This window comes from Pseudomonas sp. NFX1, assembly GCF_051123555.1.
GTDB lineage: Bacteria > Pseudomonadota > Gammaproteobacteria > Pseudomonadales > Pseudomonadaceae > Aquipseudomonas > Aquipseudomonas capeferrum.
Window position 1 is genome coordinate 2,111,439 of sequence record NZ_CP169366.1, and the last position, 57,671, is coordinate 2,169,109.

General features: G+C 64.4%; 45 protein-coding genes and 1 pseudogene (2 of these 46 cut by a window edge). 16 read left to right on the forward strand and 30 right to left on the reverse strand.

The window, feature by feature from the left end:
* The 7 genes from DJ563_RS09205 to DJ563_RS09235 form a co-directional block, all read left to right on the forward strand.
* A protein-coding gene (locus DJ563_RS09205; RefSeq protein ID WP_274097752.1) for an SDR family NAD(P)-dependent oxidoreductase crosses the window boundary here: on the forward strand, positions 1-571 show its 3' portion. Its footprint begins 203 nt before the window's first position; only the last 571 of its 774 coding nucleotides appear in the window; the start codon falls outside the window, past its left edge; it ends in the stop codon at positions 569-571.
* A 12-nt stretch (positions 572-583) separates the two neighbouring features.
* Complete coding sequence (locus DJ563_RS09210; RefSeq protein WP_258713777.1) at positions 584-2,167, forward strand: sigma 54-interacting transcriptional regulator; 1,584 nt, start codon at positions 584-586, stop codon at positions 2,165-2,167.
* A 118-nt stretch (positions 2,168-2,285) separates the two neighbouring features.
* Positions 2,286-3,791 carry a PLP-dependent aminotransferase family protein gene (locus tag DJ563_RS09215; protein WP_274097750.1) on the forward strand — a complete coding sequence of 502 codons (1,506 nt, stop codon included), beginning with the start codon at positions 2,286-2,288 and terminating at the stop codon, positions 3,789-3,791.
* Positions 3,792-3,904: 113 nt separating this feature from the next.
* A complete protein-coding gene (locus DJ563_RS09220) occupies positions 3,905-4,966 on the forward strand; it encodes a sugar phosphate isomerase/epimerase family protein (protein ID WP_434519337.1) in 1,062 nt (353 codons plus the stop codon).
* A 33-nt stretch (positions 4,967-4,999) separates the two neighbouring features.
* Positions 5,000-6,265 carry an MFS transporter gene (locus DJ563_RS09225; protein WP_434519338.1) on the forward strand — a complete coding sequence of 422 codons (1,266 nt, stop codon included), beginning with the start codon at positions 5,000-5,002 and terminating at the stop codon, positions 6,263-6,265.
* Positions 6,266-6,370: 105 nt separating this feature from the next.
* Positions 6,371-8,224: an ABC transporter ATP-binding protein gene (locus DJ563_RS09230; protein ID WP_186660926.1), complete on the forward strand. Its 1,854-nt coding sequence runs from the start codon at positions 6,371-6,373 to the stop codon at positions 8,222-8,224.
* Between the two features lie 128 nt (positions 8,225-8,352).
* The gene (locus tag DJ563_RS09235; protein ID WP_274097748.1) at positions 8,353-8,817 is read left to right on the forward strand and encodes a MarR family winged helix-turn-helix transcriptional regulator; all 465 of its coding nucleotides are present in this window, start codon (positions 8,353-8,355) and stop codon (positions 8,815-8,817) included.
* 78 nt (positions 8,818-8,895) lie between these two features.
* Here the strand turns inward: DJ563_RS09235 and DJ563_RS09240 are convergent, their stop codons facing one another.
* From DJ563_RS09240 to DJ563_RS09275, 8 genes are all read right to left on the reverse strand, one after another.
* Positions 8,896-10,638: an acyl-CoA dehydrogenase gene (locus DJ563_RS09240; protein ID WP_434519339.1), complete on the reverse strand. Its 1,743-nt coding sequence runs from the start codon at positions 10,636-10,638 to the stop codon at positions 8,896-8,898.
* Between the two features lie 13 nt (positions 10,639-10,651).
* Complete coding sequence (locus tag DJ563_RS09245; RefSeq protein ID WP_274097746.1) at positions 10,652-11,899, reverse strand: thiolase family protein; 1,248 nt, start codon at positions 11,897-11,899, stop codon at positions 10,652-10,654.
* A complete protein-coding gene (locus DJ563_RS09250) occupies positions 11,896-13,755 on the reverse strand; it encodes a feruloyl-CoA synthase (protein WP_434519340.1) in 1,860 nt (619 codons plus the stop codon). The genes DJ563_RS09245 and DJ563_RS09250 overlap by 4 nt, the downstream gene beginning before the upstream one ends.
* 79 nt (positions 13,756-13,834) lie before the next feature.
* On the reverse strand, positions 13,835-15,283 hold the full coding sequence (locus DJ563_RS09255; protein WP_033698576.1) for an aldehyde dehydrogenase: 1,449 nt from the start codon (positions 15,281-15,283) through the stop codon (positions 13,835-13,837).
* A 47-nt stretch (positions 15,284-15,330) separates the two neighbouring features.
* On the reverse strand, positions 15,331-16,161 hold the full coding sequence (locus DJ563_RS09260) for a p-hydroxycinnamoyl CoA hydratase/lyase (protein WP_033698578.1): 831 nt from the start codon (positions 16,159-16,161) through the stop codon (positions 15,331-15,333).
* A gap of 89 nt (positions 16,162-16,250) precedes the next feature.
* The gene (locus DJ563_RS09265; protein ID WP_434519341.1) at positions 16,251-16,790 is read right to left on the reverse strand and encodes a DUF3237 domain-containing protein; all 540 of its coding nucleotides are present in this window, start codon (positions 16,788-16,790) and stop codon (positions 16,251-16,253) included.
* Positions 16,787-18,019: a 3-(3-hydroxy-phenyl)propionate transporter MhpT gene (mhpT, locus tag DJ563_RS09270; protein WP_274097744.1), complete on the reverse strand. Its 1,233-nt coding sequence runs from the start codon at positions 18,017-18,019 to the stop codon at positions 16,787-16,789. The genes DJ563_RS09265 and mhpT overlap by 4 nt, the downstream gene beginning before the upstream one ends.
* Positions 18,020-18,051: 32 nt before the next feature.
* Positions 18,052-19,443, reverse strand: a complete 1,392-nt coding sequence (locus tag DJ563_RS09275; RefSeq protein WP_434519342.1) for an alginate export family protein — start codon at positions 19,441-19,443, stop codon at positions 18,052-18,054.
* Between the two features lie 283 nt (positions 19,444-19,726).
* Between DJ563_RS09275 and DJ563_RS09280 the strand changes: the two genes are divergently transcribed.
* Together DJ563_RS09280 and DJ563_RS09285 are read left to right on the forward strand one after the other, a co-directional pair.
* The gene (locus DJ563_RS09280; protein WP_274100402.1) at positions 19,727-21,391 is read left to right on the forward strand and encodes an arylsulfatase; all 1,665 of its coding nucleotides are present in this window, start codon (positions 19,727-19,729) and stop codon (positions 21,389-21,391) included.
* 20 nt (positions 21,392-21,411) lie between these two features.
* A complete protein-coding gene (locus DJ563_RS09285) occupies positions 21,412-22,425 on the forward strand; it encodes a formylglycine-generating enzyme family protein (RefSeq protein ID WP_434519343.1) in 1,014 nt (337 codons plus the stop codon).
* A gap of 4 nt (positions 22,426-22,429) precedes the next feature.
* Here DJ563_RS09285 and DJ563_RS09290 read toward each other — a convergent pair.
* A pseudogene (locus tag DJ563_RS09290) lies at positions 22,430-23,914 on the reverse strand (PLP-dependent aminotransferase family protein); the annotation flags it as partial.
* Positions 23,915-24,004: 90 nt separating this feature from the next.
* On the opposite strand from DJ563_RS09290, the gene DJ563_RS09295 reads away from it, so the two are divergent.
* The gene (locus DJ563_RS09295; RefSeq protein WP_434519344.1) at positions 24,005-25,705 is read left to right on the forward strand and encodes a M24 family metallopeptidase; all 1,701 of its coding nucleotides are present in this window, start codon (positions 24,005-24,007) and stop codon (positions 25,703-25,705) included.
* Positions 25,706-26,150: 445 nt separating this feature from the next.
* On the opposite strand, the gene DJ563_RS09300 is transcribed toward DJ563_RS09295, so the two are convergent.
* Entirely contained in the window at positions 26,151-26,921 is a 771-nt protein-coding gene (locus DJ563_RS09300; RefSeq protein WP_274097853.1) for a helix-turn-helix domain-containing protein, read from the reverse strand.
* A 175-nt stretch (positions 26,922-27,096) separates the two neighbouring features.
* Between DJ563_RS09300 and DJ563_RS09305 the strand changes: the two genes are divergently transcribed.
* From DJ563_RS09305 to DJ563_RS09320, 4 genes are all read left to right on the forward strand, one after another.
* On the forward strand, positions 27,097-28,047 hold the full coding sequence (locus DJ563_RS09305) for a PDR/VanB family oxidoreductase (RefSeq protein WP_274097852.1): 951 nt from the start codon (positions 27,097-27,099) through the stop codon (positions 28,045-28,047).
* A gap of 31 nt (positions 28,048-28,078) precedes the next feature.
* Positions 28,079-29,188: an aromatic ring-hydroxylating dioxygenase subunit alpha gene (locus tag DJ563_RS09310; protein ID WP_258713788.1), complete on the forward strand. Its 1,110-nt coding sequence runs from the start codon at positions 28,079-28,081 to the stop codon at positions 29,186-29,188.
* Between the two features lie 46 nt (positions 29,189-29,234).
* Positions 29,235-30,485, forward strand: coding sequence for an OprD family porin (locus tag DJ563_RS09315; protein ID WP_434519345.1), 1,251 nt, complete (start codon positions 29,235-29,237; stop codon positions 30,483-30,485).
* 106 nt (positions 30,486-30,591) lie between these two features.
* Complete coding sequence (locus DJ563_RS09320; RefSeq protein WP_434519710.1) at positions 30,592-31,818, forward strand: MFS transporter; 1,227 nt, start codon at positions 30,592-30,594, stop codon at positions 31,816-31,818.
* 56 nt (positions 31,819-31,874) lie between these two features.
* Here DJ563_RS09320 and DJ563_RS09325 read toward each other — a convergent pair whose 3' ends face one another.
* Together DJ563_RS09325 and DJ563_RS09330 are read right to left on the reverse strand one after the other, a co-directional pair.
* Positions 31,875-32,372: a RidA family protein gene (locus tag DJ563_RS09325; protein WP_033698594.1), complete on the reverse strand. Its 498-nt coding sequence runs from the start codon at positions 32,370-32,372 to the stop codon at positions 31,875-31,877.
* A gap of 81 nt (positions 32,373-32,453) precedes the next feature.
* A complete protein-coding gene (locus tag DJ563_RS09330) occupies positions 32,454-33,869 on the reverse strand; it encodes an NAD(P)/FAD-dependent oxidoreductase (protein WP_434519346.1) in 1,416 nt (471 codons plus the stop codon).
* A gap of 422 nt (positions 33,870-34,291) precedes the next feature.
* Here DJ563_RS09330 and DJ563_RS09335 point away from each other — a divergent pair, with 422 nt between their 5' ends.
* Positions 34,292-34,540: a CsbD family protein gene (locus DJ563_RS09335; protein ID WP_186660980.1), complete on the forward strand. Its 249-nt coding sequence runs from the start codon at positions 34,292-34,294 to the stop codon at positions 34,538-34,540.
* A 199-nt stretch (positions 34,541-34,739) separates the two neighbouring features.
* Positions 34,740-35,150, forward strand: a complete 411-nt coding sequence (locus DJ563_RS09340; RefSeq protein WP_434519347.1) for a c-type cytochrome — start codon at positions 34,740-34,742, stop codon at positions 35,148-35,150.
* Here the strand turns inward: DJ563_RS09340 and DJ563_RS09345 are convergent.
* The 18 genes from DJ563_RS09345 to DJ563_RS09430 all read right to left on the reverse strand — a co-directional run.
* The gene (locus DJ563_RS09345; protein WP_274097848.1) at positions 35,136-35,534 is read right to left on the reverse strand and encodes a MerR family transcriptional regulator; all 399 of its coding nucleotides are present in this window, start codon (positions 35,532-35,534) and stop codon (positions 35,136-35,138) included. The two genes, DJ563_RS09340 and DJ563_RS09345, sit on opposite strands and share 15 nt — an antisense overlap.
* Positions 35,535-35,606: 72 nt before the next feature.
* A complete protein-coding gene (locus DJ563_RS09350; RefSeq protein ID WP_274097847.1) occupies positions 35,607-36,185 on the reverse strand; it encodes an NAD(P)H-dependent oxidoreductase in 579 nt (192 codons plus the stop codon).
* 72 nt (positions 36,186-36,257) lie between these two features.
* On the reverse strand, positions 36,258-37,682 hold the full coding sequence (locus tag DJ563_RS09355; RefSeq protein ID WP_434519348.1) for an aldehyde dehydrogenase family protein: 1,425 nt from the start codon (positions 37,680-37,682) through the stop codon (positions 36,258-36,260).
* A 10-nt stretch (positions 37,683-37,692) separates the two neighbouring features.
* A complete protein-coding gene (locus DJ563_RS09360) occupies positions 37,693-38,733 on the reverse strand; it encodes a homoserine dehydrogenase (protein WP_274097845.1) in 1,041 nt (346 codons plus the stop codon).
* Positions 38,734-38,968: 235 nt separating this feature from the next.
* On the reverse strand, positions 38,969-39,406 hold the full coding sequence (locus tag DJ563_RS09365) for an Lrp/AsnC family transcriptional regulator (protein WP_033700137.1): 438 nt from the start codon (positions 39,404-39,406) through the stop codon (positions 38,969-38,971).
* Entirely contained in the window at positions 39,403-40,791 is a 1,389-nt protein-coding gene (gene thrC, locus DJ563_RS09370) for a threonine synthase (RefSeq protein ID WP_274097844.1), read from the reverse strand. Before thrC ends, DJ563_RS09365 begins: the two co-directional genes overlap by 4 nt.
* 18 nt (positions 40,792-40,809) lie before the next feature.
* Complete coding sequence (locus DJ563_RS09375) at positions 40,810-41,697, reverse strand: LysR substrate-binding domain-containing protein (RefSeq protein ID WP_047583405.1); 888 nt, start codon at positions 41,695-41,697, stop codon at positions 40,810-40,812.
* 49 nt (positions 41,698-41,746) lie between these two features.
* On the reverse strand, positions 41,747-43,186 hold the full coding sequence (locus DJ563_RS09380) for an amino acid permease (protein WP_274097843.1): 1,440 nt from the start codon (positions 43,184-43,186) through the stop codon (positions 41,747-41,749).
* A 123-nt stretch (positions 43,187-43,309) separates the two neighbouring features.
* A complete protein-coding gene (locus DJ563_RS09385) occupies positions 43,310-44,569 on the reverse strand; it encodes a cystathionine gamma-synthase family protein (protein WP_274097842.1) in 1,260 nt (419 codons plus the stop codon).
* Between the two features lie 151 nt (positions 44,570-44,720).
* Complete coding sequence (lipA, locus tag DJ563_RS09390; RefSeq protein WP_434519349.1) at positions 44,721-45,701, reverse strand: lipoyl synthase; 981 nt, start codon at positions 45,699-45,701, stop codon at positions 44,721-44,723.
* Between the two features lie 61 nt (positions 45,702-45,762).
* Complete coding sequence (gcvT, locus tag DJ563_RS09395; protein WP_434519350.1) at positions 45,763-46,887, reverse strand: glycine cleavage system aminomethyltransferase GcvT; 1,125 nt, start codon at positions 46,885-46,887, stop codon at positions 45,763-45,765.
* 21 nt (positions 46,888-46,908) lie between these two features.
* On the reverse strand, positions 46,909-48,165 hold the full coding sequence (glyA, locus tag DJ563_RS09400; protein ID WP_274097839.1) for a serine hydroxymethyltransferase: 1,257 nt from the start codon (positions 48,163-48,165) through the stop codon (positions 46,909-46,911).
* Between the two features lie 60 nt (positions 48,166-48,225).
* The gene (gene gcvP, locus DJ563_RS09405; RefSeq protein WP_434519351.1) at positions 48,226-51,096 is read right to left on the reverse strand and encodes an aminomethyl-transferring glycine dehydrogenase; all 2,871 of its coding nucleotides are present in this window, start codon (positions 51,094-51,096) and stop codon (positions 48,226-48,228) included.
* 14 nt (positions 51,097-51,110) lie between these two features.
* Positions 51,111-51,488, reverse strand: a complete 378-nt coding sequence (gene gcvH / locus DJ563_RS09410; RefSeq protein WP_274097837.1) for a glycine cleavage system protein GcvH — start codon at positions 51,486-51,488, stop codon at positions 51,111-51,113.
* 260 nt (positions 51,489-51,748) lie between these two features.
* Positions 51,749-53,281, reverse strand: a complete 1,533-nt coding sequence (locus DJ563_RS09415) for a sigma 54-interacting transcriptional regulator (protein WP_434519352.1) — start codon at positions 53,279-53,281, stop codon at positions 51,749-51,751.
* 81 nt (positions 53,282-53,362) lie between these two features.
* The gene (cycA, locus tag DJ563_RS09420) at positions 53,363-54,787 is read right to left on the reverse strand and encodes a D-serine/D-alanine/glycine transporter (protein ID WP_434519353.1); all 1,425 of its coding nucleotides are present in this window, start codon (positions 54,785-54,787) and stop codon (positions 53,363-53,365) included.
* 455 nt (positions 54,788-55,242) lie between these two features.
* Positions 55,243-56,931 (reverse strand): choline dehydrogenase, encoded by a 1,689-nt coding sequence (betA, locus tag DJ563_RS09425; protein ID WP_186663063.1) that lies wholly within the window; start codon positions 56,929-56,931, stop codon positions 55,243-55,245.
* Positions 56,932-56,935: 4 nt separating this feature from the next.
* Positions 56,936-57,671: the 3' portion of a cytosine permease gene (locus DJ563_RS09430; protein ID WP_047583413.1), read on the reverse strand. The gene runs 734 nt beyond the window's last position; only the last 736 of its 1,470 coding nucleotides appear in the window; its start codon lies beyond the right edge, outside the window — the gene reads right to left on this strand; its stop codon occupies positions 56,936-56,938.

The window sequence follows — 57,671 nt, forward strand, 5'->3', positions numbered from 1 at the left end:
CACCCGGCGCGACAGTGTCGAACAGGCGTTCGACCAGGCCGAGGCCCGTTTTGGCGTGGTCGATGTGGTCATCAACAACGCCGGCATCGGCGACCCTGGGCGCTTCCTCGAACTGAGCGGGGAGGACTGGCAACACATGCTCTCGACCAACCTCGACGGCGTGTTTCATGTGGCGCAATGCGCCAGCCAGCGCCTGGTGAAGGCCGGCCGCGCCGGGAGCATCATCAACATCGCCTCGATCCTGGGCCTGCGTGTTGGCACCGGCCTGAGCCACTACTGCACGGCCAAGGCCGGTGTGGTGCAGTTGACCAAGGCCATGGCGCTGGAGCTGGCCCGCCACCGGATCCGGGTCAATGCCATCGCCCCGGGTTACTTCAAGACCGAAATGAACGAGGCCTACTTCGACAGTGAGGCCGGCCAGGGCTACATCAAGGATCACGTGCCGATGCGGCGTCTGGGCCAATTGAGCGAGCTGGACGGGCCTGTGCTGTTACTGGCCAGTGACGCCGGTGGCTTCATGACCGGCAGTGTCCTGGCCGTGGATGGCGGGCACCTGGTCAACCCGTTATAGCAAGGAGCCTGCATGCCCGTTGCCGCCTACCTGCCACGCGTGGTCGCGCTGGTCACCCACTTGCGCCAACCACCGGCCCCCAGCCGCATGGCGCGCCTGATCGAACAGGTCAGCGCCGACTACCGCCAGCAGGCCCATATCGAGGTGATCGAAACCACCCTGGCCGAACTGCTGCCGCTGGCGCGCGACCTGGACCGCCACCAGCGGGCAGACATCATTTTGTGTTCCGGTGCCGTCGCCGAGTACTTGCGCCAGCACCTGACGACCAAGGTGCTGGCCCTGCACCCAGGCCAATGCGACCTGGCCCGCGCCCTCACCCTGGCCCGCAGCCGTGCCAAGCGGGTCGGCGTGCTCAACTTTGGCCAGCACCCCGGCCCAGCGACCCTGCCGCCACTGTTCGACCTGCGGGTTCAGCAACATACCTATACCAGCCTGGAACAAGCCCGGGCGCAGGTCGAGCGCCTGGTGCAGGACGGCGTCGAAGTCATCATCGGTTCGCCTACGGTCTGCCAGCTGGCTGATGCGGCCGGCGCCGAAGGCGTGCTCGCCCTGGACAGCGACAGCCTGCGCCAGGCCTTCGACCGCCTGCGCGCGCGGTCCCGGCGCGCGCGCAAGCCGCCCACCCCACAGCCGTTCACCACCCGCTATCGTTTCGATCAGTTGCTCGGCGATGCCCCGGCGTTTCGCGCGACCGTGCAACTGGCGCAGCGCTACGCCACCAGCAACGCCACGGTGCTGATCACCGGTGAAAGCGGCACCGGCAAGGAATGGCTGGCACAGAGCCTGCACCACGCCAGCGCACGCCAGCCGGGGCCGTTCGTGGCCATCAACTGCGCGGCCTTGCCTGAGTCGTTGCTCGAAAGCGAGCTGTTTGGCCATGAAGATGGCGCGTTCACCGGGTCGCGCAAGGGCGGCAAGCCTGGCCTGATCGAGCTGGCCCACGGTGGCACGCTGTTCCTCGACGAAGTCGGCGACATGCCCGTGGCCCTGCAAACCCGCCTGCTGCGCGTGCTGCAGGAGCGTGAGGTGCTGCGCCTGGGCGCCTGCGAGCCGACACCGGTGGATATCCGCGTGATTGCCGCCACCCATTGCGACTTGTCTGCGCGCATCGCCAGCGGGCAGTTTCGCGCCGACCTGTTCTACCGGCTGAACATCCTGCGCCTGGTGGTGCCGCCCCTGCGTGAGCGCGCTCAAGACATCCTGCCGCTGTTCGAAGCGCTGCTCGCCCGGCACGGCACGACACGGCTTGGCGCACCGCAGTTGCAGCCGCTGCTGCCCTTGCTGCTGCGCCACAGCTGGCCGGGCAACATCCGTGAGCTGGACAACATTGCCGAGCGCGCCGCCCTGTGTGCCCCCGCCCTGGAGGGCGCCGATGGCATCGCCCTGGCCAACCTGTTCCCGGAGTTTTTCCAACATCCGCAGGCCCCCACCCAGCCACTGGCCCTCAACGACAACCTGCGCAGCCTGGGCAAGGCCGCCGAGGCGGCGCATGCCCGGCGTACGCTGGCCAGCTACGACGGCAACATGGAACAAGCCGCACGTAGCCTGGGCGTCAGCCGCAGCACCCTGTGGCGGCGGCTGCGGGCGCAGCCCTGAGCGGCGGGCGCAGCCATGCTCAGCTTACGGATGACTTATCGGGTAACGCCCGATACCCTTGGCTTCTGCAGGCCTGAGGGTTTCAGGCCCACTCACTTCCCCCGCAGACGAACATGCCATGAAAACTGCCGCAGGTTTGCTGCTGTCGGCCATCGAGCTGGACCGCGCCAGCACCCTTCCCCTGTACCGCCAACTGTACCTGCAGATTCGCAAGCAGATACTCAACGGCAGGATCCAGGGAGGCGTGCGGCTGCCCTCGACCCGCACGTTGAGCCACGAGTTGGGGCTGTCGCGAATCACCATTCTCAACGCGTTCGATCAGTTGATTGCCGAAGGTTTTCTGGCCTCGCGTACCGGCGCCGGCACCTATGTCGGCAGCGAGTGGGAGAGCCGGGGCGGCCAGGCCGAGCAACAGCAGCCGCCACCGCGCCTGTCCGACTTGAGCCAGTCGATGCTGTCGCTGCGCAGCGACCATTTTCGCGGCATTTCGTACGCCGATTGGGACCCCGCCACACCGACGTCTTTCCTGCCCAGCCACAGCACCTATGAAGCGTTCCCCCAGGCGGTCTGGCGACGCCTGATGAACCAGCACCTGCTCAAACCTACCAAGGCGATGCTGGGGTACGGCGAGTTGCAAGGCTTGCACGCCCTGCGCAGCGCGATCGCCGAGTACGTGTTCGATGCCCGTGGCATTGACTGCGAGGCCGGTCAGGTGGTGATCGTGTCCGGCGCGCAGCAAGCGTTCAACCTGCTGGGCATGCTGTTGCTCAACCCTCAGGACAGCGTGTGGATGGAAGACCCGGGGCACATCGCCGCGCGCATTGCGTTGCAGGCGCAAGGGGCACGGGTGACGGCGTTGCGTGTCGACCCTGACGGGATCGATGTCGAACAAGGGCTGAGCGAGTGCCCTGAGGCGCGGCTAGTGTTTTGCACACCCTCGCGCCAGCACCCGCTGGGCGTCACCTTGAGCTATGCGCGGCGCCAGGCACTGATCGACTGGGCCGCGCAGCAACAGAGCTGGATCATCGAGGACGATTGCGACAGCGAGTTGCGCTACAGCGGCCGCCTGCTGCCCGCGCTGTACGCCCTGGACCAGATGGCCCGGGTGATCTATGTCGGCACCTTCAGCAAGGTGCTGTTTCCATCACTCAGGCTGGGCTACGTGATTCTGCCGCCGGCGCTGGTCGAGCCCTTCTGCACCCTGCGTGCAGTCATGGACCGCAGCCCGCCGACGCTGCTGCAAGCAACCACCGCAGACTTCATGGCCCAAGGTCACTTCATTGGCCACATCCGCCGCATACGCGGCCTGTACAAGGCGCGCCAGCAGGCGTTGATCGAACAACTCGAACTGCAGGTTGGCGGCTTCTTCACCCTCACCCCGGCCGATGCCGGCATGCACCTGATCGCCTGGTTGCCCACCCACCTCAGCGACGCAGACATCGCCCGGCAACTGGCCGAGCATGGCATCCACACCTACCCCTTGAGCGACTACAGCATCGCCCATGCGCAACCGCCGGCGCTGCTGATCGGCTTTGCCGGCACGCCTGAAAACCAGGCCGCGACGCGGGTCGAGGCGCTGGCCCGGGCCCTGCGCGCACTGGGGTATCTGCCCGGCAACGCTTGAGGCCGGGCAAGTGGTCCTATCGATTGATGGATAATGGATCTATCGAACGTTCCTGACTGGCGCGATAAAGACTGGGCCGGCAAAACCCGGCGCCTGAACCAGGAACGACGCTAATGAACAATAAGATCCAGGAACGTTTCAACGCCTTGCTCAGCCACAACGTGGTCGAACACGCGGCAGCCCCCGTGCTGACGCCCGCCTTGGCCCAACGGTTGCTCGAACGCCTTGCACAGGTGCGCCTGTTTGCTCACGCCTATCCGCTGTTGACCAACCTCACCCACGGCCACGTCACCCCCGCCGACCTGCTGGACTTCGCCTATCGCCACGAACTGCAAGGCCTGAGCCTGCACGTGCTCGACGGCGAGCAGAACAGCCTGAGCCAGATGTCCCCCCGCCAGCTCCAGGCGTTTGCCGACAAGGCCCAGGCACTGGGGCTGGACGTGCACGTGGAAATCAGCAGCACGCTGAAACAGGATGTCGACCAGGTGATCGCCATCGCCAAGGCCCTGGGGGTACGCAACATCCGCGTCTACTCGCGTTATGAGGGCACGCTGTCGCGGGTCATGGACATCATCGAGAGCGACCTGCACTACCTGGCGCAACAGGCCGACGCCCACGACCTGTACTTTGACTTCGAGCAGCACGAAGAGCTCAAGAGCGACGAGATCGCCCAACTGCTCAAGCGCCTCGACCACCCACGCCTGCATGCCCTGTTCGACTTCGGCAACATGATCAATGCCTGCGAACAGCCGCTGCAAGCCCTGCGCAACCTGGCGCCGCACATCCGCCAAAGCCACCTCAAGGGGGTGCGCATCGTCGCCGAACAGAACGGCTTCGGCCATTACGGCGTGCTGCAGGGCAGCGCCGAGGACGACCTGCCCAGTGCACGCATGCTGTACGAATTGCTGATGCTGGGCGACACAGCCCCGCAGGTGATCGCCTTCATCCTCGAACAGGAAAACCACTACGTGGCCCCGGCCTTCCGCCAGCAGCAGGAAGCGGCCGACCCCTTCATCGCTTATCGGGAAATGAGCGAAACACCGCTGCCTGCCGGTTTCACCCTGGCGCGCATGCTGGCCGACGAACACCGTTGGGCCAACAACCAGGTGGCCTATGTGCGCGGCCTGCTGGGCGAATTTCGCACCCTGGCCGAGCTGACCTTGGCCAACGCTTGACCCTGGCGACCCGATTACCTGCGGAGAACAACAATGACATCCCAGAACAAAGCCAAATGGCTCCGATTCCTGATCCTCATCCTGGGCGGCGGCACCGTCTACAAGCTGGCGAACCTGAAGGACGCCTTCTACGTCCCCATGCAGGAATTCATGGGCCTGAGCCACACTGAAATCGGCCTGCTGCTCAGTGCCAATGCGGTCATCGCCACAGCCCTGTTCGTGGTTGGCGGCCTGCTCGCCGACCGCTTCGAGACGCGCAAGCTGATCCCCCTCGGGCTGATCGGCACCGGTTGCCTGGGCGTGTACCTGGCGACCTTCCCCCCGTTCAGCAGTTTGTTGATCGTGTTCAGCCTGCTGGCCGTGTGCGCCGATTGCCTGTTCTGGCCCTCGCTGCTCAAGGCTATCCGCAACCTGGGTAACGACCAGGAGCAAGGGCGCCTGTTCGGCCTGCTCGAAGGCGGGCGTGGCGTGGTGGATACGCTGGTCGCCTTTGCCGCACTGGGGGTGTTCGTTGCCATGGGCTCGGGCGAAAACGGCCTGAAGTCGGCGATCCTGTTCTACTCGGTGATCGACTTGCTGGCCGGCACCCTGACCTGGTTCCTGCTCAAAGGCGGCAACACGCCGTCGGTGGCCAAACCGAAAAACGGCCTGGCGAACCTGATGGAAGCGATCAAGGTACCGGGGATCTGGCTGGTCAGCCTGAACGTGTTCATGGTCTACATCGTCTACTGCGGCCTGACCTACTTCATCCCCTACCTCAAGGAAATGTACGGCTTGCCCGTGGCGTTGGTGGGTGCCTACGGCATCATCAACCAGTACTTCCTGAAGATCCTGGGCGGGCCTGCCGGCGGTTTCATTGCCGACAAACAGTTCAAAAGCACCAGCCGCTACTTGAAATGGGCATTTCTGGCGCTGTTGCCAGTGATGGCGGTGATCCTGCTGATCCCCAAAAGCCCGGGCTTCATCTATGCCGGCATGGCCGCCACCCTGTCCTTTGCGCTGATCGTGTTCTCCATGCGCGGCGTGTTCTGGGCGCCCATGGGTGAAGTCGGCATACCCCAGCACATCACCGGGTCTGCCTTCGGCATCGGTTGCCTGATCGGCTACGCACCCGGCATGTTTGCCTACGTCATCTACGGCGCGATCCTCGACCACTTCCCTGGCCAGCAGGGGTATACCGTCGTCTTCACCTTGATGAGCCTGCTGGCCCTTGCAGGGTTCATGGTGTCCAGCCTGCTCTATCGGGCAGTGCGCAAGCAATCCGTGGCCTCTGATGGGATGCGTGCGGCCCAGGCCTGACCCGCGCAGCGCATGGGCCAGTGGCAAGCCTGAGGGTTCGGTTTCCATGTCGGTCTGGCATCTGACGCCAGCGCGCGGTACAACTGAACCTTTTGGGAGCCCACCATGCTTGGTGTTTTTGAACGACGGCTAGACCCCTTCCCGCCCGACGAGGCGCCACCCCCACCGGTCGGCCTGCTGCGCTTCCTCTGGGCGTGTACGCGCGGTGCCCGTGGCTATGTGCTTGCGCTGGCCTTGCTCAGCGCGGCGGTGTCGATCTACGAAGCCTGGTTGTTTTCCTTCCTTGGCCAGGTCGTCGACCTGCTCTCGACCTGGCAGGCCGGCGGCGCTGCAGCCGGGCAGGAACGCCGCGTGCTGTGGGGTATCGGCATCGTGCTTATGACCAGTATCGGGCTGGTGGCACTGCGCACGATGGTGCAGCACCAGGTGTTGGCGATCAATTTGCCGCTGCGCCTGCGCTGGGACTTCCATCGCCTGATGCTGCGGCAAAGCCTGTCGTTCTTTTCCGACGAGTTCTCTGGCCGGGTCACCACCAAGGTGATGCAGACGGCGCTGGCGGTGCGCGAAGTGCTGTTCACCCTCATCGAGATCGCGCCCGGTATCGGTGTGTACTTCATCGCCATCATTGCCCTGGCGGGCGGCTTCGCCTTGAAGCTGATGCTGCCGTTTATTGCCTGGGTCGCGCTGTTCGGGCTGGCGATGGTGTACTTTGTGCCACGCCTGGGCAAAGTCGGCCAGGAACAGGCCCATGCGCGCTCATCGATGACCGGGCGAATTTCCGACGCCTACACCAATATCACCACCGTGAAGCTGTTTTCGCACTCCAAGCGCGAAGCGCACTTCGCGCGTGCGGCGATGGAGGACTTCAAGCAAACCGGCTTTCGCCAGATGCGCCTGGTGAGCCAGTTCGAGATCGTCAATCAGGCCCTGGTGGTCGGTTTGATCCTGGGCGCAGGCGGTTATGCCCTGTGGCTCTGGCACCAGGGCGAGGTAGGCACCGGCGCCGTGGCGGCGATTACCGCCATGGCCTTGCGTGTCAATGGCATGTCGCACTGGATCATGTGGCAGATGACCGCGCTGTTCGAGAACATCGGCACCGTGCAGGACGGCATGGCCACCTTGACCCGCGGCCCCAAGGTGCAGGATGCGCCGAACGCGAGCGTGCTGGAAACCCGCGGCGGCGCAGTGGCCTTCGACAAGGTCAGCTTCAACTACAACGGTGAACGGCAGGTGCTCGACGGCCTGAGCCTGAACATCCGCGCGGGCGAAAAAGTCGGCCTGGTGGGGCGCTCCGGCGCCGGCAAGTCGACGCTGATCAACCTGCTGCTGCGGTTCTATGACGTGGACAGCGGCGAGATTCGCATCGACGGGCAGAACATCGCCCAGGTCACCCAGGACAGCCTGCGCAGCGCCATCGGCATGGTCACGCAAGACACTTCCCTGCTGCACCGCTCGATCCGCGACAACATCGCCTACGGCCGCCCCGACGCAACCGACGCGCAAATCCGCACGGCTGCGGCCAATGCCCAGGCCGACGGCTTCATCGAACAATTGAGCGACCGGCAAGGCCATAGCGGCTACGACACGCTGGTGGGTGAACGCGGTATCAAGCTCTCCGGTGGCCAACGCCAGCGCATTGCCATTGCTCGGGTGATGCTCAAGAACGCGCCGATCCTGTTGCTCGACGAAGCCACCAGCGCGCTGGATTCGGAAGTCGAAGTCGCCATCCAGGAAAGCCTCAACGAGATGATGCAAGGCAAGACCGTCATCGCCATCGCCCATCGGCTGTCCACGATCGCGGCCATGGACCGGCTTATCGTCATGGATGAAGGGCGCATCATCGAGCAAGGCACCCACGCCGAACTGCTGGCCCGCAACGGCACCTACGCCAGGCTCTGGCAGCACCAGAGCGGCGGGTTCCTGGGTGAGGACCAGGGGGTGGCGGAGGCCATGGAGTAAGCCTGAGCGGTGGCAGCCGGTTGCGAAGGCTGCCCCTCACCACAAAGGCAGCGCTGTTTGCAGAGGTTCGGCATCGGTTATACTTGTTAATCATTTTTGTCCCTACCACCCCTGACACACGAGACCGCATGAAGACTTCCCCTGCAGTCCAATCGGGCGCCGACGGCAGCGAGGCCAGTGCGCCGGCAGACCTCAATGACCTGGTTGGCTACGCCTTGCGTCGCGTGCAGATGAAGGTGTTCCAGCACCTTGTCGATTGCCTGACACCGTACGAACTGCGGCCTGCACAGTTTTCCGCGTTGGCGATCATCGCGCAGAACCCCGGCCCCACGCAGGCCGAGCTGGCCAAGGCGCTGAACATCGAGCCGCCCCAGGTCGTGCCCCTGCTCAACAAACTGGAAGAAGCCGGGCTGGCCCTGCGGGTGCGCAGCAAGGCAGACAAGCGCTCGTATGGCCTGTACCTGAGCAAGGCGGGTGAGAAGCTGCTGAAAACGCTGTACGGCGTCGCCGAAGAAAGCGACCGCGCCGCCACTGCCAACCTGAATGATGACGAGCGCCAGCAGTTGCTCGCCCTGCTGCGCAAGGCTTATTAGGCTGCCGGAAGGGTTGCCCAGCCCTTTGAACTGCGCTGTCGCGCAGAGAACCTGTGGGAGCGGGCTTGAAGGGTGGTGTCAGCCCACGAACGGCAATGGCAGCTGCGCCGCGTGCAGCCGCTGCAGCCGATAGGCAAAACGCAACCACAGATGGTCAAAGAAATACGCCGCCGTCTGGCGTTTGCGCCGGTAGAACGGTTGATCCGCGTGCACCAGTGCCAGGCGCGCCGACCGGGCCCAGGCATGGCCCAGCAACAACATTGCCAATGCCTGGAGAAAATCACCCGCAGCGCGGTAGGCGTACTCCTGGTCATCGTGCTCGACAAGCCCACCCACCCACGCCTGCAAGCCGTCACTGGCAACGCGCAGCTGCTGCGCCCAGCGCATGCCTTCAGCATCGCTGGCCAGGCCTGCTTCTTCCAGCACGTGGGCCAACAGTGCTTGCAGGGCCTCGCCAGCATCGCCCAAGACCTTGCGCAGCAACAGGTCGTTGGCCTGGATCTCGTTGGTGCCCTCGTAGATCATCGCCACGCGGCTGTCGCGCACGGTTTGCTCGATGCCCGACTCGGTGACATAACCGTAACCGCCGAACACCTGCAGCGCGTCACTGGCCAGTTGAAACCCTTGCTCGGTGAAAAAGGCCTTAACCACCGGGGTGAGCAAGGCGATGCGCGCCTCCAGCGCTTGCCGGGCCATGCCTTGCGCCTGTTCGGCAAGGTCAATCAGGTGCGCGCTCCAATAACCGATGGCCCGCATGCCTTCGGTCATCGCCCGAGACTGCCAGAGCACCTGGCGCACCGCCGGGTGAAAAGCCACAGGGTCCGCCGCAGCGGCCAATGCACCTTCGGGGCGTAGCACCGCGCGCATCTGCACGCGCGCCTGCGCATACGCCAAGGCGTGCTGGCCAGCGCTTTCGGCATGGGCCAAGCCCTGCAGGCCCACGTAGGTACGGGCACTGTTCATCATCACGAACAACGCAGCCAAGCCACCCTGCGGCTCGCCGACAAGCCAGCCTTCGGCCTGATCGAAGCTCAGGCTGCAGGTGGCGCTGGCGTGAATACCCATCTTGTGTTCGATGCCGGTGCAATGAACGCCATTGAGCCGGCCTTGCTCAGTCAGCTTGGGTACCAGAAACAGCGAAATCCCACGGCTGCCTGCGGGCGCATCGGGCAACCGCGCCAGCACCAGGTGCAGGATATTGTCGGTCAGGTCGTGCTCGCCGCCGGAAATGAATACTTTGTTGCCGGTCAGCCGATAAGCCCCGGCCTCATCTACCCGCGCCTGTGTGCGCAGCAGCCCCACATCGCTACCGGCCTGGGGTTCGGTCAGACACATGGTGGGCAGGCACTCACCGCTGACGATCTTGCCAAGCCAGGCCTGGCGAAGCTCGGCAGAGCCAAACTGACGCAGGCATTCGTAGGCGCCATGGGCAATGCCGCTGTACATGGCCCAGCCATGGTTGCAGGCGTAGATCACTTCGTGCAGCGCAGCGCCGAGCAGCAGCGGCAGCCCTTGCCCGCCGTGCGCTTGCGCGCAGGCCAAGCCTGGCCAGCCGCCGTCCACATAGCGCTGGTAGGCCTGGCGAAACCCGGTTGGCGTGCTCACATGGCCGTCCTGGAACCGGCAGCCTTCGCGATCACCGGGCTTGTTCAGCGGCACTAGTTGCTGTTCTGCAAAGCGCGCGCCCTCCTCCAGCAACTGTTGCGCCAAGGCACTGTCGACGCCAGCGAAGCGCTCGCATTCGGCCCACGCCGCCGGTGCCTGCAGCCATTGATCGATCACAAAACGGATGTCTTGCAGCGGAGCGCGATAGGTGTGCACGTGAAACTCCTTGTCAAACCATGGCCAGCGGGTTTTCCAGCAGCAAGGCCATGCCCTGGCCGCCACCGACGCAGGCCGAGACCACACCAAAACGCTGGCCACTGGCGCGCAGTTGCCGGGCCACACTGATGACCAGGCGCAGGCCGGTAGCGGCCAGCGGATGGCCCAAGGCAATAGCGCCGCCGCAGGCATTCAACCGCTCGGGGGCAATGCCCAGCGCTTGCTGCACCGCTACGATCTGCGCCCCCTGGGCTTCATTGATTTCAAAGCAGGCAATGTCGTCCAGCGCCAGCCCGGCCCGCGCCAGCAGCAAGCGGATGGCCGGTACCGGGCCCAGCCCCATCACCTCGGGCGCCACGCCCACCACGCTGCTGGCCCGCAACCAGGCCAAAGGCGTACGCCCGGCCAGCGCGTCGGCCGAACACATCAGCACCGCCGCCGCCCCATCCACCACCGCACAGCTGTTGCCCGCAGTCTGTACCCCCTGCGGGTAAAGCGCGGGCAGTTGCTGCAAACGTTCGAAAGCGGTCGCGCGTGGATGGCTGTCTTCAGTGACGGCTTCAACGCCACGCGGCAGGCGAATACCGCGCGCCAGCAAGCCGGGCGCTTCGAACACTTCGCTGCAGACGCTGACGCATTCGTCGCTGAACCACCCGCGCGCCCGCGCCTCCATGGCCCGCGCAAAGCTCATGGCAGCCCAGGCGTCTACGGCCTCGCGGGGGATGCGGTATTGCCGGGCGATATTCTCGGCGGTCTGGATCATGCTGATGCCCACCGCAGGGTCGAACAATGCCTCCCACAGAAAGTCCTTGAAGCCGACCTCGCCGCCCAGCTTGAACCCGCCACGGTGGGTGTAGGCGACAATCGGGTTACGCGACATCGACTCGGCGGCCACGCACAGCACGGTGCCCGCCTCCCCCGCCTGAATCTGCTCACCGGCCTGGCGCAGCAGCTCGAAACCGGTGGCGCAGATCCGTTGCACCATCAGCGCCGGCACTGCCTGGTCGACACCGCAATAAAGCCCGATATGCCTGGGCAGCATGTAGGCATCGAAGTCTGCCTGGGCCATGGAGCCGGCCAGTACGCTGTCGACTTCGCCGGCATCGAGCCTGGCACGCTGCAACACCGCGCGGCCGGCCTTGATGCCCAGGTCGGTCGGCGAGACCAGGCCGAATGCGCCATTGATATCGACCCACGGCGTACGGATGCCCTCTAGCAACGCGGTCGCCGCAAACGTGCGGAACTGCCCCCGGGCCGTCATGGTGCGTCTACACGCAACGGCCCAGGCCCTGCATACAAGCTGTCGATCAGACCGTGCCGCAATTGCAGGACCACGCGCTGGTTGAGCGAGCCCTTGTCGGTGATCTCACCACGGTCGATGGACGGTGCTTCGGCGGCCAGGCCGGCGAAGCGGATGTAGCTGGCGTTGCCTGTCGCGCCCCGGTTGAGCGTGGCCAGCAGGCTGGCCAGCCAGTCACGCACGGCGGGCGATGCCAGCACCTGGGCGTCACTGGCCTGGGTGCCAAGCCCGGACAGCTGCCGGCATTCCGGCAAGCGCGGGAAGATCAGCAAACCCAGGCATTCGCGGTCCGGGCCCAACACCACCACATCCAGCACATAGGGCGCACCCTGCAAGATCACCTGGGTGCGCATCGGCCCAACGCTGACGAACACCCCGGAGGACAACTTGAAGTCCTCGGCAATGCGCCCGTCGAACATCAAACCCAGCTGCGGGTTGCCGGGGTCGCACAGGCGCACCGCATCACCGCTGCGGTAGAACCCCTCTTCGTCGAACGCCTCCTGGGTCTGCTGCGATGAGCGCCAGTACCCCGGCATCACATGGGGCCCGCGAAACCTCGCCTCAAGCTTGCCGTCCACCGGCACCAGCTTGACCTCGCACCCCGGGGCCGGCAGGCCGATGTAGCCGGCCACCGACAGCGGCCCGGTGGTGAAGGTGCACGACGGCGAAGTCTCGGTCATGCCCAGGCCCGCCATCATGCGGATGCGTTCGCCGCAGTGGGCCACGGCCACGGCGTCAAGGCGGTCCCAGATGGCCTGGGACAACCCGGCACCGGCGAAAAAGAACAGCTTCATGCGCTGGAAGAACCGCTCGCACAGGGCGCTGTCCTGCTCCAGTGCCTTGACCAGTTCCTCCCAGCCTTTGGGCACGGTCAGGTACGCCGTGGGGGAAATGTCCTTGAGGTTGTGCAGCGTCTGGGCAAAGCCCTGCGGCGTCGGCTTGCCATCGTCGATGTACAGCGTGCCGCCGTTGTACAACACGATACCGACGTTGTGGCTGCCGCCAAAGGTGTGGTTCCACGGCAGCCAGTCGACCAGCACCGGCGGCACTTCGGCGAACTCCGGGAAGGTCTGCAACAGCATCTGCTGGTTGGCACACAGCATCCCCTGGGTGGTGACCACCGCCTTGGGCAGCTTGGTGGAGCCGGAGGTGAACAGGAACTTGGCCAGGCTGTCCGGGCGCAAGGCGGCAAAAGCCTGGTCGGCACAGGGTTGGGCGACGGTGGCCAGTACCTCGGCGAATGGCGTGCTCGCCCACCCCGCCAGCTCGCCCTGGCCCAGCACCAGGGTAATCGAGGGCTCGAACACCGCATCGATGGCCCTGCCGTAGGCGGCATCAGCCGCGAATACCAGGCCCGGTTGCAGTGTCTGGACGATATGGCGCAGCTTGCCAAAATCCTGGGACAACAGTGAGTACGCTGGCGATACCGGGCAATAGGGAATGCCGGCATACAGCGCGGCCGTGGCCAGTTGCACGTGCTCAAGGTCGTTGCCCGAGAGGATCAGCAGCGGGCGTTCGGCGCTCAGGCCTTGGCCCAGCAACCACGTGGCGATACGTCGAACACGCTGCAACATGGCGGCGTAAGTGATGTGCTGCCACTGCCCGTCGGCAGCGCGGCGCGCGACAAACGTCTGCTCGCTGCGCTGCTGCGCCCAATGCAGCAAGCGCTCCATCAGCCGTGCCGGGTAGGCGTCGAGCGTTTCCACGGGGTCCAGGTACAGCACGTCGCCCTGTTGGCGCACCTGTACCTGGGGCTGCCCGATCTTGACGGCGCGCAACGGCGCACGCTGGGCAACGGAGAGGGTTTCGCAGTCCATGAAGGCTACCTCTGCGTGAGTGCGCCAAGGGCCGAGGGGCCGCCAGGCGCATTCGCTATTGTTGTTGTGAGGTTGTGGGTCAAATCGGGTAGTGCCGCGCGCCATGCTGCACGGTAACCCAGCGCAACTGGGTGAAGGCATCGATGGCCGCCGTGCTGCCGAAGCTGCCGTAACCGCTGGCCTTGACCCCGCCAAACGGCATCTGCGCTTCGTCATGCACCGTCGGGCCGTTGATATGGCAGATGCCCGACTCCAGGCGCTGGGCAAGGGCCAGGGCACGTTGGGTATCACGGCTGAAGATCGCCGCGCTGAGGCCGAACTCGGAGTCGTTGGCCAGGGCCAGCAGCGCTTCGTCGCCGCTGGCGCGCAGCACCACTGCCACCGGCCCGAACGACTCTTCGCGGTACAGCTTCATGCCCGCATTGACGTGGTCAAGCAGTACCGGCTGCATGACGCTGCCCGTACGTTCGCCGCCTGCCACCAGGGTCGCACCCTTGCCGACGGCGTCATCGACCAGCGCCTGTATGCGCTCACCGGCCCCGGCATCGATCAAAGAGCCCAGCGGCGCGTCGGGTTGCGAGGGGTCTGCCGCACGCAAGCGGCGCACCTTCTCACCCAGCTTGGCCACGAACTCATCGGCCACCGCCTGGTCGACGATCAGCCGCTCGGTCGACATGCAAATCTGGCCCTGGTTGAAGTAGGCACCAAAGGCCGCCGCATCGACCGCAGCCTCCAGGTCGGCATCGGCCAGGACCAGGAACGGTGCCTTGCCACCCAGTTCGAGCACTGCAGGCTTGAGGTGACGCGCCGCCAGTTGCCCAACGATGCGCCCGACATGGGTAGACCCGGTGAAATTCACCCGCCGCACCGCCGGATGGGCGATTAGACGCTCAACCACTGCCGGTGCATCGTGCGGGGCATTGCAGATGACGTTGACCACACCGTCGCCCAAACCGGCCGCCTGCAATACCTGACCGATCAGGCCATGCACCGCCGGGCTGGCTTCGGAGGCCTTGAGCACCACGGTATTACCGCACGCCAAGGGCATGGCAATGGCGCGTGTGGCCAGAATCACCGGGGCATTCCAGGGTGCGATGCCCAGCACCACCCCACAGGGTTGGCGCAGGGCCATGGCAAAGCTGCCGGGCACGTCGGAGGGGATGACACTGCCCTGGATCTGCGTGGTCATCGACGCCGCTTCACGCAGAATATTGGCCGCCAGCATCACATTGAAACCGTACCAGTTGGCCTTGGCCCCGGTTTCCCCGGCCATGGCCAGGAACTCGTCGCGCCGGGCATCCAGCGCATCGGCTGCCTTGAGCAAGCGCGCACGGCGCTCGCCCGGCCCCAGCGCGGCCCAGGCGGGGAACGCCGCCTGCGCCGCTTCGACCGCCGCGTCGGCGTCGGCCAGGGTGGCGGCGGCCACCACCGACACCACCTCGCCGCTGACCGGATGGCGACGTTCGAACGTGCCGCCGTCGCTGGCCGCACGGGCCTTACCGCCAATTAACAAGGGCACCTCGAACATCGGGCATTCCTCTTTTCTGGTTGTTCGGGAATGAAAACCGCGGCCGCTCAGCGCTTGTAGGCTTGCAGGCCTGGCTTGATGCTTTTGTCGTCGAGGAACTGCTTCAGGCCTTGCGCGCGGCCGTGCTCCGGGTCACGCAACTGGGCCTGGTCCAGCTTGGCGTACAGGTAGTCCTCGTTCTGCTCCCAGGTCAACTCGCGGCAGCGCTTGAAGCCGTTTTTGGCAGCACGCAGCACAACCGGGTTCTTGTCGAGAAGGTCCTGGGCGAGCAGCACCACTTCATCGCGCAACTGCGCCAACGGCACGCTCTTGTTCACCAGCCCCATCTGCGCGGCTTTCTGCCCGTCGAAGGTCTTGCCGGTCATGATGTAGTACAGCGATTCACGGTGGCCCACGGTGTCGGCCATGGCCTTGCTGACCAGGTTGCCCGGTGGAATACCCCAGTTGATTTCAGACAGGCCGAAGGTGGCCTCGTCGGCGCAGATGGCCAGGTCGCAAGCGACCAGCGGGCTGAAGCCACCGCCGAAGCACCAGCCGTTGACCATGGCGATGGTGGGTTTGCTGTAGAAGCGCAGCAGCTTCCACTGCCATTCCGAGGCATCGCGGCGGATGCGCTCCTGAAGGATCTCGGGGCCTGCGTCCACCTCGCGGAAGTACTCCTTGAGGTCCATGCCGGCAGTCCAGGCGCTGCCCTCACCGGTCAACACCAGCACGCGTGCGTCGGCGTCCTGCTCGACGGTTTCCAGTACATCGCGCATTTCACGGTTGAGCGTTGGGCTCATGGCGTTGCGCTTTTCAGGACGGTTGAAGCTGACCCAGGCGATGCCTTGCTCGACGGTGACTTTCACGGTCTGCCAGCGGTTGTCGTATTGGCCCATCACACACCTCTTGTACTGATTGTTCGTTGTGGTTGGCCGAACATTAGCCCGGCCAAATAGTTAAGTCAATTAACCATTAATAAAATTATCTATTTAACTTCGAATGCGTCGTAGACCACGGCATTGCCCAGGCGCATGGCGCTGCCCACGCCCACCGTGCGGTTCAGCCAGGCGTATTGCGGGGCCGAGGTTTCAAAGCGCAGCGTGATGCGGAACTGGTACAGGCTGGGGTCGACGTCCTCGCCGGCGGCGACTTTCTTCATCACCTCGGGCGGGCCGAAGCGGTAGCCCTCGGTGCGCAGGTAGATCAACGCACCGTCATCGGCCTGCAGCAGGTAACGGGTGTCGATGATGGCCACCCCCTCAGGGGTGACCACTTGCCAGTCCGCGCCGTTGTTGAGGATGGTGCCCTTGAGCCGAGCGCCCTCGAAATGCCCACCCGTGATGGGGATGATGCGCCGTTTGCCCTGCCCGCTGGTGCTGCCCAGCTCCCAGATGGGTGCCACCAGGTCGACACTGAAGCGCGCCAGTGGCTCAAGCTTGAGCGGCGGCGGTTCATAGCTGGCCGCCTGGGCCAGTGCGGCGCAACCGCTCAACAGCATGACGGCAAGTGCTTTACCCAGGCTCATGGCGCAACACCTCCCGAGGCTGCAGCTTCGGCCTGCACTGCACCGCGCCCCAGCAGTGCCATCGCCGCCACGGCAGCCACCACCAGCCCCGGTGAGGCCGCCAGCAACAAACCGCCTACGCCTGCGCCGGCAGCGAGGATCTGCCCGGCCGCCAACGGCCCGGCCATCGACCCCAACCGGCCCACGGCCACCGACGCGCCCACCCCCGTGGCGCGCACGTGTGTCGGGTACAGCGTGGGGGCCAGCGCATACAGCACCAACTGGCCGCCGATGGCGCAATAACCTGCGGTAAAGCCCGCCAGCAAGAGCAAGCCGAAGCTGGCGGAGAGGCCCAGGCCCGCCAACGAGGCGAGCATGCCGGCATAGGCGATGCACACCGCACGCCCTGCGTGGCCACGGTCCATCATGCGCCCGGTGAGGAATGACCCCGCCGCGCCGCCCAGGTTGAACAGGATCTGCACCGCGCCGGCCTGCGGCCGCGTATAGCCCTGGCCAATCAACAGCGAAGGCAGCCAGTTGAGCAGCATGTACAGCACGGTCAAGGTAAAGAAGCACGCCAGCCACAGCAGCAGCGTGCGGCTCGCCCGGCCTGGGCCGAACAGTTGCGCTGCCAGCCCGTTCTGCGTGCCCGTGGTCGCGGCCTGGGCACGAAACGCCTGGGATTCAGGCAGCCAGGCCATCAGCACGAAGGCAATCGCGATCGGTGCGAAACCGCCGACATAGAACACCAGGCGCCAGCCCTCACCCAAGCCTGCCATGCCAATCACCGACGCGATGGCGCCGCCCAGGGGGACGCCGCAGTAAGTCAGGCTGACGGCCGTGCTGCGCAAGCGTTCGTGGGCCGCTTCACTGGCCATGGCGATGAGGATCGGCAATGCCGCCCCCAGCCCCAGCCCGGTCATCAGCCGGGCAACCAGCAGCGAGGCATAGTCCCAGGCATGTGCGGTGCCCAGGGAGAACAGCCCGAACAGCAACACGGCCATGATCAGGATGCGTTTGCGGCCCAGGCGGTCGGCCAGCCAGCCGCCAACGAAGGCGCCAGGCAACAGGCCGAGCAAGCCGGCACTGAACACCCACCCCAGCATCGCCGGGGTCAAGGCGAACTCCTTGGCCATGTGCGGCGCCGCAATACCGGTGGCTTGCAGATCGAGCCCTTCGAGCAGGGCGACGAGAAAGCACAAACCGATAGTCAGTACCGGTCGGTGCGAATGTGCGATTGAACCACTCATGTGCAGCCCTCTTGTTGTTATGCGTAAGGTAATCAGAGCCTGAAGGTGGCGCGCATGGACACGAACGAGGCGTCGTCGCCCCCGGCATCGCGAATGGCAGCGCCTATGTCGTAGTACTTCAGGTCCAGGTCGAGCGTCAGGTTAGGCGTTGGCAACCATCGGGTGTTGACCCGGTAGATGGTGCCCACGTGTCGGCCAGTGCCGCGGGTGTTGGCAAGTACGCTCATGCCAGGCATGTATACCCCGTCGCTGGTGTTCTGTTTCCACACTTCGAACACGCCGGGCTCGAAACGCAGGTTGCGCCAAGGTGAAAAACCGAAGGTCGGGCCAATGACGATAACGTTGCTCAAGGTGGTCAGGCTGGCTTCGCCGTACACGCCATTGCGCGGGTACAACGGGTCGAAGGTACCGACCTTGCCATCGCCCACCTCGCTGTCACCACTGGCGGCGTCCAGGCGCATGGCCAAGCGTGGGTTCCACGGGTGGCTGAAGGTGTACCCGGTGTCGCTGGACACCGCCCAGGCCCGAATATCGGCGTTGCCCAGGTGCCCGCGCTGGCCCGCCAGGTCCCAGCTCCAGTCGATGGCTTGGTAGCGGCCGAACACGCGAGTGCCGAAGGTGTAGCGTTTCTCGTCACCGGTTTCCCCCGCCAGGGTGCGGTCGTCGGTTTCCAGGCCGAAGGCGAACAGGTCGATGTTCCACGCCAGGGTCAGCGGCAGCGTGCCATACAGGCCATAGAACTTGACTGCATTGTTGCTGCCGTCATCCCAGCTGTCCTCGCCGGTTTCCACGGGCCGCACGGCAAAGGCATCGAGCTTGCGCCCGTCCTTGAGGTTGAGGCTGGCGCGCAGCCCATCGAAAGTCTGGCGGATGTTGGGCGAATCGCGGTAGGTCACGAACACCTGGTTGCCATAGGCCATTTCCTGGCGGCCGACGCGTGTGGTGTAGCGCCCACCGGTAAAGTCATGGTTCAGGTCGATAAAGGCCTGGCGCACTTCATTGCGGCTTTCGTCATTGGGCGAGTACAGGTCTTTGCCGAAGGCGCGGGTGTTCTCGACCTGCACGAAGGCGCGCAGCGCATCGTTGAACAGGTGCAGGTCGGCGTGCGCCTGCAGGCGCTGCATCAGGTAGGAATCGTCCTTGATGCCGCGCAAGCCGAAGAACGGTTTGTCCATTGCATCGGCGCGGTAGCGCGCCTCTGCGCCCAATTGCAGCCAAGCGCTGTCGGACAAGCGATGGTAGCGCAGGCCATCGAACGGATCGGTGGCTTTGCCCGGTGCATCCAGAAAGCGGTAGTCCTCGACCCAGCGCGGCGCGCCGGGACGCCCCGGCCGACTGTCCTCCAAGGGGCTGGCAGCCTGTGAAAGCGGAGCGATTGATAACAGCGCCAGGGACAGACATGCCCCCGTCAACGGCTTGGTCATCAGAATATCCTTTCTTGTTGTTGTGAAAATGGATAACTCTGTTAACGATTATTTTGATTAACGATGATGCCGTCAATAGGCGCCAGCGCATATCACCGCTGGGGCTGCGCGATCAGTGTTCGCTGATCGAACACTTTTGAAACCCCCGATTCAGGGCCGTTGCCATGCAAAGCCCGTAAAGAAGCGTTTCAGCCACGGGCGCCTGCGGTTTGCATTCCTTGACAAGATCATTAAATAAAAAAATCATGTGGTGCATTCCACCCACAATAATAAAGAGAACCCCATGACACCCTCGAAGCCCTTGCTTGCTTTCGGCCTGCTTCTGCTCGGCGCGAGCCAAGCGTTCGCCGCGCCAACCGTTAAACAACCCAACATTTTGCTGGTGGTCGCGGATGACCTGGGGTTTTCCGACCTGTCTGCGTTGGGCAGTGAAATCGCTACCCCTCACCTGGACAAGCTGCTGGCGGATGGGCGCCTGATGCTGGACTTTCACGCCGCACCCAGCTGCTCCCCCACCCGCGCCATGCTGATGTCCGGCAACGACCCGCACCTCTCCGGGGTTGGCATGATGGCCGAGTCGCGCGGGCGCCTGCCGGCGGGCAGCGAAGTGCAACCGGGGTATGAAGGTGTGCTGGGGGCCAACGTGGCCACGCTCGCCGAGTTGTTGCGCGATGCCGGCTACCGCACCTACATCGCCGGCAAATGGCACCTGGGCATGACCCCGGCGCAGCAGCCGCAGAACCGCGGTTTCGACCAGGCTTATGTACTGCTCGAAGGGGGCGCGGCGCACTTCAAGCAAACCAACATGGGCCTGCTGCCCAACTACAGCTGGACCTTCCGCCACAACGGCGAGCCGGTGGAGCTGCCTAACGATTTCTACTCGACCCGCTGGTTCACCGACCGCCTGATCGACGCCATCGACCAGGGCAAGGCCAGCCACAAGCCGTTCTTCGCCTTTGCCGCCTACACTGCACCGCACTGGCCGCTGCAGGCGCCCGACGCGTACCTGGCGCAATACCGCGGCCGCTATGACCAAGGCTATGAGCAGATTGCCCGCGAACGGCTTGAGCGCCAGCGCAAGGCGGGGTTGGTGCCCGCCGACTTCCCGCTGGAGCCGCAACTGGAAGGCGTGCCGGCCTGGGCGTCGCTGAGCCCTGAGCAGCAGCAGCAGTCAGCCCGCACCATGGAGGTTTACGCAGCCATGGTAGCGGCGCTGGACGCCGAGGTCGGACGCTTGGTGGAGCACCTGCGGGCCACGGGCGAACTCGACAATACCCTGGTGTTGTTCATGTCCGACAATGGCCCGGAAAACGCCAACCGTGTAGACCCGGCGTGGATCAAAAGCAACTTCGACAACCGTCTGGAAAACTACGGCCGGCCCGATTCGTTCCTGATGATCGGCTCGGCCTGGGCCCAGGTCAGCGCCCTGCCCAGCCGCCGCTACAAGATGACCACCTACCAGGGCGGTATTCGCGTACCGGCCTTCGTCCACTACCCGGCGACGATAAAACCTGGGCGCAGCGAAGAACTCGCCAGCGTCCGCGACATCATGCCGACCTTGCTGCAACTGGCCGGTGCGTCCTTGCCAGGCATCAAGTACCGCGACCGCGATATCGTGCCACCCCAAGGCACATCAGCTTTGGCTTACCTCGAAGGCAAGGACACCCAGATCCACCCCCGCGACGAGGCCCTGGGCTGGGAAATCAACGGGAATGCCTCCTTGCGCAAGGGCGACCTCAAGCTGTTGTTCGATACCACCGACGCAGCGCCGGCCTGGCGTTTGTTCGATTTGAGCAAGGACCCAGGCGAACGCCATGACCTGGCCCCGCAACAGCCCAAGCAAGTGGCCGAACTGCTGCGCGACTGGAAAAGCTACGCCCAGCGCAACAACATCGTGACCACGGCCGAGGGGCGGCCTGTTTCCCCCGCGTTGGTCCGCACGCCATGACACCCCGCAGGCTCGGAGGCGTGGCACTCGCCCTCGGCGTGCTTGCCGCCGCGTATGCCGCCTGGCCAGTGCCCCCTGCACCGGCGCTGCTGTGCAGCAGTTACAGCGGCGTACCAGAGCCCCACCAGGGGCCTTGGCGAGACGGTATGGTCCGCGTTGCCGGGGGCACGTTCAGCTTCGGCTCAGACCGCTTCTACAGCGAAGAAGGCCCGCCGCACCGGGCCAAGGTCTCGGCCTTCTGGGTCGACGTGCACCCGGTCACCAATGCCCAGTTCGCCCGCTTCGTGCAGGCCACCGGCTACGTGACCCAGGCCGAACAGGGCATCGACGCACAGGCCGCCCCCGACCTGCCAGACCCGCTGCGGGTGCCAGGCGCAATGGTGTTCAAGCAAGGCGCGCAGGTGTTGCGGCCCGGCTGGCAATTCGTTGCCGGGGCGAACTGGCGCCACCCCCTGGGGCCCGGCAGCCACTGGCGCGAGCGGGCCAACCACCCGGTGGTGCAGGTGACCCTGCGCGATGCCCAGGCCTACGCCCGCTGGGCCGGGCGCACACTGCCCAGCGAGGCGCAGCTGGAATACGCGATGCGCGGTGGCCTGCAGGATGCGGACTTCAGTTGGGGCACGGCCGAGCGCCCCAACGGCAACCCCATGGCCAACACCTGGCAGGGACAGTTCCCGTATCACAATCAAGCGCTCGACGGTTTCACCGGCACCTCCCCGGTGGGCTGCTTCGTGGCCAATGGCTTTGGCCTGTTCGACGCGGGCGGCAACGTCTGGGAGCTGACGCGCAGCGGCTATCGCCCCGGGCATGATGAGGCACGCGACGCCGCCCTCGACCCCTCGGGCCCGGCGCTGAGCGACAGCTACGACCCCGTACAACCCGGGACGCCGGTGGTGGTGATCAAAGGGGGTTCACACCTGTGCTCGGCGGATGCCTGCATGCGCTACCGGCCTTCGGCACGGCAGCCACAGACGGTGTACCTGGCGACGTCTCATGTGGGGTTTCGGACGGTGCGGGCAGCTGCGGGCGACTGAGGCTGCCCAGGGCGCTTGCCGCCTGTGCCAGCCGCTGGGTGGCACGGCGGATCTCGTCCACATCGAGCGAGGCGAAGCCCAGGCGCAAGGCGTTCTCGCGGTGGCCGAACGGTGAAAACTGGCCGCCGCCGCGTAGCACCAGGTCCAGCTGCAACGCTTTGGCCGCCAACTGATCGACATCGATCGCATCGTCGAACGTCACCCACAGTGCCAACCCGCCTTCCGGTGCCTGCACCGTTATCTGCTCGCCAAAAGCATCGCGCAGGCAATTCAACAAGGTCTCCCGACGCCGACGGTACTCACTGGACACCCGCCGCAGGTGCTTTTTCAGCTCGCCGTCATTGATCAGGTCCGCCAGCATCCGCTGCATGACCGCGTCCCCCTGCCCCAAGGTCAGCACCGCAGTACGCTCAAGCACCTCGATCACATTCGGCGGCGCCACGATAAAGCTGCAACGAAAGGTGCTGCCCAACGACTTGGACAACGAGCCGATGTAGATCACATGGCGCTGCGAGGGGTCGCTGGCCAGCGGCAAGTAGGGGCGCCCGGCAAAGTGATACTCGTGGTCGTAGTCTTCTTCGATCACGCAAAAATCATGCAGCCTGGCCAGCTCCAGCAATTGCTGCCTGCGTGCGGCATGCAGGCTGACCGTGGTCGGGAACTGGTGATGCGGGGTGAGGTACATCATGCGAACGTCGTGTGCACGGCACAACGCGTCGACCTGATCGACCCGGCAACCCTCCTCGTCCAGGTCGACGGTAACCAGCCGCGCCCCCAGCTGGCGGAATATCTCCCACGCCGGCGGGTAGCTCAGGCGCTCGACCAGCACCACATCACCCGGCTTGAGCAATGCGCTGGCCGTCAGGTACAGCGACATCTGCACGCCTTGGGTCAGGCAGATGTGTTCTGCCCCCACGTTCAGGCTGCGGTTATGGCGCAGCATGTCGGCCAATGCGCTGCGCAGGTATTGGCTGCTGCCCTCGCAGCCATGGCGCACGGTGTTGGTGGTGAAACTGGTGCGCAAGGCCTTGCGGTAATAGCGATGCAACACAGCCTGGGGCAGCAGGCGATGGTCACAGGCGCCGTTATCGAAAAACAGCGCGCCTGGCCGATGGTGCAGCGTCGTCACCTGCTCGCTGTGGGTGAAATACGCCACCGCAGGCGCGTCGTTCAGCGCCAGGGCGAAGGTCGGCGGCGCGCCGCGCGCAGGCAGCGTACCCGCCGCGAGCCGGGTACTGACGAAGGTGCCCCGGCGCTGCACGCTCTCCAGCCAGCCTTTGGTGACCGCCTCTTCGTAGGCGAGGATCACCGTCTTGCGATTGACGTCGAGCAGTTGCGCCATCTCCCGCGTGCCGGGCAACAGTGTGCCGGGGCGCAGGCGGCCCTCGACGATGGCGGTCACCAGGCCTTCGACGATCTTGCGGTACGAGGCCTGCGGCTGAGCCCCATCGAGCTTGAGCAGCGGCCGCCATTTGCGAAGCTGGACCATGTGAATTATCCAGAACTGGAGGTTCTTGTGGTCCTAGTCTAAACGCAACAATCAGGCCTCTCCAGCCCACCCTTGCGCCCTGAGGTCTGTATGCACGATCGCCATGTGATTGAACTCTCGCCCTCGGGCAAGCGCTTCGAAGCCGCCGAAGGCTTGCTGCTCGATGCAATGCTCGCCAGCGGCCTGTCCGTGCCCTTCTCGTGCCGCCGCGGCGCCTGTGGGTCGTGCAAGGTCAAGGTGGTGGCGGGCCAGTATCGGCCCAAACAACGCAGCGACGACACGCCCGCGCCCTGCTACCCCCTCGCCGCCAACGAGATGCTGCTGTGCCAGAGCCATGCCTGCAGCGACATGCGCCTGGAAATACCCGGCTGGTCAGTGGACACGCCGACCCTGCAGATCAGCGCCCATGTGCTGAGCAAACGCGCCCTCAGCGTGGACATCACCGAACTGGTGCTGCAGCCCACGCAGCCCCTCGAGGTACGCGCCGGCCAGTACCTGAGGTTTTGCCTGGCCAACGGCGACAGCCGCTGTTTCTCCATCGCCAACCTGCCAGCGCAGGACCAAGGGCGGTTGGTGTTTCATATTCGCACCCTCAGCGGCGGGCTGTTCACCGCAGGCACCCTGCCGTCCCTGCAGGTGGGCGACGCGCTGCAGCTCGAAGGGCCCGTGGGCGCCTGCACCTGGCAACACGAAGGTGAACGCCCCGTGGTGTTGTTCGCCACCGGCACCGGCTATGCCGGCATCAAGCCGTTGTTGCTGACGGCCCTGTCTGGCACTGCACAGGTCACGTTGTATTGGGGCGGTTCAGCGCTGGACGACTTCTATGACAGCGCGTTTCTCGACCAGGCCAGCCAGGCCCATCCACGGTTTCGCTGGCACCGGGTACTGTCGGCACAAGCCCGCGTGCAACAGGTTGCGTTGACGCATGCTCACCCGTGGGCCGACACCCAGGTCTATGCCTGCGGCAACCCTGCGATGATCAGCCAGGCCCGCGCGCTGTGCCTTGCAGCGGGCGTGCAGGCACACCGTTTTGTCGCCGAAGCGTTTGTGCCCAGCGGCGCATCGGTGCCGGAGGCCGCGATGCTCGACACACTGCACCCGGTGCTGGAAAAAGTCGGCCCGCGCTACTCGCTGGACGGCATGCTCGCCGCCCGCGAGCAGTCGGTACGGGCCCTGGCGGCCATCGTCAGCCAACTGAAAGTCGGCATGACCACCGCCGAGGCGTTGCACATGGCAGGCCAGACATTGCAGGCAATGGGCGCGTCGCACACCTGGCACCCGACCTATATCCGCTTTGGCGACGACACCATCCGCACACCGCGCCAGGGCATCGACCTGCAGCGCCGGCTGCGTGCCACCGACATCGCCGTGGTCGACCTCGGCCCGGTGTGGGATGGCTATGAAGGCGACTATGGCGACACCTTCGTGTTCGGCGAGCACCCGCTGCATCAGGCTTGCGTCACCGCGCTGCACGAGGTGTTCGAAGAGACGCGCCAAGCCTGGTGCGACGGGCTGACCGGCCGCGAACTGTACGACGTCGCCGAGCGCAGCGCCCTGGCCAAAGGCTGGCAGCTGGAGCGCAACCTGGCCGGGCACCGCATCGCCGACTTCCCCCATGCGCTGTTCGGCCAGGACAAACTGGCCGACCTGGACATCGTACCGAGCGAGATGGTCTGGGTACTGGAGATTCAGCTGTGTCACCCCACCGAGCCGGTCGGGGCGTTTTTCGAAGACATTCTGGTTGGGCAAGCCAGGCCGGCCAAACTTGTGGTGCTTCAGAAACACCAATGAAAATTACTTGCCCAGCGCCCGTGCCGCACGGGTGACTGAGGCAGGGATGTCCTTGGCTTTTTGAGGGGGAGTGTGGATGTCTGGAGATTGTATTGGGGGCCACCAGGTGCCTGGCTTGGCATTTTCAGCGCCTATCAGATCGAGCGCCGCCCGCGCGGCGCATCGCGACGCAAGGCCGCTCCTACATTTGTTTCGGGCCAGTTACGCCTGAAGTATTGGCGCGCGGCCCCTTGGCGCCCGCCTCGATTTTGCGCCGTACAAACAAGGGCTCGCGCGCGCTGGCACAGACATGACTGGCCCGAAACAAATGTAGGAGCGAGCATAGCTCGCGATGCGCCGCGCGGGCGGCGCTCGATATCCGCCCCACCTCCAAACCCAAGACCGGCACCTAGCCGCCATCCCCCTATCTCCCGACAAGCACATTTGATCGTGCTGCCAGGGCGCCCTACCCCTGGGCCGAGAACAACGCGAACAGCTGGCTGCGAAAGTGGATGCCTAGCCGGTCGAAGGCCCGGTTACGGTATGTCTTCACGGTACTTTCCTTGATGCCCAGGTCGGCGGCGATGCCGGCATGGGTCATGCCCTGTAGCAGGCGGGCACAGATGTTCAACTCTTGCGTGGTGAGCTCGGGGCAGCGCTGCAGCAACTGCTGCTGAGGGTTCTTGACCGGGTTCAGGCCGCTCAGCGCCAGGTGCCCGCGCAACAGCTGCAGCAGCGCCGGGCTGAGCGCTTCGCACATCTGCAATTCCTGGTCGTTGAAAAAACCCTGATCGTGGTGCCGGTAGAGGTTGAACTGCACCGGGCGCGCCTGTTCGTCCAGGTACACGCTGGACAACCGTTCGATCATGCCATTGCGCTGGTAGATCGCCTCGCGGTAGGGCCCATGGCGGATGTCCTGGGCCAGCAGGTGGCCGACCTGCCCGGGGGCCTCCTTCAACGGCTCGAACAAGGGGTCATAACGATGGTAGTGCTCGATGTACGCCTGGCCGCAGCGCAGCACCAGGCTGGCGTCAGGGTGGCGGGTGCCGGCCGCCAGCAGCTGCGGCCGCGCGCCGTCCATGCGCAATACGGAAAAATGCTCGCAGGCCGCCCATTGGCCCAGGCAGTCCAGCAACGCAGCGGGAAAGCCAGGCGTGCCCAACGTGCGGGTCAGGTCGCTGAAAGCGCGGATTTGCGCGGGCAAGGTCGATGCCTGTGGGGTGCTGAGACGAATCATGGCGGCACTCGGATATTTATTGTTATTGGCTCGGGCGAACAGCGCCCGATAAATAGTTAACCTATTAACTATCAGTCTGCCGCCAATCCACGACCTTGTCCACCTCACGGGTGACAGCCCTGGCAAACGCGCGTCCGTAAGCTGGCCCCGACAACGACAATGATCGGGAACACCCATGAACCAGCACCCACTGAACCTGCGCGTCACGCGCTACGCCGCAGAAGCCAAGGACGTGGCACTGATCGAGCTGCGTGCAGACGATGGCCGGGCACTGCCGCCCTTCAGCGCGGGTGCCCACCTGGAAATCCTCGTCGCAGGCGACCTGCCGCGCCACTACTCACTGCTCAACGCGCCCGATGAACGCGACCGCTACCTGATCGGCGTGGGCCTGGCGCCTGATAGCCGCGGCGGCTCGCGTTTCATGCATCAGCAACTGCGCCTGGGCGACACCCTTGCCTGCAGCCTGCCGCGCAACCACTTCGGGCTGGACGAGCACCTGCAACGCTATTGCCTGGTGGCGGGCGGCATCGGCATCACCCCGATACTGGCGATGCTGCGCTGGTGCCAGGCGCACGACAAGGACTGGCGGTTGGTGTACAGCGCCCGCAACCGGCAACGCGCCGCGTTCTACGAAACCCTGCGCGCACTGGACCCTGCCCGGGTGCAACTGCACTTCGACGACGAAGCAGGCGGCCGTCTGGATACCGCGCAACTGCTCGACACCCTGCGCGATGACGAGCACCTGTACGCCTGCGGGCCAGCGCCGATGCTCGACGCCTTGCAAGCCGCTGCCGGGCCACGCGCCGAACGCCTGCACATCGAACGCTTCAGCGCCGCACCGGCCAGCACCGAGGGCGACAGTGGCTTCACCGTGCACCTGAACCTCAGCGACCGCAGCATCTGGGTCGCCCCCCAGCAAAGCATCCTCGAAGCCCTCGAGGCCCACGGCATCGAGCTGCCGTTTTCGTGCCGAGCCGGCATCTGCGGCAGTTGCCAGACCCGCGTCTGCGCAGGCGTGCCAGACCACCGCGACTTGATCCTCTCGGATGCCGACAGGGCCGCAGGCCAGAGCCTGATGATCTGCGTCTCGCGTGCCCTGGGCGACAGCCTGGTGCTGGACCTCTGAACCGCCTCACCCTTTTTCAAGGAGCATCCCCATGTCACTGCCCACCAGCAACCTGATTGCGCATGCCCGCAAAGCCAGTGAACCGATGGCCAACCGCGAAACCCCGTTCATCTACAACGAGTGGTATGTCGCCGCCTTTGACGATGAAGTCGGCCGGCACTTGCTGGCCCGGCGCCTGCTCGACCGCCGCGTGGTGATGTACCGCACAGAGGCAGGCGAGCCGGTCGCCCTGGAAGACCGCTGCGCGCACCGCTCGTTCCCGCTCTCGCGCAGCCATCTGCAAGGCGACACTATCGTCTGTGGCTACCACGGCTTCCGCTACGACGCCGCCGGCGACCTGACCGAGGTGCCGTCACAGAAAAACTGCCCACGTGGTATTGGCGTACGCCGCTACCCGCTGGTGCGCCAAGGGCCGTTGCTGTGGATCTGGCTGGGCGAGGAAGCCCTCGCCGACGCGGCGCAGATCCCCCATCAGGCATGGATCGACGACCCGGCCTGGGCCTGCACCTCCGGGTATTTCCATCACCCGGGCAACTACGTCAGCCTGCATGAAAACCTCATGGACCTGACCCACCTGAGCTTCCTGCATGCCAACACCATCGGCACCCCGGACTACGCCAGCGCGCCCTACAAGCTGGACCTCAAGGAAGGCCATTACACCCTGATCCGCGAAGTGGTGCCTACCACCCTGTCGCCAGTGTGGGGCAAGACCACAGGGCTGGAAGGCTGCGCCAGCGCGGCACGCATCGCCACGTCGGAGTTTCTTTCGCCGGGGCTGCACCGGGTCAGCGTGACCTTCTACGACAGCGCCCAGCCGCTGGAGCAGCGCCAGCAGTTCCACATCCGCACCGCGCATATCCTGACCCCGGAAACCGCCAACAGCCTGCACTACTTCATCGTCCATGGGCGCGACTTCGCCCAGCACGACGAAGCCCTGGGCGAGTACATGCACGAGCAGCTGTTCGCCGCCTTCAACGAAGACGTGGAAGGCCTCGGTGCACTGGAGGCCGCGCTCGACGACCGCGACGACCATCACTACGAAATATCCGTGGCCAGCGACGCCCCTGCCGTCGCCACCCGCCTCTACCTGAAGAAACGCGCCGATGCCGAGCGCCAGCACGACAGCCGCAAGGTGGGCTGAAGGCAGCGCTGGCCGCCGTCCATAACAACAATAAAAGGGACATCACATGTTCAAGCCTGAACCGGCTATCACCTGCCTGCGCCTGGCGCTGGTGGCAGCGCTGGCCTTGCCACTGCCCGCCCGCGCCGACTTCATCGGCGACAGCCAGGGCAGCCTGGAGCTGCGCAACTTCTACCAGAACCGCGATTATCGCCAGCACGGGGCCCAGGCTTCCCAGGTCGGCAACTGGTCGCAAGCCTTCATGCTGCGAATGCAATCGGGCTTCACCGAAGGGCCGGTCGGCGTTGGCCTGGACTACCTGGGCCTGCTGGGGGTCAAGCTCGACTCGGGGCGCGGCCGCAGCGGCGACGGCACGCTGCCCTTCGGTTCGCAGTCAGGCCGGCCGGTGGACGACTTCAGCCACATGGGCGTCACCGGCAAGCTGCGGGTGTCGAAGACCCGCCTCGATGTCGGCATCCTCACCCCGACGCTGCCCGTGGTCTTTCGCGATGACATGCGCCTGATGCCCCAGACGTTCGATGGCGCGTTGCTGCAATCGCAGGACGTCGAGCGGCTGACCCTGACCGCCGGGCAGCTCTGGCGCTCGCGCACCCGTGAGTCGTCGGGCAGCGACCGCATGTACCTGGCCGGGCGCAGCGCCGAGTTCGACAGCGGCGCCTTCGATGTACTGGGCGCCAGCTATGACGTTGGCCACGGTTTGATCGCCAGTGCCTTTCGCGGCGAGCTGCATGACGTGTACCGGCAAGACTTCTACGGCCTGGTGCACACGCTGCCATTAGGGCCGGGGTTGTCGCTGCTCACCGACCTGCGTTACTTCGACAGCACCAGCGCCGGCACTGCCAAGGCCGGCAGCGTCGACAACCGCAACTTCAATATGATGAGCACCCTCAGCGTCGGCGCGCACAAGGTCGGCGTGGGTTACCAGCGCATGTACGGCAAGGATGCCTTCCCTACCCTGAACGGCTACACCCCGCCCTACACCGCCAACCTGGTCACGATCGGCACCTTCACCAGCGCCGGCGAAGTGTCGTGGCAAGCCCGCTATGACTACAACTTCGTCGCCCTCGGGCTACCCGGGCTGAGCTTCATGACCCGCTACGTGCGCGGCGACGATATCCGCACCCGCGCGGCCGACGGCCATGAGTGGGAACGCGACACTGACATCGCCTACGTCATCCAGGCCGGCTACTTCCAAGGGCTGGGCGTGCGTTGGCGCAACGCGGCCTATCGCTCCAGCTACGCCAGCGACATGGACGAGAACCGGCTGATCCTCAGCTACACCCTGAAACTCTGGTGACCCCCTTGCACCTGCCCTTCGAGGTAACCCCATGAGCCAGACCTTCGAGTCTCTGCAACACGCGCAGAGCACTGCCAATACCCACCGCCAGATCAGTTGGCGGATCATGCCGCTGCTGCTGATCAGCTACGTTTTCGCCCACCTGGACCGCATCAACATCGGCTTCGCCAAGCTGCAGATGAGCAACGACCTGCAGTTCTCCGACACCGTCTACGGCCTGGGTGCCGGGCTGTTCTTCGTCGCCTACGCGATGTTCGGCGTGCCGGCCAACCTGGTGCTCGACAAGCTCGGCCCACGGCGCTGGATCGCCCTGATGATGGTGACCTGGGGGTTGCTCTCCAGCGCCATGCTGCTGATTGAAAGCGCCCACGGCTTCTATGCCCTGCGCTTCGGCCTCGGGGTGGCCGAGGCCGGTTTCTTCCCGGGCATTCTGGTCTACCTCTACCGCTGGTTCCCGGCCGGGCGCCGGGCCTCGATCACCGCTCTGTTCACCCTGGCAGTCCCCATGGCCGGCGTGGTCGGCGGCCCGGTATCGGGCTGGATCCTCGAACACCTGCAAGACACCGCCGGGCTGCGCGGGTGGCAGTGGATGTTTCTGATCGAAGGCCTGCCGGTCGTGGCCTTGGGCCTGGTGATACTGGCGCGGCTGGACGACCGCATCGAAGACGCACGCTGGCTCAGCGACGAACAGAAGCACGCCCTGCGCCAGACGCTGGCCCGTGAAGAAGCACGCAAACAGATCAGTTCCTGGCGCGGGATCTTTGCCAATGGCCAGGTCTGGCTGCTGGTGGCGATCTATTTCGCGGTCATGCTGGCGGTCAACACCCTGGCGTTCTGGATGCCGACCCTGATCCACGGCGCGGGCGTTGCCCACGACAGCCAGATCGGCCTGCTCAGTGCACTGCCCTATCTGGCCGGGTGTTTCTTCATGATTGCCGTGGGGCGCTCTTCCGACCACCACAAAGAGCGGCGCTGGCACCTGTGCGTGCCGATTCTGATGTGCGCGCTGGGGTTGACCCTGACCGGCCTGCAGCCGCAGTCACCGCTGTGGGTGATGACGGGCCTGGCCATTGCCGGCATGGGTGCCAGCAGTGCGTTGCCGATGTTCTGGCAATTGCCTCCGGCCTACCTGGCCGGGCCGATACTGGCGCCGGGGTTGGCCCTGATCAGCTCGCTGGGCAGCGTGGCGGCGTTTGTCGCGCCTTACCTGATCGGCTGGATGCGCGACAACACTCAAAGCGCCAGCCTGGCGCTCTACTTGTTGTCGTTGGTGATCGCCTTGGGCGCCTTGCTGGTGCTGCGCACCTCGGCTGCCGTGGTCAACCCACGCTGAGGCAAGGTACGCAGGCAGGCGTGGCTGGGCCACGCCTGCTTCAAGCAACGATCATGTCAGGGACGAACCGCCGTGACTTCGATCTCGACGCGCCAGGCTGGGTGTGCCAAGCCTGCAATCTGGAACGCCGAGCGGGCAGGCAGTACTGGCTGCTTGGCCGCTGGCCCGAAGAATTGGGTGTAGCCGGCCATGAAGCCGTCGAAGTCCATCTTGCCGCCGTTCTCCGGCCCGCCTACCAGGAATACCTGCATCTTCACCACATCCTTGAGGCCCAGACCGAGGTCTTTGAGCTGCTTCTGGATGTTTTCAAGCACATTGATGGTCTGCGCTTTGGTATCACCGAAGGATTCCAGCGAATCCTTGGCGGCGTCGGGGTGGATGACCGACGGAACGGAGCCGCTCAGGTAAACGACTGTCTTGCCAGCAGGCACTTCCACAGCGGCCGAAATGGGGAAACTGCCTGCGCTATGGCGCACAACATCCTGTGCATGAACGCTCCCGGCACCGGCGATCGTCAGGGCCAATGCAGCAACGGTCTTGAAAGCGACCTTCATGTGTTTCTCCTAAATGATTACCAAGGGTGATGCGCACGCATCGATGACGCGTGCACGGGTCATTCCATTGTCGTAGCAGGTTTAGAATCGATACAAGCTAAACGGCTCTGGATCAAGCACTGGCGCCTTGCCCAGCAGCAGGTCAACCGTCAACTCGGAGGACACCGGGCTCTCCGTCATGCCCCAGCCGGTCGCGGTGTTGATGACCAGGCCTGGGTACTCTTTGACCGTCGAAATGATGGGGTTCTCATCCGGGGCGATGGCCATGGCGCCGCTCCACTGATCGATCAGCTTCGAGTCGTTGAAGGCAGGGAATTCGACCTTGAGTTTGGCCAGGGATGCATCGAGCTCTGGAATATCAGGGGCCGCGGTCATCAGCCTGTTCTTCTCGAACGGCGACACCTCATCCAGCCTCCAGCTGGTTGGCTGAGTGAACGAGTCGATCAGCTGCTTGTTCAGCGAGATGTGTACCGGGAAGTCGGGGATGGCCAGCAGTGGCAGGTACTTGTAACCATACATGAACGACTCTTTGACCACCGGAGCAACGACAACGCGCGGCGAGGTGGCGTAGGTGCCGTCAGCCTGCTCGCGGAAGTAGATATTCCCCGGCAATGCAACGTTGCCACCCGGTGCCCGGGGCGCAGCGCTGATGATTTGCTGGGACTGGTAGGCGGGCAAGGTTGGCACGTCGACGCCCAGGTTCTGCATGAACAAGCGGGACCAGGCACCGCCCGCGACGATCACGCGAGACGCGCGAATGGCGCCCTTCTCGGTCACCACATCAGAGATGGCACCTGCCTGGGTTTCCAGGCCCCTTGCCGCGCAGTGGGTGTAGATACGCACACCCATTTTCTTGGCGTACTCGGCCATGACGTACGACGCGCGCTCGGCGTCCAGGCTACCGGAGTCTTCCTCGAAGCCTGCGACCTTCCAGCTGGAGGCTGAACCGCGCAGCCGTTGATCGAGCTCATTGCCTTGAATGATGCGCGTCTTGAAGGGGATGTCCGAGCCGACTTCGCGGGTTTTCAGATCGATCCACTTTCTGACGCCTTCCAGGTCTTCTTCATCGAAAGGCACTTCGACCCGGCCTTGAGTGCGATAGCTGGTATCCGCACCTACTTTGGCGTTCATTTCACGCCAGCGTTGCTTGGCCAGGTGGTGCAACTGGAACGTCGCATCAGGCATCTTGTAGGTCATGACCTGACCATAGAAACGGCACGACTGCTCGCCGGCAATCTCACCCTTTTCGACGACAACGACGGAGAGGCCACGCTCGATGAGGTTGATCGCGGTCATGAGCCCCAGAATGCCAGCGCCAACGACGACCACGTCTGCTTGCTTGGGCAGCGTGCCCTCGGTGCCCTGTACAAAACCGAAGCGCGGTTTGCCCGGGATCAACCGACCTTCGCGGGTCAGCATGGGCGTCAGAATACCCGCACCCGCCGCAGCGGCCACGACGCCGCCGCCAATCAAAAACTTACGCCTTGTCATTCCCATGACACTTTCCTTTCCAAGCATTCGGTGTGGGTTGCATCAGCCCAGGCAATGGGCCATAGGCTGGCCGACAGCCCCCGTGGCCAACTTTGTGGCCATCGCGTCAGGCTGACGGTTCAAATTGAGGGCGGGCATTCTGGTGATGCTGGGCAGACGGTGGAATCGCTGAGGACAAATAATTAGTTCAGGGATTTCGTAACTATCGTGCAGGGGACATATAAAGTTGATATAGCGACACAGTGCACTAACAAGAGGGGGCTTAGTTGGGAAAAGTAACTGGATGGTTCAAAGAGCGAGGTGTTTCTTCGTGCGGCTGAGCATCCGTGAACCGGGCTGGCTGCAGCTTCTTTGAACTATTCCACTGGCCCCGCGCCCTAACCTGTGCAGCAAGCCCATTGCCACTTAACTGGAAGGTTCGAGTATTTATGAAAAGCGAACAGATTGAAGGTGTTGCAGAGAAGGTAGCAGGCAAGGCACAGAGCGCGGTTGGCCGGCTGTTCGACGATCCCGCCCTGGAGGCAGAGGGGGATGGGCGTCAGGTCGCGGGGCAACTCACCAAAAGCTACGGTGACGCGGTGGATAGCGTTTCCAACTTTGTAAGAGAGAAGCCGATTGCAGCGTTGGCGATTGGCGCGGCTGTCACGCTGGTTTTGAGCCGCCTGCTCCGACGCTGATCGTTTTACCGGTGCTATTTGCTTGTCGGGAGATAGGGTGAGGGCGGCTAGGTGCCCTTACCCTATCTCCCGATGTACATTCTTTCCCTCAAAATGCCGATACACTAACGGCTCTGTAAAACCCTACAGAACATGCGCCTAAAGCATCTTCGGGCCTGTTCGCTATTGCCCCCTGCACGGTCACCCAAGGAAGAACGGGATGCTGCAACACCATGTTCAACACCACCACCCCATTAAACTATCCCTCATCGCCTTATTAGGGGTTTTCTCATTTACGCAAACCCCGCACACCCTCGCGGACATGACCAACGGCAAAAACCTCTACAAACAACGATGTGCCGTGTGCCACGGCGCCGATATCAAGGGCACCGGGCCGCTGGCCAATAAAAGCAACCCGCCAACCCCCGACCTTACAAGCGCTGCCTTCAAAAAGCGGCTGAGCAATTATCCAGGCGTTATCGTCGCGTCGGTGATACTTCGCCCCAATGGCAACTTGATCCCAAAGACGCTCCAGCAGAACGGTGTAAAAATACCGCCGCACGCCTGGAGCGTTAACGATTTCCGCGACCTGAACCAATACATGACCGGTGTGATTTCAAGAACCCCCTGATCCTGAAATGACTGGCAGGCGCTCAGCGCCGCACTGATAGCTGGCACCCTCGAGGCTGGCTTCAAACGCTTCAAGCCCCGCGTACACCTGCTGCAACCCACTGATCTGCGCCATCACTTCAAACTTCTTGTCGGCAATGGCCTTGCCCACCAGCGCCCACGGCAACGCTTGCCCACGGTGCCCCTGGAGGATCGCCTGCATTTCCTTGAGTTTGAAGCCCAACTGCTGCGCGCATTTGATGAGCGTCAGCAGCTCAACGCTTTGCTGATTGTAAACGCGGTACTTTCCCTGACGCTCGGGCGGCGGCAGCAGGCCAATCGCTTCATAGTGGCGGATGGTCTTGACCGTGGTGCCCGACAGCTGGGCGGCTTTGCCGATGTACATGAACGTCCTTTTTCGTTCGGGTGCGCCACATCTTCACATAGCGCTGCCGGATCGGGAACCACCCGGGCCCGGTCATCGGCTGGCGATACTGTTGGCCTTCGCGAGCCAAGCTTCGCGTTGCAGGGGGCTGGAGCCGAGCAGCGGCCCGAACGTCAGGGTCTTCAACGGTTTTATGCCGCAGAACTGCAACGTCGTCTTGCGTACCTGATGAAGGCCAGGCATGCGGTAAACCCATCTGTAGTACCACGGGGGGGTATCCATCGTTACCAGCAGATGCGCCGTTCGCCCTTTCAGGCGTTGCTCGGGGAAGGCTTTGCCTGCGCGGTACTGGAAAGCAAAACCGGGCAGGAACACCCGGTCGAAAAAACCTTTCATCAAAGCGGGAATGCCGCCCCACCAAATCGGGTAGATGAAGGCCAGGTGCTCAGCCCAGGTGATGTCTGCCTGGGCCTTGAGCAGGTCGGGTTCCAGCGGCTGAACCTGCCTGTAGCCTTCGCGCAGCACCGGGTCGAAGTTCAAGGCACCGAGGCGTAGCACCCGTACATCATGCCCGGCACTGCTGGCTGCCTCGACGTAACGCGCGGCCAGTGCAGCGCAGAAACTATCGCCAGAAGGGTGGCCCAGTACCACCAGTACGCGCTTACTCATCATGACCACATCCTGAACGTGAAGCCTTCAGGGTAAAGGCTGCCCGTAACAGGAGAGTCAAGGCCAGCCAGGCCGTTACTGCGCATCCAGGTGGTTGATGCACACCACCTTGGGCTGGGTCATGTCTTCATAGGCAAAGCGCACCCCTTCGCGGCCAAGGCTGCCGTACTTGAAGCCGCCAAACGGCATGGCGTCGAAGCGGTAATCGGACGAGTCGTTGATCATCACGCCCCCCGCCTCGATCCGCCGCGCCAGCTTCAGCGCCGTCGACAGGTCCCGGGTAAACACCCCCGCATGCAGGCTGTATTCCGGCGCATTGGCCAGGGCAACGGCCTCATCCAGGGTGTCGAACGGCTCAAGGATCACCACCGGCGCGAACACTTCCTGTAGCCAGATACGGCTGCTGTGGCTGACCTGCTCCAGCACAGTGGGCGCGTACAGGGCGCCTTGCCGGCGATGGCCACAAAGCAGCGTTGCACCCTGCCCCAGCGCCTCGTCCACCCACTGCTCGGTGCGACGGGCCGCCTGTTCGGTGACCATGGGGCCGACATCCGTTTCCAGGTTCGCCGGGTCACCCAGCTGCAACGCCTTGGACTGCGCCACGAACTGTTCGCGGAATGCCGCGTACACCGCGCGCTGCACGAGAATCCGTTGCGTGCCGATGCAGTTCTGCCCCGCCGCCCAGAAGGCACCCGAGACACAGGACTCCACTGTCGGCCCCAGGTCGCAGTCCGCCAGCACCAGCACAGGCGCATTGCCGCCCAGGTCCATGGCGAGTTTTTTCAACCCTGCGCTGCGGGCGATCGATTCGCCGGTGGCAAAGCCACCGGTGAAGGAAACCATGCGCACCTCGCGCAGTTCGACCAGCGCCTTGCCCAGTTCGACACCGCCGGTAGCGGTGGTCACCACGTTTTCGCCCAACCCGGCCTGTACCAGGCAATCGACCAGTTTCAACGCCGACAGCGGCGCCAGTTCGGACGGCTTGAGGATCACCGCATTGCCACCGGCAATCGCCGGGCCCAGCTTGTGCGCCACCAGGTTCAGCGGGTCGTTGTAGGGCGTGATCGCCACAATCAGCCCCAGCGGTTCGCGGCTGAACCAGCCCTGGCGGGCCTCGGAGCCTTCATAGGCTTCGAACGGCACCACTTCGCCGGCATTGCGCCGCGCCTCCTCGGCCGACAGCTTCAGCGTGTTGACACAGCGCTTTACCTCCTTCTGGGCCTGACGCAGGGTTTTACCGGCTTCGGCCACGATCAGCTCGGCGAACGCGGCGGCATCGGCCTCCACCAACCGCGCCGCCTCTTCCAGAATGCGCGCGCGACGGTGCCGGGGCATTGCTGCACTTTCAAGGCACCCCGCCCGTGCACGCGCCAGCAAGGCGGGCACTGCACTGGCGTCCAGGCAGGGCACACGCCCCACCAGGCGGCCGTCAAAGGGGCTGAACACGTCTATGTGGCTTGGCGCTACAGCGTGAACACTGGCCATGCGAGATACGCTCATAAAGGCTCCGTTACTGACGGTGGGTGGTGTGCAGGGCAATGACGTCGGAGAGCAAGGCGTAGGCCGTCTCGATGCGCCCTGCGCCCGGCCCGGACACGGTGACAGCGCCCAGCAGCCCGGTGTCGAACGACACCGCATTAATTGCGCCGCTGATGCCGGCAAGCGGATGCTCAAGTGTCAGCAAGCGGGCTTCGACACTCGCAGACACCGCACCGTCAGCCGCCTTGCTGGCAGCACCGATCAGCTTCCAGCACTGGCCTGTGGCCTGCGCCTTGACGATGTCCGACGCGCTGATGCCGCTGATGCCCGAGCACGTCACATCGCTGACGCTCAAGCGTGCATCCAGCAACTCATTGGCCAGGATCACCACCTTCAGGCGCACGTCATAGCCTTCGACGTCGGCCGTCGGGTCGGCTTCGGCATACCCCAGCTGCTGCGCCTGGGCCACCGCATCGGCGAACGACAAGCCGTCTTTCATGCGGGTCAGGACATAGTTGGAGGTACCGTTGAGAATGCCCTCGAAACCTTGTATCTGCGCACCCGCCAGGGCCTGCTTGGCCAGGCGAATCACCGGCGTGCCGCTCATCACCGCGCCTTCGTATTCGAACGCAACGTTGTGCCGCTGGGCCAGCGCCTTGAGCTCGGCACCGTGCAAGGCGATCGGCCCTTTGTTGGTGGTCACCACATGGATGCCGCTCTCCAGCGCCCAGCGGCAGAAGGTGGCGGCCGGCTCACCATCGACCGGGTTGGTGAAGGTGGCCTCGGCGATGATGTCGGCGCCGGACTGCTTGATGACGGTTTCGTTGAACGCCTCGGCGGTGCCGCCTGGCAGCTGTGCAAACGCGCCCTTTTCGGCTGGCAAGGCCGCCAGCGCGGCTGCGTCCAGGCCATTGCGGTCGACCAGCGAGCCGAGGAACAGGTCGGTGACGCCGACGATTTTCAGGCTGAAGCCGAGAGTGGCCTGCCAGCTGTCGTTGCTCGTTGCAATCAGCTGGGCCAGGCCTCTGTTGACACCGCCAAAACCTACCAGGGCAATTTTGTATTCAGTCACGAAGGCGTTCCTTTTTTGCTGTTGTTTGATGGGCTCAGCGTACGAGGAGGCGGCGGGCAGTTGAATTGGCCAAAACGCCGTATTTATTGGGCGATCTGCACAGGCTCGCAGGCCCGCGAATGGGGCCACGCGGTAGCTGCCACCGGCTTTGCCGGTGTTCGCGGGGCAAGCCCGCGCCCACAGGGTCGCTGCGTAATCAATGAGATAAATTTTGTTCGGGGGGATAGAAGCGGGGTTAAAAGACGGCGGAGAGGACGAAGGAGGTGACGGTGTTTTCAACACCCTTGATGCCGGCGATTTCTTTCCACACGGCGTGGACCCGCTCCGGGGTAGCGGCAGCAACCCTGAGCATCAGGTCAAACTCGCCGCTGAGCACTTCGCACTGCACCACCTCGGGGATGCTCCGCAAGGTGGCCAGCACGTCGTCACCGCGCATGCGGTCGTAGCGATAGACGAAAATCACCGCACTGATCAACGACGATGGCCGGCGGGCGTCCCCCAGCCTAACCGTATAGCCCTGTATCGCACCGTCGCGCTCAAGCCGTTCGATACGCTGGCGCACCGCATTGCGCGACAGGTTCACCTTGGCCCCGAGCTCGGCGTGGGCGATGCGTGCGTTGGCGGTCAATTCGGCCAGGATGCGCTCGTCCAGCGGGTCGAGAATACGCTTCATGCGGGCCTCGACTGCGCCACCAGCAAGGCCTTGCACAAGCCATCCAGGTCACCCCGATGCAACGCCGGTGGGCCCTTTTGCACCGGTGGCAGGCAGGCCAGCTCACCCTCCCAGACACCCAGCTGCGCCAGCAGCGCGGCAGACTTGCTTGGCGCGATCTGGCCCAGGGTCACCATCGGCGCACCCAGGCTGCGCCGATGCATGCGGCCCGCCAGGGCGCCGACGGCCGTGTGAGGGTCGACCAACGTTGCCGCTTGCTCGCGCAGCGTGATGACTTCGCGGCGTACTTCGGCTTCGTCCACCGCATAGGAGTCGAACAACACCCGCGCCTCAAGCCATTGCGCATTGCCGATGCTCAATTCACCACAGGCCTCGAAATGCTCCATCAGCGCTGCGACACGGCTGCCGCTGCGCCCATACAACTCCCAGATGAAGCGCTCCAGGTTCGAATACAACGAGAAGTCCATGGCCGGTGACGACGTGCGCTGGCTGGCATGGGGGGCGTAGCGGTTGCGATGAATGAAACGGTGAAGGGCATCGTTGCTGTTGGTCGAAACGATCACTTGGTTGATCGGCAACCCCATTTTCTGCGCAATGAAGCCGGCGTAGATTTCCGCGAAGCTTGCCGCCGGTACGCTGAATGCAACCGGCCGGGTGCCGCCACCCAATTGCAGGGCCGCGTGGAAGTAGAACACGATCTGCGCCAGCACCCCTACCCAGTTGGTCGAGTTGAAACACACCGGTATCAAACCCTCCAGCGGCCAGGCACGAAACAGCCGCGCCACCAAGGTCTGACAGTCGTCGAAACTGCCCTCCACCGGCAGCAGCTGAACACTGGCGGGGTCCGCCGCCTGCAAGGCGACCAGGCGGTCTGCCGGGATCTCGCCCTGCGGGTAGAGAATGGCCAGGCGCACATTGGGCCTGGACGCAAAGGCCTCGATCGCGGCAATGCCGGTATCACCATTGGTGGCCCCGACCACCAGTGCCTCGCCGCCGGAGTGCGCCAGAAAGTGGCTGACCAGCCGTGCCTGGAGCTGCGCGGCGAAGTCCTTCGAGGTGCGTGTGGGGCCATGGAACAACTGCAGGATCCATTCGTTATGGCCAATCTGCTGCAAGGGTGTGATCGCGCGGTGGCTGAAGGCCTGGTAGCTGTCGCTGAGCAGCACGCGCAAGCACGGGTCATCGATGGCATCGCCAACAAAGGGCGCGATGACCCGCCAGACCAGCTCATCGAAGGGCAGCCAGGACCAGCTGGCAATCGCCTCGGGGCTGATTACCGGCAAGTACGCCGGCACATACAGCCCGCCATCGGCGGCAGGCCCCGACAGCACGACTTCACGGAAGTCCGCTCGCACATCAGCGTTGCGGGTACTGACGTAATGCATGAAAACTCCCCAGAGTTACTAAGGCCGGTGCGCGTGTGCCACCAGCCAGGATGAAAACAGCGCAGCATCGGGCGGCAGTGGCCGCCCTTGCTCGCGTACCAGGTAAAACGATTCGCTCGCTTCGATGCGCTGGCTGAAGGGTGCGACCAGCTGGCCGTCCCTGAGCAGGTCCTCGACCACGGACGATCGCGCCAGCGCCACCCCCTGCCCCAGTTCGGCCATGCGAATGGTGGACACCAGCGTGTCGAACTGCAGCCCCCGCGAGTAATCGACATCGTCCGCGCCAACCCGCTTGAGCCAGTAGCCCCAGCCCTCCTCGTAGCCCAGCACATGCAGCAGCGGGTGGTGCCTGAGGTCGCGCGGCTGGCGAATGGGCGAGCGCGCCATCAGCGCCGGCGAACAGACCGGCACCAGCACGTCCCAGGTCAAGCGTTGGGCATGCAGCCCGGGCCATTCGCCGTTGCCCCAGCGCACCTCCAGGTCGTCCTCGCCATCCGGCGCCTTGACCCACAGGTTGCTGATGTAGCGGATGTCGATGTGCGGGTGCTGGCGGCTGAAGTCAGGCAGCCGCGGGGCCAGCCAGTACTGCAGGAACGACAAGCTGCCGCGCACCTTCACCGGCCCGCGCTGGTGCTGGCCGAAGATCTCGTTGGTGCCCACCGCCAGGCGGCTGATCGCATCCTGCACCACCGGCAGGTAGGACTGCCCCTCTTCGGTCAGGCCCAGGCCCCTGGGCAGGCGCTTGAACAAGGCCACGCCCAGGTGGTGTTCGAGTTGCCGAATCTGCTGGCTCACCGCCCCCTGGGTGAGGTGCAGCTCCTCGGCTGCGTGAGTAAAGTTCAAGGCGCGTGCCGACACTTCGAAAGACCGCAGCCAGTTGAGCGGCGGCAGGGTTTTTTGCTTCATCGACACGACCTCGTTCACAGTGGGGTCCGTGCATCATGAACCGGAAGGCTCAGCTCACGCCAACACTCGAACCTGCCGGCGCCAGGGCCGCCAGCCGCTGTGCACGCTTGTTGCGGGTGACCCAGTAGACGAAGTAGCACCAGCCAATGAACGGGATGCCGAAGTACAGGGCGACGCGTTGTTCGGGGTCGAAGGCGATGCCGACACAGGCCAGCACGCAGCAGGCAATCGCGCCCAGCGGCACCCAGGGGTAGCCGCGCACCCTGAAGTGCAGGTCTTCGACCCGCCCGCCATTGGCCACGTAATGGCGGCGGAAGGCGATCTGGCTGCCGGCAATGCTCATCCACACCACCACCACCGCCAGGCCGGAAATCGACACCAGCGCCAGGTACACTGTGTCCGGTGCCAGCACGCTGCTGAGCAGTGACGCCACGGCCCCGGCCATGCTCAGCACAATCGCGTTGACCGGCGTACCACGCGGCGACAGGCGGGCGAAGCACTTGGGCATATGGCCCTGGTCACTGAGCGTCCACAGCATCCGCGAGGCCGCGTACAGCCCGGAGTTGGCGGCCGACAGCAAGGCGGTAAGGATCACGAAGTTCATGATGTCTGCCGAATACGGGATGCCGATCAGGTCGAAGACCATGACGAACGGGCTTTCGACCAGGCCTGCCTGTTCGCGCGGCAGCAAGGTGGCCAGCACGATGATGGTGCCGACAAAGAACAGCGCCAGGCGCACCACCGTGGTCCGAATGGCCTTGGGCACGCTCACCTGCGGGTCTTTTGCCTCGCCGGCGGCAATGCCGATCAGTTCGGTACCGGAAAACGCAAAGGACACCGCCAGAAGCGTCATCGCAATCGGCAATACGCCGGTCGGGAACAACCCCTCACGGGTGAAGTTGGACAGCCCGATACCCTGCACATGCTGCACATCGAACAGGCCGAAGATGGCGCCAGCGCCGATGGCGATGAAGGCAATCACCGTCAGCACCTTGACCAGCGACAGCCAGAATTCGGTCTCGGCGAACAGGCGCACCGACACCACGTTGCTGACCAGTACCGTGATGGCGAACAGCGCGCTCCAGATCCACACCGGCGTGTCGGGAAACCAGCGGACCATCAGGATGCCCGCCGCGGTGAACTCCGAGCCGATGGCCACGGTCCAGGTCAGCCAGTACAACCAGGCCACCGTGTAGCCGGTGCCTGGTCCCAGGTAGCGGGTGGCATAGCTGCTGAACGAGCCGGTTTCGGGCATCTGCACCGCCAGCTCACCCAGGCAGACCATGACCAGGTAGACCATCACCGCGCCGACGCAATACGCGATCACCGCGCCCAGGGGGCCAGCCTGGTTGACCGTGTAGCCCGAGGTCAGAAACAGGCCCGTGCCGATCACCCCGCCCAGCGCCAACATGACGATATGGCGGGTGTGCATCTCTTTCTTGTACCCGGCCGCTTGGGCCGACGCCGGGTTTGATTGTTCGGTGGACATAATCGAGTTCTCATGAAGTGGCTGGCAATCAACCGGCAATCGGCCTTCTGGCCGACCCCGTCGATGTGTCTGCGGCTGTTATTGTTATGGCTTTCATGAATCAGGAAGGGCGCGCCCAGCGCCTCAGGTCGACACTTCAACGTGCCGATCGCAGCGGTCGCTGCCCTGCCCCTGCTGGGCGCGCACTGTCGCGAACGCCTGGCGCAGGTCTGCCAGCAGGTCAGCGGTATCCTCGATGCCGACCGAAACCCGCACCAGGCCTTCGGAAATGCCCAGTGCCTGGCGCTCTTCCAGGGTGTTTTCCACATGGCTGGTTGTCCGTGCCGGCCCGTAGATGGTTTCCACCGCACCGAGGTTGCCGGCGCGGTGGGCATAGCGCAGCTTGGGCAGCAGCGCGACGACGGTGTCCATCCCGCCTGCCAGGACGAAACTGACGATCGCGCCAAAACCGCGCATCTGCGCGTTGGCGATCGCGTGGCCGGGATGCTGCGGCAACCCGGGGTAGTTGACCGCCTCCACCAGCGGCTCGGTGCACAGGTATTCGGCCAGGGCCTGGGCGCTGGCCTGTTGCTGACGCAGGCGCAGCGCCAGGGTCTTGATGCCGCGAATGATCAGGTAGGCGGAGAACGGGTCCAGCGAGGCGCCGTTGATTTCACGGTAGTGACGCACCTGCGCCATCAAGGTTTCGGCGCCGCAGACAACACCGCCCAGCACATCGCCATGCCCGGACAGGAATTTGGTCGCGCTGTGCACCACCACGTCGACGCCCAGCAGCAGCGGGTTCTGGTTCAGCGGCGTGGCGAAGGTGTTATCGGCAACCACCAGTGCCCCCACACGCTTGGCGGCAGCTACCAGGCGGCGGATGTCGAGGATTTTCAGCGTCGGGTTGCTCGGCGTCTCCAGGTAGACCACATCGCAACCGCGAGCGATTTCACGCTCCATGGCATCGCTGTCGAGGGTGTCGCACAGCGTCACCTCGATGCCCTGGCGGGGCAGGAACTCTTCGAAGATCTTGTTGGTGCCGCCGTAGCTGTCGCGGGTCGAGACCACACGCTTGCCGTTGCACAGGAAGGTATGCAGCACACCGCTGATGGCGGCCATGCCGGTGCTGAAGGCCACGGCCGACTCGGCGTGTTCCAGGGCGCACAGTTTGTCTTCAAGGACCGCAACCGTCGGGTTGCTCATGCGGCTGTAGATGAAGCCAGGTTGTTTGCCCAGGGCGATGTCGTACCAGGCGTCGATGTCCTGATAGCCGTAGGCGGCACTGGCGATGATCGGGGTTTGGGTGGCGTTGTAGGGGTGCTCGACCTGTTCACCCTCCCACACCACCTGTGTACCGATACCGGGCTGCACGCCGTGGGCGACCTTTGCTTGGTTATTCATGTAATTGTCTCGCATCGATGAAACACGACGGTGTTTCGACTGGTCTGCGAGGACTATAGAGCGCGCATACGCCCCTGAAAAACGATGCAATAAGGGCCTTAGGGGCGCTTTTTTTAATGGCTTCTGGGGGGCTGCTGCGCAGCCCCGGCGTTTACCGAACCGCGTGCAAGGCTTGCTGGTCGGCATGGTAGGACGAGCGCACCAGCGGCCCCGACGCCACATTCCTGAAGCCCATCACCACAGCCTGCTCGGCGAACCAGGCAAAGGTATCCGGGTGCACGAACCGCTGCACCGGCAGGTGGCTGCGCGAAGGCTGCAGGTACTGCCCCAGGGTCAGCATGTCGACCTGATGCTCGCGCATGCGCTGCATCACTTCCAGCACCTCGTCGTCGGTCTCCCCAAGGCCCAGCATCAGCCCGGACTTGGTCGGCACCCCGGGCACCCGGCGCTTGAAGTTCTCCAACAGGTCCAACGACCACTCGAAGTCCGACCCCGGCCGTGCCGCGTTGTACAAGCGCGGCACGGTCTCCAGGTTATGGTTGAACACATCCGGCGGCGCCTGTTCGGTGATGGCCAGGGCTACGTCCATGCGCCCCCGGTAATCCGGCACCAGGGTTTCCAGCTTCGTGCCCGGCGACAGCTTGCGGATTTCGCGCAGGCAGTCGACGAAGTGCTGGGCACCGCCGTCGCGCAGGTCGTCACGGTCCACCGAGGTGATTACCACGTACTTCAGGCGCAGCTCGGCAATGGCAATCGCCAGGTGCTTCGGCTCATCGGCATCCAGCGGTTTCGGCCGGCCATGGCCGACGTCGCAGAACGGGCAACGCCGGGTGCAGATGTCGCCCATGATCATGAAGGTCGCCGTGCCACCGGAAAAGCACTCGCCCAGGTTCGGGCATGAGGCTTCTTCGCAGACGCTGTGCAGCTTGTGCTTGCGCAGCAGCGCCTTGACCCGGGCGACCTCGGGTGACGTGGCGATGTCCACGCGGATCCAGTCGGGTTTGCGCGGCACTTCCTCGGTGGGCAGGATCTTCACCGGGATGCGCGCCACCTTTTCGGCGCCGCGCAGTTTCACGCCGGCTTGCAGGGGCTGCGGGCGCGTGGCCGCAGGCAGGGTCTGGTTCATGTTCATGCTCCGCCAGTCAGGGCTTCATCCACGGTTGCTTCATCCACGATGCTTCAGCCACGATGCATCACCCACGAAAGTAACGTTGCGCCACGAACGGTGTGCGCACCACCCGCATCGGCACCCGCTTGCCCCGTACCAGGGCGAACACTTCGGTCTCCAGCGCCGTATACGCGCTCTGCACGTACCCCATCGCCAACGGCCCGCCCAAACTGGGGCCGAAACCACCACTGGTGACACGGCCGATTTCCTGTTCGTCAGCATCGACGATGAGTGCCCCTTCACGCACCGGCACGCGCTCGCTGGGCATCAAGCCCACCCGCTTGCTGGCCACGCCTTCACGCTGCTGGGCAAACAGCCGTTCGGCACCGGGAAAACCGCCGGCACGCGCACCGTCGGCACGCCGGGCCTTGGAGATCGCCCAGGTCAGGCTGGCCTCGATCGGCGTGCTGCGCGCATCCATGTCATGGCCGTACAGGCACAGCCCGGCCTCCAGGCGCAGCGAGTCGCGGGCGCCCAGGCCGATGGCCTCGACCTCGGGCTCGGCCAGCAGCGCACGGGCAAGCATTGGCGCAGCGTCTGCCGGCACCGATATCTCGTAACCATCCTCGCCGGTATAGCCCGAGCGGCTGACGTAGCAGTCGACACCCAGCAGCCTCACACGGGCGAACTGCATGAAGGTCATGGCGCCGACCTGGGATGCCAGGCGCCCCAGCACCTTGGCTGCCGCCGGCCCTTGCAGAGCCAGCAAGGCGCGGCTTTCGAACAGCGATTCGACCTCGCACTGCCCTTCCAGATGCTGCCTGAGGTGCAGCAGGTCCTGGTCCTTGCAGCCGGCGTTGACCACCAGGAACAGTTCGTCATCGCCCAGGTTGGCAACCATCAGGTCGTCGAGGATGCCGCCTTCATCGTTGGTGAACAGCGCATAACGCTGCATGCCCACCGGCAGGTCGATGATGTCGACCGGTACCAGCGCTTCCAGGGCCTTGGCAGCGCCAGCGCCCCGCAAACGGATCTGGCCCATGTGCGAAACGTCGAACAGGCCGGCCTGCTCGCGGGTGTGCAAGTGCTCCTTGAGCACCCCAAGCGGGTACTGCACCGGCATGGCGTAACCGGCGAAAGGCACCATGCGTGCGCCCAGCTTCAGGTGCAGGTCATGCAGCGGCGTTTGCTTCAGTTGTTCTGTAGTCATGAACGATTCCCCTTGGCCGATTCAGGCGCGGTAGACCGGATATTCCGCACACAGCTTGGCCACCGACCCGGCCACCTGGGCCTCGACATCGGCATCACCAAGGTGGTCGAGGATGTCGCAGACCCACCCCGCCAGGGCCACGCACTCTGCAACCTTGAAGCCGCGGGTGGTGACGGCCGGGGTGCCGATGCGCAGGCCCGATGTCACGAACGGCGACTGCGGGTCGTTTGGCACGGCGTTCTTGTTGACGGTGATGTGCGCGCGGCCCAGGGCGGCGTCGGCGTCTTTACCGGTGAGGCCCTGGCGGATCAGGCTGACCAGGAACAGGTGGTTGTCGGTGCCGCCGGACACCACGTCGTAGCCGCGGTCAATGAACACCTGGGCCATGGCCTGGGCGTTTTCGATGACCTGCTGCTGGTAGCGCTTGAACTCAGGCGCCAGCGCTTCCTTGAAGCACACGGCCTTGGCGGCGATGACGTGCATCAGCGGGCCACCCTGGGCGCCAGGGAATACGGCAGCGTTGAGCTTTTTCTCGATGTCTGCGTTGGCCTTTGCCAGGATCAGGCCGCCACGCGGGCCGCGCAAAGTCTTGTGGGTGGTGGTGGTGACCACGTCGGCGTACGGCAGCGGGTTCGGGTACAGGCCAGCGGCAACCAGGCCGGCGACGTGGGCCATGTCGACGAACAGCAGCGCACCGACCTTGTCGGCGATAGCGCGAAAGCGTGGGAAGTCGAGGGTCTTGGAGTAGGCCGAGAAGCCGGCAACGATCATTTTCGGCTTGTGCTCGACCGCCAGGCGCTCGACTTCGTCGTAGTCGATCAGGCCGGTGTCGGTATCGATGCCGTACTGCACCGCGTTGTACAGCTTGCCCGAAGACGACACCTTGGCGCCGTGGGTCAGGTGGCCGCCGTGGGCCAGGCTCATGCCCAAGAGGGTATCGCCAGCTTGCAGCAGGGCCAGGTACACCGCGCTGTTGGCGGAAGAGCCAGAGTGCGGCTGGACGTTGGCGTAGTCGGCACCGAACAGCTGCCTGGCACGTTCGATGGCCAACTGTTCAACCACATCGACGTGTTCGCAGCCGCCGTAGTAGCGCTTGCCCGGGTAGCCTTCGGCGTACTTGTTGGTCAGCTCGGTGCCCTGGGCCTGCATCACTTGCGGGCTGGTGTAGTTCTCCGAGGCGATCAGCTCGATATGGTCTTCCTGGCGCTGCACTTCGCGGCTGATGGCCGCATGCAGTGCAGGGTCGAAATCGGACAGGGTCAGGCTTTTATGGAACATGCGTGTGCTTCCTTGTTGTTGGGGGCAGGCAAGGCCCGGAGTGGGTCCGGGCCCGAGCGGTCAGGCATCCTGGTAGAGCGACAGGGGTGGGCAGGCGCACGCCAGGTTGCGGTCACCGTAGACGTTGTCCACGCGCCCCACCGGCGGCCAGTATTTGTTGTCGCGCAGCGCTGGCAGCGGGTACACCGCCAGCTCGCGGGCATAGCGATGGGGCCATTCGCCGACCAGTTCGCTGGCGGTATGCGGTGCGTTCTTCAGCGGGTTGTCGAGCTTGTCGAGGGTACCGTTCTCCACCGCGCGGATTTCCTCACGGATACAGATCATGGCCTCGCAGAAGCGATCGAGCTCTTCCTTGGACTCGCTCTCGGTCGGCTCGACCATCAACGTGCCCGCCACCGGGAAGGACATGGTCGGGGCATGGAAGCCAAAATCGATCAGGCGCTTGGCCACGTCCTCGACACTGATGCCACTGCTGTCCTTGAGCGGGCGCAGGTCAAGGATGCACTCGTGGGCCACCAGGCCGTTCTCGCCGGTGTACAGCACCGGGTAGTGCTCCTCCAGCCGCCGGGCAATGTAGTTGGCACTCAGAATGGCCAGCTGCGAGGCGCGCTTGAGCCCTTCCCCACCCATCATGCGGATGTACATCCAGGTGATCGGCAGGATGCTCGCGCTGCCATAAGGCGCCGCGCAGACAGCGCCCTCTTTGTGCGCCATGTGCGCGTGGCCGGGCAGGAACGGCGCCAGGTGCGCCTTGACACCGATCGGGCCGACCCCGGGGCCGCCGCCGCCGTGGGGGATGCAGAAGGTCTTGTGCAGGTTCAGGTGCGACACGTCACCACCGAATTTGCCCGGCGCGCAGAGGCCGACCATGGCGTTCATGTTGGCGCCGTCCAGGTACACCTGGCCGCCGTGCGCATGGATGATCTCGCAGATGCGGGTGATGCCCGCTTCGAACACGCCATGGGTCGAGGGGTAGGTGATCATCAGCGCGGCCAGCTGGTCGCGGTGCTGCTCGGCCTTGGCTTGCAGGTCGGCCACATCGACGTTGCCACGCTCGTCGCAGTTGACCACCACCACACGCATGCCGGCCATCTGTGCCGTGGCCGGGTTGGTGCCATGGGCCGACGACGGGATCAGGCACACATCGCGGCCCGCTTCGCCGCGGCTGGCATGGTAGGCGCGGATGGCCAACAGGCCTGCGTATTCGCCTTGGGAGCCGGCGTTGGGCTGCAGCGACATTGCGTCATAACCGGTAGCCTGGCAGAGCATGGCCTGCAGTTCATCGGTCAACTGGCGGTAACCGAGTGACTGTTCGGCCGGGGCGAACGGGTGCAGGTTGCCGAACTCGGGCCAGGTGATCGGGATCATCTCACTGGCGGCGTTGAGCTTCATGGTGCACGAGCCCAGCGCGATCATGGTGCGGTCCAGGGCCAGGTCCTTGTCGGCCAGGCTACGCAGGTAGCGCATCAGCTCTGTTTCAGAGTGGTAGCGGTTGAACACCGGGTGCTGCAGGAACGCGGTTTCGCGCAACAGTTGGGCTGGCAGGCGATCGCCACTGTCAGCGGCCAGGGCGGCGAAATCGGGCAGCGCCTGGCCAGGGGCGGCGAACACCTGCCACAGGGACTCGACACTGGCCTGCTCGCAGGTTTCATCCAGCGACAGGCCGACGCGGGTCTGGTCAATCAGGCGCAAGTTCAACTGCGCACCGTGGGCGGCGGCCAGCACCTCGGCGACAGGCTGGGCAGTCACCACGCTGACGGTGTCGAAGAAGTGCGCCTGCTCCACCAGGTGCCCGAGCTGCTGCAGCCCTTGCACCAGGATCGCGGTCAGGCGGTGTACCCGCCGGGCAATCTGCGCCAGCCCCGCGGGGCCATGGTAGACCGCATACATGCTGGCAATGTTGGCCAGCAGCACCTGCGCGGTGCAGATGTTGCTGGTCGCCTTCTCGCGACGGATGTGTTGCTCGCGGGTCTGCATGGCCAGGCGCAGGGCCGGCTTGCCGAAGCGGTCGATGGACACACCAACCAGGCGGCCAGGCATGTCGCGCTTGAACGCATCGCGGGTTGCAAAATACGCCGCGTGCGGGCCACCGAAGCCCAGCGGCACGCCGAAGCGCTGAGCGCTGCCCAGCACCACATCGGCATCGAATTCACCCGGTGGGGTCAGCAAGGTCAGCGCCAGCAGGTCGGCAGACACCGCCACCAACGCACCGACGGCATGGGCGCGTGCTACCAGGCTGCGGTGGTCGGCGATGGCGCCGGTGCTGGCCGGGTACTGCAGCAGCAGGCCGAAGTACGGCTCAAGGCTTTGCCCCTGCAGCGCCGCTTCATCACCGATGACCACTTCTATGCCCAGGGGTTGGGCGCGGGTGCGCAGCACGTCGAGGGTCTGCGGGTGGCAATGGCGGGAGGCAAAGAATGCCGGCGCCTTGCTCTTGGCCAGGCGTTTGCAGAAGGTCATGGCTTCGGCGGCGGCGGTGGCCTCGTCGAGCAAGGAGGCGTTGGCGATCTGCATGCCGGTGAGGTCGCTGACCAGGGTCTGGAAATTGAGCAGCGCTTCCAGGCGGCCTTGAGAAATCTCTGGCTGGTAAGGCGTGTACGCGGTGTACCAGGCCGGGTTTTCCAGCAGGTCGCGCAGGATCGGCGTCGGCGTATGGCACGGGTAGTAACCTTGGCCGATGTGGTTGCGAAACAGCTGGTTCTTCGCAGCGATGGCCTTGAGTGCTGCCAGGGCTTCAGCCTCGCCCTGCCCTTTGCTCAGCGCGAGCACGCTGGTGCCCTTGATGCTGTCGGGGATGACGCTGTCGATCAGGGCATCCAGGGTGTCGTGGCCGGTCAGCGCCAGCATCGCCTCGATGTCGTGCTCGCGAGGGCCGATGTGACGTGCGATGAACGCGTTATCCGTGGTCAATGCGACAGGTGCGTTGGTCATGTCGATACCCTGGTTCAGGCGTTGTCGGCCAGGAAGCGCTCATAGCCTTCCTGGTCCATCAAGGTGTCGAGGTCGGCGATGTTGGCGACCTGGATGCGGAAGAACCAGCCGTCCTGCATCGGTGAGGCATTGACCAGTTCCGGGTCGTCGGCCAGGGCCTGGTTGACCGCCACCACGCTACCGTTCAGGGGCATGCTGATGTTGCTGGCGGCCTTCACCGACTCCAGCACCGCGACTTCATTGCCCTCGGCGTACTCGCCCGGCTCCGGCAACTGCACGAACACCACGTCACCCAGCGCCTCTTGGGCATAGGTGGTGATGCCGACGGTCAACTCGCCAGTCGCTTCCAGACGCAGCCATTCGTGCTCGGGGGTAAAACGCAGCGTGCTCATGGGTCTTCCTCTCTTGTTATCAGGTGGGTCCCGGTCCAGGACTGAAACTACAAGAGCAAGGGCGATGCCAACTTGTATAAAGCCTTTAATTTCAACTAGTTAGTTGAATATCGGGGTTATTTTCAAACGGCTTCTGCGGAACGAAACAGCTCCAGTGCGTCGCGCCGAGAGGCGCCCTTGAAGGGGCGTGCCAATGAATGTGGGGGCCCCGTTCCAGTGGAGTGCATTCACTCCACTGGAACGTATTGGCACCAGGGCGGCTACGAGGGCCGGCTGGCGATGCCGTATTTGCGCAAGCGCTGGCCGATTGCGGTGTGCGAGGTCTGCAGGCGCGCAGCCAATTGCCGGGTCGAGGGGTACGTCGCATACAGGTTTTCCAGCAGGGACTTTTCAAACCCCTGCACCGCCGCTTCCAGGCTGATGACTGCTTGTGCGTTAGGCTGCTGGCTGCTCAAGGCGGTGCCGGCCAGCTCCAGGTCGTCGCAGTCGATCACCTCCCCTTCGCTGATGGCTGCCGCACGGAACACCACGTTCTGCAACTGGCGCACGTTGCCCGCCCAGCGGTTGCCCAGCAGCAACGGGTGGGTGGCCAGCGCCAGCCGGCAGGGCGAGCGCTGGATCTGCGCGCAGGCCTGGCGCAGGAAGTGCTCGGCCAGCAGCAGGATGTCTTTGCCACGCTCGCGCAAGGGCGGCACCTTCAGGTTGAGCACGTTGAGGCGGTAGTAGAGGTCTTCGCGAAAGCTGCCTTCGAGCACCATGTTTTCCAGGTTGCGGTGGGTCGCACAGACCACCCGGACATTCACCCGCACCTCACCGCCGCCGCCCACCCGGCGGAAGCTGCCGTCATTGAGAAAACGCAACAGCTTGGCCTGCAGGTAGGGCGACATCTCCCCCACCTCATCGAGAAACACCGTGCCGCCATCGCCCAGCTCCAGCAGGCCAGGCTTGCCGCCGCGCTGGGCGCCGGTGAAGGCGCCGGCGGCGTAGCCGAACAGTTCGCTTTCGGCCAGGCTCTCTGGCAGTGCCGCACAGTTGAGCGCCAGAAACGACGCGTCACGCCGGGCGCTGAGGGCATGGCAGGCACGGGCGACCAGCTCCTTGCCGGTGCCTGTCTCACCCTGGATCAGCAGCGGCGCTTCAAGGCCGGCCACTTTGTGCAGGCGCACCTTGAGCTCCTTGAGCGCGGTCGAGTCACCGAGCAGCCCGTCCAGCCCTTCGCCAGGGTCGTGCAGCAACGACGCCAGGCGCTCGCCGATGCGGCTTGGCGGGTAAAGGGTGAGCAGGCCGCCGACCAAGGCCTCGGCACCGCCACTGATGGGCGTGGCCTCCAGCAACAGCGCCTGGCCCTGGAAACCCACCTCGCACATGGGCAGGCGAAAGCCCTTGTCGATCAAGGTCTGGGCCAGGTCTGCCTCGGCAAACAGCCGCGACAACGGCTCACCGGCCGGCTCGCGGCCAATCAGGCTGACCAGCGTGGGGTTGGCCAGCAGCACATGGCCGCCAGCGTCCACCGCCAGCACCGGGTCACTCATCGCCGCCAGCAGCGCCTCCAATTGCAGGCGCCGGCGATGGCCGGGCAGGAAGTCGACCAGCTCGACCGCCTGCACACCGGCTACCCGCAGCAGCGCAGCATGCAGTTCGTCCAGCACCGCCTGCTGCAGCGCCGGGGCGTCGATGTAGACGTTGGGCGGGATCATCTCCACCGCATCCAGGTTGAGGTTGCGCGCCCCCAGCAGTGCCAGGATTTCCTGGGTGATGCCGACGCGGTCGATGAAGGTGACGTGGATTCTCATCGTGATTCCCTGGTTGGCAAAACGACAACAGGGGGACGGCGCACGCTGCGCTGTCCCCCTGGGTAAACGTGACGTTGGCGATCAATCCGCTTCGAAGGACAACGCGCTGTTCCCCTGTTTTTTCTGGCGGACGGACCGGTAGAACAGGCCCAGCAGCGCGAACCACACCGGCATGGCGAACAACGCCATGCGGGTGTCCGCTTCCAGGGCCAGCAAGCCGAGGATGAAGGCGAAGAACGCCAGGCACACCCAGCACATGATGGTGCCGCCCGGCATCTTGTATTTCGACGCACGGTGCAGGTGGTCGCGCTGCTTGCGGTACGCCAGGTACGACAGCAGGATCATCGACCAGACGAACATGAACAGCAGGGCCGACACCGTGGTGATCAGGGTGAAGGCGTCGAGCATGTTGGGCACCAGGTAGATCACCAGCGCACCGGCGGTCAGGCACACACAAGAGAAGATCAGGCCGTTGGACGGCACCGCGCGGCGCGACAGTGCGCTGAACGTGCCCGGTGCATCACCTTCCATCGCCAGGCCGTAGAGCATGCGGCTGGTCGAGAACACGCCGCTGTTGGCCGAAGACGCCGCTGACGTCAGCACCACGAAGTTGATGATGCCCGCTGCGGCGGGTAGCCCGGCCAGCACGAACAGCTCGACGAAGGGGCTCTTGTTGGCCACCACTTCTCGCCAAGGGGTTACGGCCATGATGGCGATCAACGCCAGCACGTAGAAGACGATGATGCGCAGCGGGATGGAGTTGATGGCCCGCGGCAGGTTGCGTTCCGGGTTCTTGGTTTCGGCAGCCGTGGTGCCGACCAGCTCGATGCCGACGAAGGCGAACACCGCAATCTGGAAGCCGGCGAAGAAGCCCATGAGGCCATGGGGGAACATCCCGTCGTCGTTCCACAGGTTGGCCAGCGTGGCGACGTTGCCAGCGGGCGACTGGTAGGCTGCCGCCACCATGTACACCCCCGTGCAGACCAATGCGCAAATGGCCACGATCTTGATCATGGCGAACCAGAACTCCAGTTCACCGAACATCTTCACCGTCATCAGGTTGAGGCTCAGCAACAGCCCGACGCAGCCCAGCGCTGGTAACCACAAGGGAATATCCGGGAACCAGAATTGTGAATAGGCGGAAATGGCGATCACATCGGCAATCCCGGTGACAATCCAGCAAAACCAGTAGGTCCAGCCGGTGAAAAAGCCTGCCCACGGGCCTAACAAATCGGCGGAAAAATCGATGAACGACTTGTACTGCAAGTTGGACAAGAGCAATTCGCCCATGGCCCGCATGACGAAAAACAGCATGAAGCCGATGATCATGTAGACGAAGATGATCGAAGGCCCAGCCAGGCTGATGGTCTTGCCAGAGCCCATGAACAGGCCGGTGCCAATCGCACCGCCGATGGCGATCAACTGGATGTGGCGGTTGGAAAGATTACGCTTGAGTTCGTGCGTGTCACCCTCAGGCGGACAGTGACCCTGCGGCAGGTTATTCATTGTTATTTACCTTGCTAGTTTAATTGTTTTTATAACGTCACAAGTTCAACTTTCTGGCCGGATATGCCGTGGAACATCCGGACGAGCACAAGGGAAACAGCAAGGACTATGCCAAGGGCTACAGCCCGCTAAACACGGGGTATTGTGCAACTACCCACTTTTGTCACTGTAATGAAGCCACTCCAGTGGCAAGGCCAAAGGGCACGGTGTACGACACCGAAGCGTCGTGTACCGTGCCCTGCCCTGCGCTGTATTGATATCACTACAATGGAGCGCTATCAGTCCAAGCCTTGCTCCAGCGTCTAAACCAGGTGTACCCCCTGTGGGAGCGGGCTCGCCCCGCGAACGCCGGCGAAGCCGGTGCCATACACCGCGGCGCGCCATTCGCGGGGCGAGCCCGCTCCCACAGCAATAGCGCGTCCGCTGGGGTACCTACAGTCCGTACCAGGGATGTTTCAACCTGTGCGCACCTCGCGCCGTGGTGCGCGGCTGCGCTGTTGATCCTGCCAATCCTCTACCAACCCGACCGGCACATCGGCCGGTGCCAGCGGCTCGCGCCCGCGCACCAGGTCGGCAGCGCGCTCGGCGAGCATGATGGTCGGCGCATTGAGGTTGCCGTTGGGCTCGCTCGGGAACACCGACGAGTCGATCACCCGCAGCCCCTGCAAGCCGTGCACACGCAACGCCGAGTCGACCACCGCCATGTCGTCCTCGCCCATGCGGCACGAGCCGCAGGGGTGCATGGTGCTTTCCATGTTGGCACGCACGAAGGCATCGATCTGCTCATCGGTCTGCACCTGCGGCCCCGGCGCCAGCTCCTCGCCGCGGAAGCGGTCCATCGCCGGCTGGGCAATGATCTCGCGGGTCAGGCGCACGCAGCGGCGGAAGCCCTCGCGGTCCTCTTCACGTTGCAGGTAGTTGAAGCGGATTTCCGGGTGCTGGTAAGGGTCGGCCGACAGCGCCCGCACATGCCCGCGGCTCTTGGGTTTGTTCGGCCCGGTCAGCACCATGAAACCATGGCCCTTGAACGGTTTGTCGCCGTCGTAGCGCATCGCCGCCGGCAGGAAGTGGAACTGAATGTCCGGCCAGCGCAGCCCCTTGGCCGAGCGGATGAAACCACCTGCCTCAAAATGGTTGCTGGCGCCCAGGCCATCCTTGAACAGCAACCAGCGCAGGCCGATCATCGCCTTGCCTAGCAGGCTCATCTTGCCGTTGAGCGTCACCGGCTCCTTGCAGGCGTACTGGATGTAGATTTCGGAGTGGTCCTGCAGGTTTTCACCCACACCCGGCAGGGCATGAAGCACCTTGATCCCGGCCTTTTTCAGCACCGCCTCGGGGCCGATACCCGAGCGCTGCAGCAGGTGTGGCGAGCCGATCGGGCCGGATGCCACCAGCACTTCGCGGCTGCAATGAACCGTGTGGGTCTGGCCGCCTTCGTCGTACTCGACACCCACCGCCCGCTTGCCATCGAGCAGGATGCGCCGGGTCATGGCATGGGTCACGACGGTCAGGTTCGGCCGGCTCATGGCCGGGCGCAGGTAGGCATTGGCGGTGGACCAGCGCACCCCGTCCTTCACGGTCATGTGCATGGCGCCGAAGCCTTCCTGCATGTAGCCATTGCAGTCGTCGGTCTTGATGTAGCCGGCCTCGGCACCTGCTTCTATCCAGGCGCCGTACAGCGGGTTCTGCATGTTGTTGCCGTTGTTGGTGGCCAGCGGCCCGGCGCCACCGCGGTAGTCGTCGCCGCCGAACTTGAAGTTTTCGGCGCGCTTGAAGTACGGCAGGCAGTTGCGATAACCCCAGCCGTTCGCGCCCAGGCTTTCCCACTCATCGAAGTCGCAGGCATGGCCACGGATGTAGACCAGGCCGTTGATCGAGGACGACCCACCCAGCACCTTGCCCCTTGGGCAGTGCAAGCGTCGGCCGTCCAGGTGGGTTTCGGCGGCGGTCTCGTAGCGCCAGTTGTACTTCTTGGTGTTCATCGGCAAGGAAAACGCACTGGGCATCTGGATCAGCACACTGCGGTCGCTGCCGCCGAACTCCAGCACCAGCACCGTGGTGGCAGGGTCTTCGCTGAGGCGGTTGGCCAGGACGCAGCCGGCAGAGCCTGCGCCGATGATGATGTAGTCGTATCGTTTGTTCATTGTTCTAGTCCTGTACGCGAAGGCCTGCGGCCTCGATGGTGCGTTCATTGCCCTTTGGGTAGCCGCCCCAGCCCAGGCGCGTAGCCAGCAGACGGGTCAGGCCGTAATGCACCAGCCCGGCCAACAGGCAGGACGGCAGCGAGGCGGTGGCGAAGGTGAAGAAGTCGGTATGGGCCAGGGTCTGCGGGTTGAACACCACCACGTAGATGGCAAAGCCTGCCACCAGCGCCAGCAGCGCGATGGGGTTGAAACCCTTGCAGAAGCGCAGCGGCGAGCCGCTTTGCTCGGCATACAGATGGCGCAGGTTCAGGCGCTGCTTGCGCAGGAAGAAGTAATCGGCAATGCCAATGCCGGCCAGGGCGCTGTTCAGTGCCGACGTCCACACCAGGAAGATGAAGAAGCCGTCGTAGATGCCCGGGGCCAACAGCACGATCACCACCGGGATGATGCAGAACAGCCCGATCAATACCCCCCAGCCCAGGCTGCGCAAACGCTCCCCGGCCAGTTGCCGCAGGCCGATCACCGCGGTGTAGAGGATGTTGACCATGCCGGTCAGGTTGGCCAGTGCCAGGAAGCTCAGGGCAATCACGCCGAAGGTCATGCCGCCGGCCAGCCGCATCCAGGCCGTGGGGTCGCTGCTGCCCAGGGTGGTGGCGGCGAACAGGCTGACCGACTCGCCCAGCGAAGCGGCGCCGAAGATGCCCACCAGGTTGGGCCAGAAGGCCGTGCGCTGGTTGCTG

Bases quoted from the DNA above. Each gene is read 5' to 3' on its own strand.
- DJ563_RS09210 (WP_258713777.1), top strand. From the start codon at position 584: ATGCCCGTTGCCGCCTACCTGCCACGCGTGGTCGCGCTGGTCACCCAC.
- DJ563_RS09215 (WP_274097750.1), top strand. From the start codon at position 2,286: ATGAAAACTGCCGCAGGTTTGCTGCTGTCGGCCATCGAGCTGGACCGC.
- DJ563_RS09220 (WP_434519337.1), top strand. From the start codon at position 3,905: ATGAACAATAAGATCCAGGAACGTTTCAACGCCTTGCTCAGCCACAAC.
- DJ563_RS09225 (WP_434519338.1), top strand. From the start codon at position 5,000: ATGACATCCCAGAACAAAGCCAAATGGCTCCGATTCCTGATCCTCATC.
- DJ563_RS09230 (WP_186660926.1), top strand. From the start codon at position 6,371: ATGCTTGGTGTTTTTGAACGACGGCTAGACCCCTTCCCGCCCGACGAG.
- DJ563_RS09235 (WP_274097748.1), top strand. From the start codon at position 8,353: ATGAAGACTTCCCCTGCAGTCCAATCGGGCGCCGACGGCAGCGAGGCC.
- DJ563_RS09245 (WP_274097746.1), bottom strand. From the start codon at position 11,899: ATGACGGCCCGGGGGCAGTTCCGCACGTTTGCGGCGACCGCGTTGCTA.
- DJ563_RS09250 (WP_434519340.1), bottom strand. From the start codon at position 13,755: ATGGACTGCGAAACCCTCTCCGTTGCCCAGCGTGCGCCGTTGCGCGCC.
- DJ563_RS09255 (WP_033698576.1), bottom strand. From the start codon at position 15,283: ATGTTCGAGGTGCCCTTGTTAATTGGCGGTAAGGCCCGTGCGGCCAGC.
- DJ563_RS09260 (WP_033698578.1), bottom strand. From the start codon at position 16,161: ATGGGCCAATACGACAACCGCTGGCAGACCGTGAAAGTCACCGTCGAG.
- DJ563_RS09265 (WP_434519341.1), bottom strand. From the start codon at position 16,790: ATGAGCCTGGGTAAAGCACTTGCCGTCATGCTGTTGAGCGGTTGCGCC.
- mhpT (WP_274097744.1), bottom strand. From the start codon at position 18,019: ATGAGTGGTTCAATCGCACATTCGCACCGACCGGTACTGACTATCGGT.
- DJ563_RS09275 (WP_434519342.1), bottom strand. From the start codon at position 19,443: ATGACCAAGCCGTTGACGGGGGCATGTCTGTCCCTGGCGCTGTTATCA.
- DJ563_RS09280 (WP_274100402.1), top strand. From the start codon at position 19,727: ATGACACCCTCGAAGCCCTTGCTTGCTTTCGGCCTGCTTCTGCTCGGC.
- DJ563_RS09295 (WP_434519344.1), top strand. From the start codon at position 24,005: ATGCACGATCGCCATGTGATTGAACTCTCGCCCTCGGGCAAGCGCTTC.
- DJ563_RS09300 (WP_274097853.1), bottom strand. From the start codon at position 26,921: ATGATTCGTCTCAGCACCCCACAGGCATCGACCTTGCCCGCGCAAATC.
- DJ563_RS09305 (WP_274097852.1), top strand. From the start codon at position 27,097: ATGAACCAGCACCCACTGAACCTGCGCGTCACGCGCTACGCCGCAGAA.
- DJ563_RS09310 (WP_258713788.1), top strand. From the start codon at position 28,079: ATGTCACTGCCCACCAGCAACCTGATTGCGCATGCCCGCAAAGCCAGT.
- DJ563_RS09315 (WP_434519345.1), top strand. From the start codon at position 29,235: ATGTTCAAGCCTGAACCGGCTATCACCTGCCTGCGCCTGGCGCTGGTG.
- DJ563_RS09320 (WP_434519710.1), top strand. From the start codon at position 30,592: ATGCCGCTGCTGCTGATCAGCTACGTTTTCGCCCACCTGGACCGCATC.
- DJ563_RS09325 (WP_033698594.1), bottom strand. From the start codon at position 32,372: ATGAAGGTCGCTTTCAAGACCGTTGCTGCATTGGCCCTGACGATCGCC.
- DJ563_RS09330 (WP_434519346.1), bottom strand. From the start codon at position 33,869: ATGGGAATGACAAGGCGTAAGTTTTTGATTGGCGGCGGCGTCGTGGCC.
- DJ563_RS09335 (WP_186660980.1), top strand. From the start codon at position 34,292: ATGAAAAGCGAACAGATTGAAGGTGTTGCAGAGAAGGTAGCAGGCAAG.
- DJ563_RS09340 (WP_434519347.1), top strand. From the start codon at position 34,740: ATGCTGCAACACCATGTTCAACACCACCACCCCATTAAACTATCCCTC.
- DJ563_RS09345 (WP_274097848.1), bottom strand. From the start codon at position 35,534: ATGTACATCGGCAAAGCCGCCCAGCTGTCGGGCACCACGGTCAAGACC.
- DJ563_RS09350 (WP_274097847.1), bottom strand. From the start codon at position 36,185: ATGATGAGTAAGCGCGTACTGGTGGTACTGGGCCACCCTTCTGGCGAT.
- DJ563_RS09355 (WP_434519348.1), bottom strand. From the start codon at position 37,682: ATGAGCGTATCTCGCATGGCCAGTGTTCACGCTGTAGCGCCAAGCCAC.
- DJ563_RS09365 (WP_033700137.1), bottom strand. From the start codon at position 39,406: ATGAAGCGTATTCTCGACCCGCTGGACGAGCGCATCCTGGCCGAATTG.
- thrC (WP_274097844.1), bottom strand. From the start codon at position 40,791: ATGCATTACGTCAGTACCCGCAACGCTGATGTGCGAGCGGACTTCCGT.
- DJ563_RS09375 (WP_047583405.1), bottom strand. From the start codon at position 41,697: ATGAAGCAAAAAACCCTGCCGCCGCTCAACTGGCTGCGGTCTTTCGAA.
- DJ563_RS09380 (WP_274097843.1), bottom strand. From the start codon at position 43,186: ATGTCCACCGAACAATCAAACCCGGCGTCGGCCCAAGCGGCCGGGTAC.
- DJ563_RS09385 (WP_274097842.1), bottom strand. From the start codon at position 44,569: ATGAATAACCAAGCAAAGGTCGCCCACGGCGTGCAGCCCGGTATCGGT.
- lipA (WP_434519349.1), bottom strand. From the start codon at position 45,701: ATGAACATGAACCAGACCCTGCCTGCGGCCACGCGCCCGCAGCCCCTG.
- gcvT (WP_434519350.1), bottom strand. From the start codon at position 46,887: ATGACTACAGAACAACTGAAGCAAACGCCGCTGCATGACCTGCACCTG.
- glyA (WP_274097839.1), bottom strand. From the start codon at position 48,165: ATGTTCCATAAAAGCCTGACCCTGTCCGATTTCGACCCTGCACTGCAT.
- gcvP (WP_434519351.1), bottom strand. From the start codon at position 51,096: ATGACCAACGCACCTGTCGCATTGACCACGGATAACGCGTTCATCGCA.
- gcvH (WP_274097837.1), bottom strand. From the start codon at position 51,488: ATGAGCACGCTGCGTTTTACCCCCGAGCACGAATGGCTGCGTCTGGAA.
- DJ563_RS09415 (WP_434519352.1), bottom strand. From the start codon at position 53,281: ATGAGAATCCACGTCACCTTCATCGACCGCGTCGGCATCACCCAGGAA.
- cycA (WP_434519353.1), bottom strand. From the start codon at position 54,787: ATGAATAACCTGCCGCAGGGTCACTGTCCGCCTGAGGGTGACACGCAC.
- betA (WP_186663063.1), bottom strand. From the start codon at position 56,931: ATGAACAAACGATACGACTACATCATCATCGGCGCAGGCTCTGCCGGC.